The sequence below is a fragment of the Pseudomonas sp. ok272 genome, from assembly GCF_900109995.1.
GTDB lineage: Bacteria > Pseudomonadota > Gammaproteobacteria > Pseudomonadales > Pseudomonadaceae > Aquipseudomonas.
This window is the reverse complement of sequence record NZ_FOCB01000003.1, coordinates 1-57375: the sequence shown is the minus strand read 5'-3', so window position 1 is coordinate 57375 and position 57375 is coordinate 1. Positions and strand designations below refer to the sequence as shown.

The 57375-nt window shown below is 61.1% G+C and carries 49 protein-coding genes, 1 other RNA gene and 2 pseudogenes (1 of these 52 only partly in view); 36 read left to right on the top strand and 16 right to left on the bottom strand.

The genetic code is table 11. The features are described 5' to 3' along the window. Positions 1-335: the final stretch of a CDP-6-deoxy-delta-3,4-glucoseen reductase gene (locus BMW74_RS05885; RefSeq protein ID WP_093414999.1), read on the top strand. 652 nt of this gene lie to the left of the window's left edge; only the last 335 of its 987 coding nucleotides appear in the window; its start codon lies beyond the left edge, outside the window; its stop codon occupies positions 333-335. On the opposite strand, the gene BMW74_RS05880 is transcribed toward BMW74_RS05885, so the two are convergent. Further along, on the bottom strand, positions 332-811 hold the full coding sequence (locus BMW74_RS05880; RefSeq protein ID WP_093414997.1) for a sn-glycerol-3-phosphate transporter: 480 nt from the start codon (positions 809-811) through the stop codon (positions 332-334). The genes BMW74_RS05885 and BMW74_RS05880 overlap by 4 nt on opposite strands. Before the next feature lie 365 nt (positions 812-1176). On the opposite strand from BMW74_RS05880, the pseudogene BMW74_RS05875 reads away from it, so the two are divergent. Continuing rightward, positions 1177-1830, top strand: a pseudogene (locus tag BMW74_RS05875) (gamma-glutamylcyclotransferase); the annotation flags it as partial. 37 nt (positions 1831-1867) lie between these two features. Here the strand turns inward: BMW74_RS05875 and BMW74_RS05870 are convergent. Then, positions 1868-2845: an NADPH:quinone oxidoreductase family protein gene (locus BMW74_RS05870; protein WP_093414994.1), complete on the bottom strand. Its 978-nt coding sequence runs from the start codon at positions 2843-2845 to the stop codon at positions 1868-1870. A gap of 150 nt (positions 2846-2995) precedes the next feature. Between BMW74_RS05870 and BMW74_RS05865 the strand changes: the two genes are divergently transcribed. Next, positions 2996-3403: a flagellar basal body-associated protein FliL gene (locus tag BMW74_RS05865; RefSeq protein WP_093414991.1), complete on the top strand. Its 408-nt coding sequence runs from the start codon at positions 2996-2998 to the stop codon at positions 3401-3403. 141 nt (positions 3404-3544) lie between these two features. Here BMW74_RS05865 and BMW74_RS05860 read toward each other — a convergent pair whose 3' ends face one another. Beyond that, positions 3545-3994, bottom strand: a complete 450-nt coding sequence (locus tag BMW74_RS05860; RefSeq protein ID WP_093414988.1) for an EVE domain-containing protein — start codon at positions 3992-3994, stop codon at positions 3545-3547. Positions 3995-4191: 197 nt separating this feature from the next. On the opposite strand from BMW74_RS05860, the gene BMW74_RS25185 reads away from it, so the two are divergent. Continuing rightward, positions 4192-4338, top strand: coding sequence for a hypothetical protein (locus BMW74_RS25185; RefSeq protein WP_093414984.1), 147 nt, complete (start codon positions 4192-4194; stop codon positions 4336-4338). A 16-nt stretch (positions 4339-4354) separates the two neighbouring features. Here the strand turns inward: BMW74_RS25185 and BMW74_RS05850 are convergent, their stop codons facing one another. The 4 genes from BMW74_RS05850 to BMW74_RS05835 form a co-directional block, all read right to left on the bottom strand. Next, complete coding sequence (locus tag BMW74_RS05850; protein WP_093416046.1) at positions 4355-4972, bottom strand: 5-formyltetrahydrofolate cyclo-ligase; 618 nt, start codon at positions 4970-4972, stop codon at positions 4355-4357. Between the two features lie 91 nt (positions 4973-5063). Next, a non-coding RNA gene (ssrS, locus tag BMW74_RS05845) (6S RNA) lies at positions 5064-5242 on the bottom strand. A gap of 30 nt (positions 5243-5272) precedes the next feature. Continuing rightward, positions 5273-5590 carry a cell division protein ZapA gene (locus BMW74_RS05840; protein WP_093414981.1) on the bottom strand — a complete coding sequence of 106 codons (318 nt, stop codon included), beginning with the start codon at positions 5588-5590 and terminating at the stop codon, positions 5273-5275. Next, a complete protein-coding gene (locus BMW74_RS05835) occupies positions 5587-5796 on the bottom strand; it encodes a TIGR02449 family protein (protein ID WP_007982902.1) in 210 nt (69 codons plus the stop codon). The genes BMW74_RS05840 and BMW74_RS05835 overlap by 4 nt, the downstream gene beginning before the upstream one ends. A 127-nt stretch (positions 5797-5923) precedes the next feature. On the opposite strand from BMW74_RS05835, the gene BMW74_RS05830 reads away from it, so the two are divergent. The 8 genes from BMW74_RS05830 to gcvH all read left to right on the top strand — a co-directional run bounded on the left by BMW74_RS05830 (position 5924) and on the right by gcvH (position 14975). Beyond that, positions 5924-6481 (top strand): YecA/YgfB family protein, encoded by a 558-nt coding sequence (locus tag BMW74_RS05830; protein ID WP_093414978.1) that lies wholly within the window; start codon positions 5924-5926, stop codon positions 6479-6481. Between the two features lie 20 nt (positions 6482-6501). Continuing rightward, on the top strand, positions 6502-7836 hold the full coding sequence (gene pepP, locus BMW74_RS05825; protein ID WP_093414975.1) for a Xaa-Pro aminopeptidase: 1335 nt from the start codon (positions 6502-6504) through the stop codon (positions 7834-7836). Then, entirely contained in the window at positions 7833-9020 is a 1188-nt protein-coding gene (gene ubiH, locus BMW74_RS05820; RefSeq protein ID WP_093414972.1) for a 2-octaprenyl-6-methoxyphenyl hydroxylase, read from the top strand. Before pepP ends, ubiH begins: the two co-directional genes overlap by 4 nt. Positions 9021-9075: 55 nt before the next feature. Continuing rightward, positions 9076-10293, top strand: coding sequence for a 2-octaprenyl-3-methyl-6-methoxy-1,4-benzoquinol hydroxylase (locus tag BMW74_RS05815; RefSeq protein WP_175479169.1), 1218 nt, complete (start codon positions 9076-9078; stop codon positions 10291-10293). A gap of 162 nt (positions 10294-10455) precedes the next feature. Continuing rightward, complete coding sequence (locus tag BMW74_RS05810) at positions 10456-11460, top strand: extracellular solute-binding protein (RefSeq protein ID WP_093414967.1); 1005 nt, start codon at positions 10456-10458, stop codon at positions 11458-11460. A gap of 225 nt (positions 11461-11685) precedes the next feature. Then, positions 11686-13302 carry an ABC transporter permease gene (locus tag BMW74_RS05805; protein ID WP_093414964.1) on the top strand — a complete coding sequence of 539 codons (1617 nt, stop codon included), beginning with the start codon at positions 11686-11688 and terminating at the stop codon, positions 13300-13302. A 154-nt stretch (positions 13303-13456) separates the two neighbouring features. Further along, positions 13457-14539, top strand: coding sequence for a glycine cleavage system aminomethyltransferase GcvT (gene gcvT, locus BMW74_RS05800; RefSeq protein WP_093414961.1), 1083 nt, complete (start codon positions 13457-13459; stop codon positions 14537-14539). Between the two features lie 52 nt (positions 14540-14591). Then, positions 14592-14975 (top strand): glycine cleavage system protein GcvH, encoded by a 384-nt coding sequence (gene gcvH / locus BMW74_RS05795; RefSeq protein ID WP_093414958.1) that lies wholly within the window; start codon positions 14592-14594, stop codon positions 14973-14975. 52 nt (positions 14976-15027) lie between these two features. Here the strand turns inward: gcvH and BMW74_RS05790 are convergent, their stop codons facing one another. Next, positions 15028-16170, bottom strand: a complete 1143-nt coding sequence (locus BMW74_RS05790) for a DegT/DnrJ/EryC1/StrS family aminotransferase (RefSeq protein ID WP_093416043.1) — start codon at positions 16168-16170, stop codon at positions 15028-15030. Between the two features lie 361 nt (positions 16171-16531). Between BMW74_RS05790 and BMW74_RS05785 the strand changes: the two genes are divergently transcribed. The 5 genes and pseudogenes from BMW74_RS05785 (at position 16532) to BMW74_RS05765 (ending at position 28531) form a co-directional block, all read left to right on the top strand. After that, positions 16532-18250 carry a ShlB/FhaC/HecB family hemolysin secretion/activation protein gene (locus BMW74_RS05785; protein WP_093414955.1) on the top strand — a complete coding sequence of 573 codons (1719 nt, stop codon included), beginning with the start codon at positions 16532-16534 and terminating at the stop codon, positions 18248-18250. A 40-nt stretch (positions 18251-18290) separates the two neighbouring features. Then, positions 18291-26495 (top strand): two-partner secretion domain-containing protein, encoded by an 8205-nt coding sequence (locus BMW74_RS05780; RefSeq protein ID WP_093414953.1) that lies wholly within the window; start codon positions 18291-18293, stop codon positions 26493-26495. Continuing rightward, positions 26458-27012: a DUF2247 family protein gene (locus tag BMW74_RS05775; protein WP_093414951.1), complete on the top strand. Its 555-nt coding sequence runs from the start codon at positions 26458-26460 to the stop codon at positions 27010-27012. Before BMW74_RS05780 ends, BMW74_RS05775 begins: the two co-directional genes overlap by 38 nt. A gap of 198 nt (positions 27013-27210) precedes the next feature. Next, positions 27211-27918, top strand: a pseudogene (locus tag BMW74_RS05770) (transposase). 220 nt (positions 27919-28138) lie between these two features. Then, positions 28139-28531: a DUF2846 domain-containing protein gene (locus BMW74_RS05765; RefSeq protein ID WP_175479168.1), complete on the top strand. Its 393-nt coding sequence runs from the start codon at positions 28139-28141 to the stop codon at positions 28529-28531. Positions 28532-28584: 53 nt separating this feature from the next. Here BMW74_RS05765 and BMW74_RS05760 read toward each other — a convergent pair whose 3' ends face one another. The 5 genes from BMW74_RS05760 to BMW74_RS05740 all read right to left on the bottom strand — a co-directional run bounded on the left by BMW74_RS05760 (position 28585) and on the right by BMW74_RS05740 (position 32614). Further along, positions 28585-28902 (bottom strand): DUF2388 domain-containing protein, encoded by a 318-nt coding sequence (locus BMW74_RS05760; RefSeq protein ID WP_093414947.1) that lies wholly within the window; start codon positions 28900-28902, stop codon positions 28585-28587. 67 nt (positions 28903-28969) lie between these two features. Further along, the gene (locus BMW74_RS05755; RefSeq protein WP_093414944.1) at positions 28970-29419 is read right to left on the bottom strand and encodes an NfeD family protein; all 450 of its coding nucleotides are present in this window, start codon (positions 29417-29419) and stop codon (positions 28970-28972) included. Positions 29420-29429: 10 nt separating this feature from the next. Beyond that, positions 29430-30347: an SPFH domain-containing protein gene (locus tag BMW74_RS05750; RefSeq protein WP_093414939.1), complete on the bottom strand. Its 918-nt coding sequence runs from the start codon at positions 30345-30347 to the stop codon at positions 29430-29432. Positions 30348-30417: 70 nt separating this feature from the next. Beyond that, positions 30418-32190, bottom strand: coding sequence for a type IV pilus assembly ATPase TfpB (locus tag BMW74_RS05745; RefSeq protein WP_093414936.1), 1773 nt, complete (start codon positions 32188-32190; stop codon positions 30418-30420). A gap of 85 nt (positions 32191-32275) precedes the next feature. Further along, positions 32276-32614: a hypothetical protein gene (locus BMW74_RS05740; protein WP_093414933.1), complete on the bottom strand. Its 339-nt coding sequence runs from the start codon at positions 32612-32614 to the stop codon at positions 32276-32278. A 125-nt stretch (positions 32615-32739) separates the two neighbouring features. On the opposite strand from BMW74_RS05740, the gene BMW74_RS05735 reads away from it, so the two are divergent. Continuing rightward, positions 32740-33204 carry an Lrp/AsnC family transcriptional regulator gene (locus BMW74_RS05735; protein WP_093414930.1) on the top strand — a complete coding sequence of 155 codons (465 nt, stop codon included), beginning with the start codon at positions 32740-32742 and terminating at the stop codon, positions 33202-33204. 127 nt (positions 33205-33331) lie between these two features. On the opposite strand, the gene BMW74_RS05730 is transcribed toward BMW74_RS05735, so the two are convergent. Beyond that, positions 33332-34699 carry a CYTH domain-containing protein gene (locus BMW74_RS05730; protein WP_093414926.1) on the bottom strand — a complete coding sequence of 456 codons (1368 nt, stop codon included), beginning with the start codon at positions 34697-34699 and terminating at the stop codon, positions 33332-33334. Positions 34700-34855: 156 nt separating this feature from the next. Between BMW74_RS05730 and argE the strand changes: the two genes are divergently transcribed. The 10 genes from argE (at position 34856) to BMW74_RS05680 (ending at position 45474) form a co-directional block, all read left to right on the top strand. Then, the gene (gene argE, locus BMW74_RS05725; protein ID WP_093414923.1) at positions 34856-36013 is read left to right on the top strand and encodes an acetylornithine deacetylase; all 1158 of its coding nucleotides are present in this window, start codon (positions 34856-34858) and stop codon (positions 36011-36013) included. Between the two features lie 214 nt (positions 36014-36227). Then, positions 36228-37526, top strand: a complete 1299-nt coding sequence (argA, locus tag BMW74_RS05720; protein ID WP_093414921.1) for an amino-acid N-acetyltransferase — start codon at positions 36228-36230, stop codon at positions 37524-37526. A gap of 491 nt (positions 37527-38017) precedes the next feature. Continuing rightward, positions 38018-39385, top strand: coding sequence for an OprD family porin (locus BMW74_RS05715; RefSeq protein WP_093414918.1), 1368 nt, complete (start codon positions 38018-38020; stop codon positions 39383-39385). Between the two features lie 293 nt (positions 39386-39678). Beyond that, positions 39679-40317: a peroxiredoxin gene (locus BMW74_RS05710; protein WP_093414915.1), complete on the top strand. Its 639-nt coding sequence runs from the start codon at positions 39679-39681 to the stop codon at positions 40315-40317. 498 nt (positions 40318-40815) lie between these two features. Continuing rightward, on the top strand, positions 40816-41409 hold the full coding sequence (gene ssuE, locus BMW74_RS05705) for an NADPH-dependent FMN reductase (protein WP_093414913.1): 594 nt from the start codon (positions 40816-40818) through the stop codon (positions 41407-41409). Between the two features lie 88 nt (positions 41410-41497). Continuing rightward, positions 41498-42463, top strand: coding sequence for a sulfonate ABC transporter substrate-binding protein (locus tag BMW74_RS05700; RefSeq protein WP_093414910.1), 966 nt, complete (start codon positions 41498-41500; stop codon positions 42461-42463). 25 nt (positions 42464-42488) lie between these two features. Next, positions 42489-43637 carry an FMNH2-dependent alkanesulfonate monooxygenase gene (gene ssuD / locus BMW74_RS05695; protein WP_093414907.1) on the top strand — a complete coding sequence of 383 codons (1149 nt, stop codon included), beginning with the start codon at positions 42489-42491 and terminating at the stop codon, positions 43635-43637. Between the two features lie 8 nt (positions 43638-43645). Continuing rightward, positions 43646-44434, top strand: coding sequence for an aliphatic sulfonate ABC transporter permease SsuC (gene ssuC, locus BMW74_RS05690; RefSeq protein WP_093414905.1), 789 nt, complete (start codon positions 43646-43648; stop codon positions 44432-44434). After that, positions 44431-45237: an aliphatic sulfonates ABC transporter ATP-binding protein gene (gene ssuB, locus BMW74_RS05685; protein WP_093414903.1), complete on the top strand. Its 807-nt coding sequence runs from the start codon at positions 44431-44433 to the stop codon at positions 45235-45237. Before ssuC ends, ssuB begins: the two co-directional genes overlap by 4 nt. Before the next feature lie 21 nt (positions 45238-45258). Further along, positions 45259-45474, top strand: coding sequence for a TOBE domain-containing protein (locus BMW74_RS05680; protein ID WP_007967989.1), 216 nt, complete (start codon positions 45259-45261; stop codon positions 45472-45474). Between the two features lie 201 nt (positions 45475-45675). Here BMW74_RS05680 and BMW74_RS05675 read toward each other — a convergent pair whose 3' ends face one another. Both BMW74_RS05675 and BMW74_RS05670 read right to left on the bottom strand, forming a co-directional pair. After that, on the bottom strand, positions 45676-46314 hold the full coding sequence (locus BMW74_RS05675) for a TetR/AcrR family transcriptional regulator (RefSeq protein ID WP_093414901.1): 639 nt from the start codon (positions 46312-46314) through the stop codon (positions 45676-45678). A gap of 201 nt (positions 46315-46515) precedes the next feature. Further along, positions 46516-47892, bottom strand: coding sequence for a glutamine synthetase family protein (locus BMW74_RS05670; RefSeq protein ID WP_093414899.1), 1377 nt, complete (start codon positions 47890-47892; stop codon positions 46516-46518). Between the two features lie 278 nt (positions 47893-48170). On the opposite strand from BMW74_RS05670, the gene BMW74_RS24640 reads away from it, so the two are divergent. From BMW74_RS24640 to BMW74_RS05630, 8 genes are all read left to right on the top strand, one after another. Then, positions 48171-48620 carry a glutamine amidotransferase gene (locus BMW74_RS24640; RefSeq protein ID WP_139208372.1) on the top strand — a complete coding sequence of 150 codons (450 nt, stop codon included), beginning with the start codon at positions 48171-48173 and terminating at the stop codon, positions 48618-48620. Then, a complete protein-coding gene (locus BMW74_RS05660) occupies positions 48613-49971 on the top strand; it encodes a glutamine synthetase family protein (protein ID WP_093414893.1) in 1359 nt (452 codons plus the stop codon). Before BMW74_RS24640 ends, BMW74_RS05660 begins: the two co-directional genes overlap by 8 nt. Before the next feature lie 52 nt (positions 49972-50023). Then, a complete protein-coding gene (locus BMW74_RS05655) occupies positions 50024-51388 on the top strand; it encodes an aspartate aminotransferase family protein (protein WP_093414890.1) in 1365 nt (454 codons plus the stop codon). Between the two features lie 185 nt (positions 51389-51573). Beyond that, entirely contained in the window at positions 51574-52686 is a 1113-nt protein-coding gene (locus BMW74_RS05650; RefSeq protein ID WP_093414886.1) for a polyamine ABC transporter substrate-binding protein, read from the top strand. 188 nt (positions 52687-52874) lie between these two features. Further along, positions 52875-53969, top strand: coding sequence for a polyamine ABC transporter substrate-binding protein (locus tag BMW74_RS05645; protein ID WP_093414883.1), 1095 nt, complete (start codon positions 52875-52877; stop codon positions 53967-53969). A gap of 75 nt (positions 53970-54044) precedes the next feature. Further along, positions 54045-55187, top strand: coding sequence for an ABC transporter ATP-binding protein (locus BMW74_RS05640; RefSeq protein ID WP_093414880.1), 1143 nt, complete (start codon positions 54045-54047; stop codon positions 55185-55187). 35 nt (positions 55188-55222) lie between these two features. Beyond that, positions 55223-56104 carry an ABC transporter permease subunit gene (locus tag BMW74_RS05635; RefSeq protein WP_175479167.1) on the top strand — a complete coding sequence of 294 codons (882 nt, stop codon included), beginning with the start codon at positions 55223-55225 and terminating at the stop codon, positions 56102-56104. After that, complete coding sequence (locus BMW74_RS05630; protein WP_093414876.1) at positions 56101-56991, top strand: ABC transporter permease subunit; 891 nt, start codon at positions 56101-56103, stop codon at positions 56989-56991. Before BMW74_RS05635 ends, BMW74_RS05630 begins: the two co-directional genes overlap by 4 nt. The last annotated feature ends 384 nt before the right edge of the window (positions 56992-57375 follow it).

The window sequence follows — 57375 nt, the reverse complement described above, 5'->3', positions numbered from 1 at the left end:
GTTTCAAACACCCGGTGCATTTGTACTGGGGCGTACGTCGCCCGGAAGATTTTTATCGGATGGAACACTGGGACGAATGGTTGAAGCTGCCCAACCTGTTCCTGCATCAAGTGGTCAGTGACCGGTGCGGTTGGCCGGGACGCTGCGGCATGCTGCACGAGGCCGTGTGCCAGGACTTCCCTGACCTCAAGCCCCTGCATGTCTACGCCAGCGGTTCGCCCGCCATGGTCTATGGCACCCTGGATGCGTTGGTCAGCGCCGGGATGGATGCCCATCAGATGCGCGCCGACGTGTTTGCCTACGCGCCCCGGCCCTCGGCAGATGAGCCGGTCTAGAAGCGCACACCTGTGGTGATCATGGCGGCGTTGAAGCCGAGCAATACCAGCTCGGCTGCAACCGGGCCGTAATGAGCACCCACCGAGGGAATGATCACCGGTGCAATACCGAAGTGATTGAGTGGGATCTTGTCTTGATACTCGCCGTGATAGCCCTCAAGTAAACCGCCGGTCAATTTCACATACACCGGATAGTCGGCACTTTCGAAGCGTTTACCGGCGTAGGCGTAATAGGAGCGCTGGCTGAACGAGTTACGAAACGTCGCCCCGCCAAACAACCAGCCGGAGGCCTCATTCCGTTCAAGGCCGATCAGGTCCTGGTTGTTGTTGTGTTCGGGGTCCGGCGAGAAGTGTCGGGTGTAGACGCTGGTTTGCAAGTACCAAAAGCCCTGGTCTTTCTGCGATGGGGTATCTTGCACTAGGGCGTGGGCGGTTTGAGCGAGCAGCAAAAGCCCGAAGATCCATAGGTTTTTCATCGTGCAGCCCCTGGTAGGCAGTTTGGCTTTCGCCGGAGGGCGGCCTTTATACGTGGCCCTTGGAGTGTTTTGATACGTAACAGTTCCGGAAGACATGTAGGAAATTTCCCAAGTTAAGCGTAACTAGCCTAACCGTTCAAAAAGCGTATACCTATTTCATATCGATATTTCAGACTTATCTTAAATGGCATTAGGCTATATCCGCTGATGTTCGAGGGCGCCCAGCGGTATGTTTTTTTGTCCTGTGTGAATAGGTGAGGGTTATACGTCCCTTAGTACTATTCGAATTACCGCTACTGCTATATGTTCTATGAACTCATCTTGATTACATCTTGTAATATTCGCGGGGCTGAACGTTTTTTATCATGACAGCCATTGAATCTACTTTTTTGAATCTGGCTTACCCCCCGCGGCTCGATCTGGGCGCGCAACTGACGCACGAACAATTACTGGCCTCGATGCAAGCCACCATGGCGTTGCACAAGGGCGGGCCGGTCTGGTTATTTGCCTACGGCTCCTTGATCTGGCGCCCGGAGTGCAAGGCGGTCGAGCGTGTACGCGGCCGTGTGCATGGCTACCATCGCGGTTTGTACCTGTGGTCCCACGAACACCGTGGCACCCCGGAACTGCCCGGCCTGGTGTTTGGCCTGGACCGCGGCGGCTCCTGCAGTGGGTTTGCCTACCGCCTGCCGGAGGAGCAACTGGACGCCTCGCTGTATGCCCTGTGGCAGCGTGAAATGCCGGTTCCTTCCTATCGACCGCATTGGCTCAATTGCCGCCTGGAAGACGGTAGCCAGGTTCAGGCACTGGGTTTCGTATTGGAACGCCACCTGCCCAGCTATGCCGGGAACTTGCCGGACCATGTCCTCAGCCAGGTCTTTGAAAGCGCCTGCGGCCGCTACGGCACCACCCGCGACTATGTCGAACAGACCGCCAGCGCCCTGCGCAGCCACGCCATGCCGGATCGAAACCTGGAGGCGCGGCTCAAGCGGTGCGGGGGTGCGAAGGATCAGGCGAGTACGTGCGGCCTTGATCAACGAATCCCTGTGGGGGGTGCTACCGCACCTGCACCACAATCTTGCCCACCGCCTTGCGCTGGCCCAGCTCGTTAATGGCCTGTGCCGCGTTATCCAGCGTATAGACCTGCGACACCAGCGGCTGCAACTTGCCCTCGGCAAACCAGCTGAACAGTTGCTGGAAGTTGGCGGCGTTGTCCTGAGGCTGGCGCTGGGCGAAGGAGCCCCAGAACACGCCGACCACGGCCGCGCCCTTGAGCAGTGCCAGATTCACCGGCAACTCGGGGATCCGTCCGCTGGCAAAGCCAACCACCAGCAGGCGGCCGTTCCAGGCGATGGCGCGGATGGCCTGGTCGAACAGATCGCCGCCCACCGGATCGTAGATCACGTCGGCGCCCTGGCCGTTGGTCAGGCGCTTGATCTCGTCCTTGAGGTTGGCTTCGCTGTAGTTGATCAGCTCATCGGCACCGGCGGCCTTGGCCACGGCGAGTTTCTCGGCGCTGCTGGCGGCGGCGATGACCCGGGCGCCCATGGCCTTGCCGATCTCGACGGCGGCCAGGCCCACGCCGCCGGAGGCGCCGAGCACCAGCAAGGTTTCGCCGGGCTGCAGGTTGGCGCGTTGTTTGAGGGCGTGCATCGAGGTGCCGTAGGTCATGCTGAATGCGGCGGCAGTGTTGAAGTCCATGGACGGTGGGATCGGCAGCACGTTGTAGCCGGGCACCGCGACCTGCTCGGCGAAGCTGCCCCAGCCCGTAAGCGCCATGACTCGGTCACCGACGCTGAGGTGGCTGACCTTTTCCCCCACTTCACGGACCACGCCGGCGGCTTCACCGCCTGGTGAGAATGGGAAGGGCGGCTTGAATTGGTATTTGCCTTCGATGATCAGCGTATCCGGGAAGTTGACCCCGGCGGCGTGCACGTCCAGCAGGATTTCGTTCTTCTTGGCCACGGGGCTGGCGACGTCTTCCAGCACCAGCGATTCGGCGGGGCCGAAGGCTTTGCACAGCACGGCTTTCATCAGGGCTATTCCTTTGGGAGTGATGGCCGATAAGTGTAGGTGTGTAAGTCAACGGGTCAACGAGCATGCCTGGCCCTGATAACCAGCCATAACTTTGTGCTGGGGCCGTGGCTCGTTATGCTAGCCCGCACATTGAATAAGGAGCCGATTGTGAAAGCGTGGATCATGTTGTTGCTGGCCCTGTCGCTGCCTGTGGCGGCGCTGGCCGAAGAAGCCAAAGAAGGTGAAGCACCGAAAGTCAGCTACATCAGCCTGAGCCCGCCATTCGTGGGCAACTATGGCCTGGATGGCACGCCCAAGCTCAAGGTCTACAAGGCGGACGTGGCATTGCGGGTCACGGGCGATGAAGCGGCCAAGGCGGTGAAGGCTAACGAGCCGTTGATTCGCAATCAGTTGGTGGCGCTGTTCGCCCAGCAAACCACCGAGACCATGAACAACGTCGAAGCCAAGGAAAAACTGCGCCAGGAAGCCCTGAAGCAGACCCAGCAGGTGATGACCGACGAGACCGGCAAGCCGGTGGTCGAGGATCTGTTGTTCAACAACCTGATCATTCAATAAGGCTATCGTTGCCTGGGCTGGTCTCATCGCGAGCAGACTCGCTCCCACAGGGGAGCCGGGTCGGGCACGGGATGTGTGCTCGCCATCGATCAGCGTGGGAGCGAGCCTGCTCGCGAATGCTCAGGGCGTGGGTTCTGCGGCTCAGCGCAGTGCGAGCACGGCGGCCCACTGCTCGGCAGTGACGGGCATCACGGACAAGCGGCTGCCCTTTTGCACCAGGGGCATCTCGGCCAGGGTCGTCTGCTGCTTCAAGTAGTCGAGCTTGAGGACCTTGGAAAACGTTTCGAGGTGGGCGACATCGATGGCGCTCCAGGCATTCTTCTCGGGCGTGGCCTTGGGGTCGTAGTAGTGGCTTTCAGGGTCCAGTGCCGTCGGGTCCGGGTAGGCGGCTTGAATGATCTTGCCAATCCCGGCAATCCCGGGCTCAGGGCAACTGGAGTGATAGAAGAAGAACTGGTCGCCAACGGCCATGGCGCGCAGGAAGTTACGTGCTTGATAGTTGCGGACCCCATCCCAGCGCGCCTCGCCGAGCTTTTTAAGGTCGTTGATGGAAAGCTCGTCGGGTTCGGATTTCATCAGCCAATAGGCCATCATTTTTCTCCAGAAGCGCTGGCCGGGAAGGGTGTTTGGCCAAATTGTGACAAACCGACGGTCGGTTGACGCCAGTATTTGCGTGTGGCCTCACGTTACCGCAAAATGCCGGACTTTTAAGCAAGACGCGGCAAGCACGGCCTAATTATGGACACCGTTGCTGACATCGTGTGTGACATGCCTTGAGGGGGCAATCGATGAAACGCAAACCGGATTTACTATGGATATTGGTGATTGTATTTGGCCTGGGTGTCGTGACCACCGGTTACGCGCAAAGCCTGTGGGCGAACAAGACCAATGCCCCGCCGCAAGTCACGCAACAGATTCAACCCTTCAAGCGCTGATCTTCACCGTCGCCGCTTAGCGTGGTGCCTGCTCTGCGGCATACCACTGCCGATCCGTCACCGTGCCTTGCATCGGCACATCCCAGCTGGCCTGAGCCAATCGTTCGACCTTCTGACACTCATGGGCCAGCCCCAGCAGCGTCGGCTTGCGCCAGCTTTTGCGCCGAGCCAGGTAGGCCAGGCTGCGGTCATAGAAGCCGCCGCCCATGCCCAGACGCCCGCCGTCCTCGTCAAACCCGACCAATGGCAACAACACCAGGTCCAGTGCCCAGGCCTTGCGCTGTTTGGCCGGGTTGACCCGTGGTTCGAGAATGCGAAAGCGGTTGGGACGCAGCGGTTCCCCAGGGCGAACGCGCTGGAACACCATTTTGGTCCGGGGCCAGGCGCTGAGTACGGGCAGGTAGGTTGCCTTGCCCCGGCGTTGGGCGGCGCGCAGCAGCAGGCGCGGATCGATTTCACCGTCGGTGGGCAGGTACAGGGAGATGTGCTTGGCGCGGCGGAACACCGGCTGTTGGGCCAGTTGCCGATACAGCCCACGGGCTGCCTGGCGTTGCTCGCCGCGCGTGAGGGCACGACGGGCCTTGCGCAGCATGCGTCGAAGTTGCGGGCGGGAAAGCGGCGCAGGTTCGGTCATCGTCATGGGCTGTTCACGTGATGGGCACCCGGTGGGGTGGTCTCATATGCAACAAAGCCGATGCCAGCGTTAACTGGCATCGGCTTGAATCAGGCTCCCCGGATGAACCGCTGCTGACTTAGCCCTTGAACCCGAAAGTTCAAGGTGGAAGATGCAGTAGGCTTTAAGGCTTTCCGTCTAGCGGACATGCACACCAGCCCAACGTGCAACCTCCAGGGTAGTGCGAATCGGCTCAGGGACATCGTCAACTGGCAAGCACCCCAGGGAGTGGCGTGAGTATACCGCAACCACCCCGAGGAATCAGCCTTTGCTGACGTCCGGATCGGTGGCCAGCACCAGGTCCACCCGGTCGAGCAGGTCGCGTACTTGCTCGCGGGTCGAGCCGCTGGCCTGCATCTCGGGGCGCTCCTGGGAATGCAGCAGGTCGTGGGTGATGTTCAACGCGGCCATCACGGCGATACGGTCGGCGCCGATGACTTTGCCGCTGCTGCGGATTTCACGCATCTTGCCATCCAGGTAACGGGCGGCACTCACCAGGTTGCTGCGCTCTTCCTGGGGGCAAATGATCGAATACTCTTTGTCGAGGATCTGCACGGTAACGCTGCTGCTTGTACTCATGAGTCTTGCTCCAGGGCCTTGAGGCGCGAAATCATCGATTCGACCTTACGCCGGGCGATTTCATTTTTTTCTATGAGGTGCGCGCGTTCCTCGCGCCAGGTTTTTTCCTGAGCTAGTAAGAGTCCATTCTGGCTCTTAAGTTGCTCGACTCGGGTAATCAACAGTTCGAGTCTGGCCATCAGCGCTTGCAGGTCGGTGTCTTCCATTGGGTTCCACTGGATTTGTCTGATGAGCGGTAACGGGCGGACAGCCTTTAATAGTCTTGGCGAGTCTGTCGATGTAGGATACAAGGCCTTCATTCTAGACATAGCGCCGCTTGGCGCCTAGCTACCCATGACTATTCAGAATTCCCCGTACAACGCCTTTGCCACCCTGCTGAGTTCCAGCGGCCATCCGTGCTCCCCTGCCGAGCTTCACGGCGTGCTGCTGGGCCGTAGCTGCACCGGCGTCGGTTTTGATGTCGACACCTGGTTGGCTGACGTCGCCGAACTGCTGGAAACCGAGCCAACCGAAAATGTCCGCAACGCGCTGATCGGCCTGCAAGCCATGGTCAAGGGCGAGTTGACGGGCGACGATGTCACCGTGGTCCTGCTGCTGCCGACCGATGACGCGCCGCTGGCTGAACGTGCTGTCGCACTGGGCCAATGGTGTCAGGGTTTCCTCCACGGCTTCGGCGTCAACGCCGGTGGCCTGGACCTGAGCACCGACGCCCAGGAAGTGCTGCAGGATCTCGCGGCGATCTCGCAGATCCAGGATGCCCTGGAAGAATCCGAAGACGGCGAAAGCGACTACATGGAAGTGATGGAGTACCTGCGCGTCGCGCCGCTGCTGCTGTTCGCCGAGACCAAGAAACCGGCTGAACCGGCTGCACCCAAGCCGTCGCTGCACTAAGAAAGGACCCCCATCTGCCCATGATCCATATCCCGAAGTCGGAATACACGCGCCGGCGCAAGGCGCTGATGGCGCAGATGGAACCCAACAGCATCGCAATCCTGCCGGCCGCCGCCGTGGCGATCCGTAACCGTGACGTCGAGCACGTGTATCGCCAGGACAGCGATTTCCAGTACCTCAGTGGTTTCCCCGAGCCGCAGGCCGTCATCGTGCTGATGCCCGGCCGCGAGCATGGCGAGTACATTCTGTTCTGCCGCGAACGCAACCCCGAGCGCGAGCTGTGGGATGGCCTGCGTGCCGGCCAGGAAGGCGCCATTCGCCACTTCGGCGCCGACGATGCCTTCCCGATCACCGACATTGACGACATTTTGCCGGGCTTGATCGAAGGCCGGGACCGGGTCTACTCGGCCATGGGCAGCCACCCCGAGTTTGATCGGCACCTGATGGACTGGATCAACGTGATTCGCTCCAAGGCGCACCTTGGCGCCCAGCCGCCGAACGAGTTTGTTGCCCTGGATCATCTGCTACACGACATGCGCCTGTATAAATCGGCGGCAGAAGTGAAGGTGATGCGCGAGGCTGCGCGGATTTCCGCCCAGGCCCACGTCCGCGCCATGCAGGCCAGCCGTGTCGGGCTGCATGAGTTCAGCCTGGAAGCCGAGCTCGATTACGAGTTCCGCAAGGGCGGGGCGAAGATGCCGGCCTACGGCTCCATCGTCGCGGCCGGGCGCAACAGCTGCATCCTGCACTACCAGCGCAATGACGCGGTGCTCAAGGACGGTGACCTGGTGCTGATCGACGCCGGTTGCGAGATCGACTGCTACGCCAGCGACATCACCCGCACCTGGCCGATCAACGGCACGTACTCGCCGGAGCAGAAGGCGATCTACGAACTGGTGCTGGCGTCGCAGGAAGCGGCCTTTGCCCAGATCGCGCCGGACAAGCACTGGAACCAGGCGCACGAGGCGACGGTCCAGGTGATCACCGCCGGCCTGGTGCAGCTCGGCTTGTTGCAGGGCGATGTCGATGAGTTGATCGCCAGCGAGGCCTACAAGGTGTTTTACATGCACCGCGCCGGGCACTGGCTGGGTTTGGATGTGCACGACGTTGGCGAATACAAGGTCGGCGGTGAATGGCGGGTGCTGGAAGTCGGCATGGCCCTGACCGTCGAGCCGGGCATCTACATTGCCCCGGACAACCTGAACGTGGCGAAGAAATGGCGCGGCATTGGCGTGCGCATCGAGGATGACGTGGTGGTAACCAAGCAAGGCTGTGAAATCCTGACCCACGGCGTGCCCAGGACGGTCGCCGAGATCGAGGCGCTGATGGCTGCGGCGCGGGTGCAAGCCGCATGAGCCGGGTCAACCTGGCGATCATCGGTGGCGGCCTGGTGGGCGCCAGCCTGGCGCTGGCGCTGCAAGCCGGGGCGAAGGCGCGCGGCTGGAAGATCGTGCTGATCGAACCGTTCGCCCCGGGTGACAGCTACCAGCCAAGCTACGACGCCCGCTCCTCGGCGCTGTCGTTTGGCGCCCGGCAAATCTATCAGCGCTTGGGCCTGTGGCAAGCCATCTCCCGCCGCGCCGAGCCGATCAAGCAGATCCATGTCTCCGATCGCGGACGTTTCTCTACTGCGCGCCTGTCGGCCATGGAGGAGGGCGTCCCGGCGCTCGGCTATGTGGTGGAAAACGCCTGGTTGGGCCAATGCCTGTGGCAGGGCCTGGACAAGGACGTGATCAGTTGGCGCTGCCCGGCCGAAGTCACCCGCATGGAGCCGCTGCCGGACGGCTACCGCTTGACCCTCAACGATGAAACCACCCTGGAGTGCGACCTCGCGGTGCTGGCCGACGGCGGGCGTTCGGGGTTGCGCGAGCAACTGGGGATCAACATCAAGAAGCGCCCGTACCACCAGAGTGCGCTGATCGCCAACATCACCCCCAGCGAAGCCCACGAAGGCATGGCCTTCGAACGCTTCACCGACGAAGGGCCGATGGCCTTGCTGCCGCTGGCGGATAACCGTTGTGCGCTGGTCTGGACCCGCCTGGGAATGGACGCCCAGCGCCTGGCCGCGCTGGATGAGCGCAGCTTCCTCAGCGAGTTGCAGGGGGTGTTCGGCTATCGCCTGGGCACCCTCAAGCAGGTGGGGGCGCGGCATTTGTATCCGTTGACGCTGATCGAAGCCGATGAGCAGGTGCGCGCCAATCTGGCGGTGCTGGGCAACGCGGCCCACAGCCTGCACCCGATTGCCGGGCAGGGCTTCAACCTGTCGCTGCGCGACGCCCAGGCCCTGGCCGAAGCGCTGCTGGCCAGCGACAAACTGCCTGGCGACCTGGCGACCTTGCAGGCTTATCGCGAGCGCCAGCGCCTGGACCAGCAACTCACCGTCGGGTTCTCCGACCAGGTCACCCGCTTGTTTGGCAGCACCCAGCCGCTGGTCTCCCTGGGCCGCAACCTCGGCCTGCTGGGCCTTGACCTGCTCCCGCCGGCCAAACGCTGGTTCGCCCGGCAGGCCATGGGCCTGGGCACACGTCCTGATGTCTAGGAACCCCCTTTACCTGCGGCCCACGCCGCACGCGAAACAGGCTTAAAGCATGGAAATGCGCGCAGATCTGCTGATTGTCGGGGCCGGAATGGTCGGCAGCGCCTTGGCGCTGGCGCTCCAGGACAGCGGGCTGGAAGTCCTGCTGCTCGACGGCAGCCCCATGAGCGTCAAACCCTTCGACGCGCAATCGGCGTTTGAACCCCGGGTGAGCGCCTTGTCGGCGGCCAGCCAACGAATTCTCGAACGCCTGGGTGTGTGGGACGGCATCGTCAACCGGCGCAGCAGTCCGTACTCGGACATGCAGGTCTGGGACGGCAGTGGCACCGGGCAGATCCACTTCTCCGCGGCCAGTGTGCACGCCGAGGCGCTGGGGCATATCGTCGAGAACCGGGTGGTCCAGGACGCCTTGCTGGACCGCTTGCACGATTGCGACCTGGGCCTGCTGGCCAATGCGCGCCTGGAGCAGATGCGCCGCTCCGGCGACGATTGGCTGCTGACCCTGGCCGACGGCCGCACCCTGCGCGCGCCCTTGGTGATCGCGGCCGATGGTGCCAACTCGGCGGTGCGCCGCCTCACCGGTGTCGCGACCCGCGAATGGGATTACATGCACCACGCCATCGTCACCAGCGTGCGCAGCTCCCAGCCGCACCGAATGACCGCCTGGCAACGCTTCACCGATAACGGCCCACTGGCGTTCCTGCCGTTGGTGCGCGATGGCCAGCAGGACTGGTGCTCCATTGTCTGGTCGACCACCCCGACCGAGGCCGAGCGCCTGATGGCGCTGGATGATCACGGATTTTGCCGCGAACTGGAGCGCGCCTTCGAGGGGCGCCTGGGCAGCGTGCTGAGCGCCGACCCGCGCCTGTGCGTGCCGTTGCGCCAGCGTCACGCCAAGCGCTACGTGGCCGAGGGCCTGGCCTTGATCGGCGACGCCGCCCATACCATCCACCCGCTGGCGGGGCAGGGGGTCAACCTCGGGTTCCTCGATGCCGCCGTGCTGGCCGAAGTGCTGTTGCAGGCCGCCCGCCGTGGCGAGTGCCTGGCGGACGTGAAAGTCCTCAGCCGCTACGAACGTCGGCGCATGCCCCACAACCTGGCGCTGATGGCCGCGATGGAAGGTTTCGAGCGGTTGTTCCAGGCCGATCCATTGCCCGTGCGCTGGTTGCGCAACACCGGCTTGAAGCTGGTCGAGCAGATGCCCGAGGCCAAGGCGCTGTTCGTGCGCCAGGCGCTGGGGTTGAGTGGGGATTTGCCGGCGTTGGCCAAGGCCTGAGGTGAGCGGCGTTTTCGCCGGCTTGCCGGCGAAGACGGCAAAACACTCACCCCAGATCCTCCCGTGCAACATCTGGTAACGCCTCCGCGAACTGTTCGATTGAGAACCGAAATGTGAGTCCTTATCATTTGAGCTCATTTTTGATACCGAGAGACCGCTCCCATGTTGGCACCGAAGCGTCTACTGACAGCCCTCGCCCTGACCCTGATCGGCAGCACCGTCGTCCAGGCCGCTGATGAGGTGGTGGTCTACTCCTCGCGTATCGATGAGCTGATCAAGCCAGTGTTCGACGCCTACACCCAGAAAACCGGGGTGAAGGTGACGTTCATCACCGACAAGGAAGCGCCGCTGATGCAGCGCATCAAGGCCGAAGGGGCGAACGCCACCGCCGACCTGCTGCTGACCGTGGATGCCGGCAACCTCTGGCAGGCCGAGCAAATGGGCATCCTGCAACCGTTCACCTCCAAGGTGATCGACGCCAACATCCCCCTGCAATACCGCGCTGCCTCCCACGCCTGGACCGGCCTGAGCCTGCGTGCACGGACGCTGGTCTACTCCACCGAGCGGGTCAAGCCGTCGGACCTGAGCACCTATGAAGCCCTGGCCGACAAGCAGTGGGAAGGCCGCCTGTGCCTGCGCACCGCGAAGAAGGTCTACAACCAGTCGCTGACCGCGACCCTGATCGAAACCCATGGCGCGGCCAAGACCGAAGAAATCATCAAGGGCTGGGTCAACAACCTCGCCACTGACGTGTTCTCCGATGACAACGCAGTGATGCAAGCCATCGCGGCCGGGCAGTGCGATGTCGGCATCGTCAACACCTACTACTACGGCCGCCTGCACCAGGCCAAGCCGGATCTGCCGGTCAAGCTGTTCTGGCCGAACCAGGCCGACCGTGGCGTGCACGTCAACCTGTCGGGTATCGGCCTGACCGCGCACGCACCGCACCCGGAAGCCGCCAAGGCCCTGGTGGAGTGGATGACCACGCCCGAGGCACAAAAGATCTTCGCCGATGCCAACCAGGAGTTCCCGGCCAACCCGGCCGTCAAACCTTCGGCTGAAGTCCAGGCATGGGGCCAGTTCATCCCCGACACCCTGCCGGTTGAAGTGGCAGGTCTGCGCCAGGCCGAGGCGATTCGCCTGATGGACCGCGCTGGCTGGAACTGAGTCCAGTCCGCCAAGGGGCAGAACACTCTGCCCCTCCTGTGGGAGCGAGCCTGCTCGCGAAGACGGCAGCACATCCAACATTGATGTGCCTGATACGCCGCTTTCGCGAGCAAGCTCGCTCCCACATGGGTTCGCTTGACTGACGGGTATCGGGGTCATCCCCCCCGCGCGGCAAAACAAAACTGTTAGCCTTCCCAGCCCCGGCCCCATTTTTAGAGACCTCCCTTGGCCCATCCCGCCCAACGCCGCTGGTATCCCGTCGTCTTCGCTATCGCTGCGCTGGTCCTGTTGCCCCTGAGCGTGCTGCTGCTGTCCTGGCAAGCCGTTGACCTGCAAATCTGGTCCCACCTGTGGGACACCCAGATGCCCAGGCTGCTGGGCAATACCCTGACGTTGATCCTCGGTGTTGGCCTCGGCGTCACGCTGCTGGGCGTGAGCCTGGCGTGGCTGACCAGCCTCTGCGAGTTCCCCGGGCGACGCTGGCTGGATTGGGCGCTGATGTTGCCGTTCGCGATCCCGGCGTATGTCCTGGCGTTCGTCTTCGTTGGCCTGCTGGACTTTTCCGGCCCGGTGCAAACCCTGTTGCGCGACGGGTTCGGCAGCGGCGTGCGGCTCCCGCGCGTGCGCTCCACCGGTGGGGTGATCCTGGTGTTGGTGCTGGTGTTCTATCCCTACGTCTACCTGCTGGCCCGCAACGCCTTCCTGGCCCAAGGCAAGGGCCTGATGGAAGCGGCGCGGGTGTTGGGGCAATCGCCCTGGCAAGCGTTCTGGCGCGTGGCCCTGCCGATGGCGCGGCCGGCCATCGGGGCGGGCGTGGCCTTGGCCTTGATGGAAACCCTGGCGGACTTCGGCGCGGTCTCGGTGTTCAACTTCGACACCTTCACCACGGCCATCTACAAGACCTGGTACGGCTTCTTCAGCCTGTCGAGCGCGGCGCAACTGGCCAGCCTGTTGCTGCTGGTGGTGATGCTGTTGCTGTACGGCGAGCGCCGGGCCCGGGGCGCTGCCCGCGGCAGCAACGAGCGTCCACGCGGCAAGGCGCTCTATCACCTACGCGGCTTCAAGGCCCTGGCGGCCACGGCCTGGTGTGCGCTGGTGTTCGCCTGTGCGTTTGTCATTCCGTTGCTGCAACTGCTGGTCTGGTTCTGGCAGCGCGGGCGTTTCGACCTCGATGAGCGCTACACCGGGCTGATCCTGCATACCCTGTACCTGGGCGCGCTGGCTGCGCTGGTGACGGTCAGCGTCGCCTTGCTGCTGGCGTTCGCCCGGCGCCTGGCGCCGACCCGGGCAATTCGCTCGGGGGTCAGCGTCGCCAACATCGGCTATGCCTTGCCGGGTTCGGTGCTGGCGGTCTCGATCATGCTGGCGTTCAGTTACCTGGACCGCGAACTGGTGGTGCCGTTGTCGAGTTGGCTGGGTGGCGCGGGCAAACCCCTGTTGTTGGGCAGCCTGACCGCCTTGCTGCTGGCGTATCTGGTGCGCTTCATTGCGGTGGCCTATGGGCCGCTGGAGAACAGCCTGGCGCGGATCCGGCCGTCGTTGCCGGAAGCGGCACGCAGTCTGGGTGTCAGTGGGCCGCGACTGTTTTTCAAAGTGTATCTGCCGTTGTTGCTGCCCGGCACCTTGAGCGCGGCCCTGCTGGTGTTTGTCGATGTGCTCAAGGAAATGCCCGCGACCCTGCTGATGCGCCCGTTTGGCTGGGACACGCTGGCGGTGCGGATCTTTGAAATGACCAGTGAAGGCGAGTGGGCAAGGGCCTCGTTACCGGCCTTGACCCTGATCCTGGTGGGGCTGCTACCGGTCGTCGGCTTGATCCGTCGCTCGGCTCATCGCATCGGTTAGGTGTCAGTCCTACACCTTGCGGCTACAATGCGCGGCATTCGGTGCGGTTAGTCCGCAAGACCGGGTCGTCGACATTGGCGAAGAGCCCTCTATTTCAGGGCTTTCAACCCACGGCACCCGTCCGCACCTTCGCCACGCCCGGAAGGAGACACCCATGGGACAGCGTACGCCTCTGTACGACCTTCACCTCGCACTCGGTGCGAAGATGGTCGATTTTGGCGGTTGGGATATGCCATTGCACTACGGCTCACAGGTCGAGGAACACCATCAGGTGCGCCGCGATTGTGGGGTGTTCGATGTATCTCATATGACCGTAATCGATGTCAGCGGCCCCCAGGCCAAGGTCTGGCTCCAGCAGATGCTGGCCAATGATGTCGAGCGCCTGCACAGCCCTGGCCGTGCCTTGTACAGCACCATGCTCAATGAGCGTGGCGGGGTGATCGACGACATGATCGTCTATCGCCTGGATGACACCTATCGCCTGGTGGTGAACGCAGCCACCCGTGATCAGGACCTGGCCTGGATGCAGGCGCATGTCGGGGCCTATGAGGTCCAACTGCACGAGCGCAGCGAGCTGGCGATGCTGGCCATCCAGGGGCCGCTGGCCCGGCAGAAGATCGCCGAGCTGGTGACGCAGTCCCGTGGCGCGCTGATCCAGCAACTCAAGCCCTTCGAAGGCCAGTGCGACGGTGACTGGTTCATCGCCCGTACCGGCTACACCGGCGAAGACGGCCTGGAAATTGCCCTGCCGGCCGATCAGGCGCCGGGGTTCTTCAACGACCTGGTGGGCGCGGGTATCTCGCCCATTGGCCTGGGGGCCCGCGACACGCTGCGCCTGGAGGCCGGGATGAACCTCTACGGCCAGGACATACACCAAGACGTTTCGCCGCTGGCCTCAAACATGGCCTGGAGTATCGCCTGGGAGCCAGCGACGCGGCAGTTCATCGGGCGCACGGCGCTGGAAGCCGAACTGGCGGCTGGCGTGCAGCACAAACTGGTCGGTCTGGTGCTGGAAGAACGTGGGGTTTTACGTGCCCATCAAGTGGTGCGGATCGCCGATGTTGGCGAAGGGGAGATCACCAGTGGTAGTTTCTCTCCTACGCTCAGTAAATCGATCGCCCTGGCGCGGGTGCCGATGGCGACTGCCGACCGGGCCGAAGTGGAAATTCGTGGCAAGTGGTACCCGGTCCGCGTGGTCAAGCCGACCTTCGTGCGTCATGGCAAAACACTGATCTAACCTTTTAGGGCGGACCTTGCTCCGCCGACATTTCTTTTTGAGGACACAGAATATGAGCGATATCCCTGCCGACCTGCGTTTTGCCGAAAGTCACGAATGGGCCCGCCTGGAAGCCGATGGCACGGTGACTGTAGGGATCAGCGATCACGCTCAGGAAGCCTTGGGCGACGTGGTGTTCGTTGAGCTGACCGAGGTGGGGACGGTCTTCGCCGCCGCCGATCAGGCTGGCGTGGTCGAGTCGGTCAAGGCCGCTTCCGACATTTACGCCCCGGTCGCGGGCGAAGTGATCGCCGTCAACGAAGAGCTGGGCACCAGCCCGGAACTGCTCAACTCCGACCCGTACGGCGCGTGGATCTTCAAGCTCAAGCCAGCCAACGCCGCTGACCTGCAGAAGCTGCTCGACGCCTCAGGCTACAAGGCCGCCATCGGCGAATAAGCCTTGCCTCTTGTGGGAGCGAGACCGGCAAGCCGATCTCGCTCCCACAGGTTTATCCGCGCTGGAGCACTGCCTTCACCGCCGCCACCGAGCGCTCGACATCGCTTTTAGTCATGGTCGAATACATCGGCAATGACACGATCAGCCGCCCGACACGCTCGGCGACCGGGAACATGCCCTCCTTGAACCCGCGCTCGCGGTAGAGGCTCAGCAGGTGGATCGGCGGGTAGTGGTAACCGATGCCGATGCCCAGCTCCTGCATGTGCTGCATAAACGTGGCGCGGGCCGGCAGGCCGTCGGTGCGTTCCGGCAGCACCAGTTGGAACAGGTGCCAGTTGCTCTGGGTGAAATCGGCGGGCGGCAGTTGCGCGCCGTACGTGGCCTCGAAGTCACGGCCAAAACACGCGAAGTAATGCTGGGCCAGCTCGCGGCGGTGCGCGGTGATGGCTTCAAGGTGGGCGAACTGACCCAGGCCGATGGTCGCGGCAATGTCGGTCATGTTGAACTTGCCGCCCAGCACATCCACGTCCAACCCATCGAAACCGTTGCGGGTCACGCCTTGCAGCCGGTACTTCTCCGCCAGTCGCGCCTCTTGGGCATTGTTCAACACCAGGCAGCCGCCTTCCGAGCAGGTGACGTTCTTGTTCGCCTGGAAGCTGAACGACACCATGTCGCCGGTCGCGCCAATCCGCTGGCCGTCCCAGCTCGACCCCAGGGCCTGGGCGGCGTCTTCGACGATGCGCAGGCCATGCTTCTTGGCAATCCCATACAAGCGGTGCATGTCCACCGGCAAGCCGGCCAGGTACACCGGAATAATGGCCTTGGTGCGCGGGGTGATTGCCGCCTCAAGCCGGTCCAGGTCGATGTTGCGGGTGATCGGGTCGATGTCGGCGAACACCGGCGTGGCGCCGACTTCAAGAATCACGTTGGCGGTGGCGACCCACGAGATTGGCGTGGTGATCACTTCATCGCCCGCTCCAATCCCGGCGATACGCAGGGCGATCTCCATGGTGCAGGTGCCCGAGTTGAACGTGCGCACCGGGCGCCCACCGAAAAACTCCGACAGTTGCGCCTCGAAGGCCTGGACCTTCGGCCCGCTGGTGATCCAGCCGGAACGCAGGACATCACCGACGGCGGCAATGGTCGCTTCATCGATGACAGGTTTGGAAAACGGTAGAAACGGCAGTTGGCTCATATCGATCAGGGCACCCGGTTGGCGGACGTTGGTGACGCGCTGCACAGCATGGCTGCGATTGGCCGAAGACGCCAGACCGTGCGAGCAGCGGAGTGATGTTGCCTGAGTCGAGTTGAACGGCGGCTGACCGATGATGAGCGGTGTGGACTACGCGCATGGGGATCGTCATGTAGTGAGTTCCTGCGCGGCGGTGTTGGATTTCCATTCAGGCGGGTAGGGAACTTCTAGGTTTTTTAAGAAAGATCCTAAATCCAACGCTCCGACAACGCTTGATACTTGCGCGCTCTGGGAATCCTTGCGCGACTAGCCCGCAGGGGTTCCTCCAAAGGACTGTCGCTGACGCGCCATGGATGGAATCAACATGCGGGTATGTCACCTCTGGGTGAGGTCGTTTTCTTTTGTACTGCTCAGCAGTTTGGGTGGGTTGAGCACGGCCTTGGCCGCGCCTGCGTTGACGCCCGGCGATCAAGACCTGATCCGCGAACGGCAGGACCGCTTGCTGCAAGAGCAGCGCCGTCGGCTTGAAGAACTCAAGGAGCTGCCCGGCAAAGAAACCGCTCCCACGGCGCCGGCAATGCCGACTGACAGCCGTTGTTTCCCCATCCAGCAGATCCAGATCAACGGCGCCGATCAGCTGTCCGAGCCTGATCGCCAGCAACTGACCCGCCCGTACCAAGGCCAGTGCCTGGGCACCTCCCAGCTCAATGAACTGCTCAAGGTCATCACCCACCGTTACATCGATAAAGGGCTGGTGACCAGTCGCGCCTACTTGCCGCAGCAGGACTTGTCCACCGGGCAATTGAGTGTGCTGGTGGTCGAGGGGAAGCTGGAAAGAATCCAGGCCACGCCCGACAGTGGGCTGTCGACCCGCGAGCTGGTCATGACCTTTCCCGGTCAGGCAGGGGCGCTGCTAAACCTGCGTGAAATCGAGCAGATGGTTGATCAGCTCAACCGCCTGCCGTCCAACCAAGCCCAGATGGAACTCAGCCCCGGCGCAGCGCCAGGGGGCAGCGATGTGCTGGTCAAGAACACCCCGCAAAAGCCCTGGCGTGCCTCGCTGTCACGCAGCAACGACGGCCAGGACAGCACCGGCGAACAGCAATGGGGCACGTCGCTGGACTGGGACAGCCCACTGGGCCTGGCGGATCAACTGTCGCTGCGTGGCGGTCATGATGCGGTCAGCGACCACCAGCGCACCTCCAGCAATGCCTTTATGAATTACAACCTGCCGTGGGGCTGGTGGAACTTCAACTACAGCTACAGCCAGAGCGATTACCGCTCCCAGGCGCAGGCCAACGGTTATGGCTTCAAGCAAACCGGCGACAGCCAGACCCAGCAACTGCGCGCCGAGCGGGTGGTCCATCGCGATGCGATGAGCAAGACCTCGCTCAACGCTGGCCTGTCCCACCTGCGCACCAACAACTTCATCGAAAACAGCAAGCTGGCGACCAGCAGCAACCGCCTCAGCGAAGCGCAGTTGGGTGTCAACCACGGCCGGCGCATCGGCAGTGCCTTCGTCAACCTCGATCTCGGTATGCAGCACGGCATCGGCGCGTTCGGGGCGCAGGGCGATCACGACCTGCACGCCGGCGAGCCCACCGCGCGCTATCGCAAGTACACCGCGACGCTGAGCTACTTGCAGCCGTTCGAGCTGTGGGGCGAGTCCTTGAGCTTCAGCAGCCTGGCCACCGGGCAGCGCAGCGAGGACGTGCTGTTCAGTTCCCAGCGCACGAGCCTGGGTGGCCTGGGTTCGGTGCGCGGCTACAAGGACCAGTCGCTGTCCGGTGACAGCGGCGGTTACTGGCGCAACGACCTGCGCTGGAGTCGCCCGGTGAGCTGGCCGTGGTTGCGCCCATTGCTGAGCGAGTACGGCACCAGCCTGGGTTACGACCAGGGCGTGATCCAGAACGATCGCTACAACGGCGATTACCACGGACGGGTGTCCAGCAGCTCGCTGGAACTGTTCGCCCGAGGCGCCTACCTGGCCACCAGCGTGACCTTCGCCCATTCGCTGGAGCGCCCCGACGCGCTGACCGGGCGCGAAGCCCCAATCTATTTCAGCCTCAGTTTTTTCCTGTAGCCATTAGCGGCTACCCGCTGCGCTTTGTGAGAGTTCCAACATGGACGTCCGTCAGTTTGCCTTCCTGGTTCGCCAACCCTCCGCCGCCCTGTTGAGCCGCGAACGGTTCTGGGGCATGCCCAAGCGGGGGTTGGCGTTGCTGTTGGCCAACGCCATGTTCTGGCAGCCGTTGTGGGCGCTGGCCGACGGCATCGTCGTCAGTGCGCCGGGCACCTCCCAGGACCGGGCCGGCAATGGCGTGCCGATTATCAACATCGCCGCGCCCAACGCCAGCGGGCTGTCGCACAACCAGTTCCGCGACTACAACGTCGGCAGCGAAGGCCTGATCCTCAACAACGCCACCGGCCGTACCCAGTCCACCCAACTGGGCGGGATCATCCTCGGCAACCAACACCTCAACGGCAAGGCCGCCAGCACCATCCTCAACGAAGTCAACGGCGGCAATCCCAGCCAACTGCGCGGCTACACCGAAGTGGCCGGGCAAGCGGCGCGGGTGATCGTCGCCAACCCGTACGGCATCAGTTGCAACGGCTGCGGCTTCATCAACACCCCACGCGTCACCCTCACCACCGGTAAACCCATCCTGAACAACGGCCGCCTCGACCACTTCCAGGTCGATGGCGGCAACGTCGCCATCGAGGGCGCCGGCCTTAATGCCAGCAACGTCGACAGCTTCGAAATCATCACCCGCAGCGCGCAGATCAACGCCGAGATACAGGCCAAGCAACTGACCCTCATCGCCGGCCGCAACGACGTCGACGCCCAGACCCTCAACGCCACCGCTCGCACCGCTGACGGCAGCGCTCAACCGCAACTGGCCATCGACAGCTCGGCGCTGGGCGGCATGTACGCCGGCGCGATCAAGCTGGTGGGCACCGAAGCCGGTGTCGGCGTGCGCTTGGCCGGCAACATGGCCGCCAGTGGCGGCGATATCCAGATCGATGCCAACGGCCACTTGAGCATGGTCCAAGTCGCGTCCGCCAATGCCATCAACGTCAAGGCGGCCAGCCTCGATGCCCAGGGCCCGGTCTACGCCGGCACCTCGCTGGACATCCAAACCCGCGACGCCCTGAACAACCAGCAAAGCCTGGCCGCCCGTGATCGCATCAGCCTCGGCGCCGGCGGGCAGTTGAGCAACAGCGGGATTATTGAGGCGGGGGTGAATGGGGATAACAGTCGTAATGCCGGCGGCGATCTCAGTCTCAACGCCCAGTCGCTCGACAACACCGGCAGCCTGTTGGCGAGCCGCTCGCTAGCGGTTCAGTCAGCAACGCAGGTGGACAACCGCAACGGCATCATCCAAGGGCGTAACGTCACGCTGAGCGCCGCGCGGTTGCTCAACCAGGGCGCGAATGCACGGATCTTCGGCGAAGCCAGCCTGGCCTTCAATGCGCCGGCCATCGTCAACCTGAACGGCTTGATCCGCTTTGCCGATGGTCAGGCGGCAAGCCTGATCCTCGACAGCTTGGATAACCGTCAAGGGCGTATCGAAATGGCGGGCGGCAGCTTGACGTTCAACGCCCGGGAGCTGAGCAACAGCGGCGGCAGCCTGATCGCCGGGCGCCTGGACCTTGAGACCCGTCAACTCGACAACCGCAATGGCTTGATCGCCGCCAGCCAGGGCGCCGCCCAGGTCACGGCCAGCGAACGCCTGGACAATGGCCACGGCAAGATCCAGGCCCGGACGACCCTGAACGTGTCGGGCGGTGAGCTGATCAATCAGGGCGCAACCTTGGTCGCCGATCAGGTTCACCTCACAGGGACGCGCCTGGACAACAGCCAGCAGGGGCTCATCAGTACCGAGCACGGCGCCGTGGCCCTCACCCTTGATGACGAGTTCAATAACCAGGGCGGCAAGGTCCAGGCTGCGGGTCAACTGACGGTCAACGCCCAGCGCATCGACAACCGCAACGCCAGCCTGACCGGCCAAACCCTTGAGCTGGTCAGTCGCGGCCAGCTCGACAATCGCCAAGGCACGATGGCCGCTGACAACAGCGTGATCACCACCCAGAATCTGGACAACCGCCAAGGCCTGATCCAGGGATCCAGTCAGCTCACCCTCAACGCCCGCGACCTGGACAACACCGAGGGTAAGCTGCTCGGTGGCACCCTCGATGCGACCCTTGCCAACCTGACAAACACCCACGGCACCCTCAGTGCCGAAACGGGGCCGCTCAGGTTGATGGTCAATCAACACCTGAACAATGCCTTGGGCCGTTTGCAAGCCAGCCGCGCTGACGTGGACATCCGGGCTGCCAGTATCGACAACCGCGAAGGGGTCGTGGCCGGTCAACAACTGCGCTTGATGGCCCTGAACGGGAACCTGGATAACCGTCGTGGGCGGATCATCGGTGACGGTCTTGAGCTGCACGCGGCCAGTTTCGACAACCGAGAAGGCGGGCTGCTCGCCGCCGGTGTCGACGGTGCGCGGCTGATCCTCAAGCACAGCACGGCCGGCCAGTCAGAGCTACTCAATAGCAACGGACGGATTCAAAGTGATACCGGACTGTTCATCGATGGCGATGCTGTCGATAACAGCGCAGGAGTCCTGCTCGGCAACACCATCAAGGTCACTGCCCATCAGTTGGACAACAACGACAAGGGCGGCATCGTCAGCCAGGGTGGGGACATCGAGCTGAATGTTTCCGGGGTGTTCAGCAACGTCACGGGGGTGGTCGATGCCGGTGAACAGCGTTTACTGCTCGCGTCACTCGATCAACTCGATAACCGCGGCGGCACCTTGCGTGGCAAGCGCGTGGACATCGACAGCACGACGATCGACAACCGCGACCAAGGCCAGATCGTCGCGGGTATCGATGGCCTGCGCATCGTCAGCGCAGACCTGTACAACCAACAAGGCATCATCGTTGCCAACGGCGGCCAGGCCGACCTGGCATTGGGGCAAGGCACGCTGCACAACCAGGGCGGGACGCTCCAGGCCGATAGCGTGGCGATCAGCGCCGCTGAACTCGATAACCGCGTCGTGGATGGCAAGGCGGGCTTGATCAGCAGCCTGCGGGGCAACCTGGCGCTGACCGTGACTCGCGTGATCAACCAGGGCGGCAAGCTGTTCGCCAAGGACACCGTGAGTTTTAACGGCTCAAGCCTGGACAACGCCGGTGGAGAACTCAGCGGCACGCGGTTGGCGCTGAACGCGGTCAACCAGATCCACAACCAGGGCGGCCTGATCGAGTCGGCCAGCGACCTGAGTCTCACCAGCGACCACTTGGACAACAGTGCCGGTGGACAGCTGCGTGCGCTGGGCGGTGCGTCCACCCGGATCGCCCTAAGCGGCAAGCTGAACAACCACGACGGCCTGATCGAAGTCGGCAGTCAACACCTGACGCTGGTGGCCGATCAGCTCGACAGCAGCGACGGTAACGTGCGTCACGCCGGACAGGGCGTGTTCAGCCTTGACCTGAACCACCTGGCGGCGACGCAAGGCAACCTCACGGGCCAGGGCTCGGGCAACTGGGCGGTGGGTTCGGTCAATGGGGTGGGTAACTGGCAACTCAACGGTGGTCTGACGTACACCAGCGCACAGGACCTGACCCTCAACGCGGGCGAGCGTATCGCCAGTGCGTCAGACCTGAGCCTGACTGTCGCGAGCCTGACCAACGCCGGCGAGTTGCTCAGCGACGGTACGCTGTCGCTGACATTGGCCGGCAACCTGATCAATCGCGGTCGACTGTCGGCTCAGCAGCAACTGTTGGTGAGTGCCCATGACCTGATCCAGCAGGATGGCCGGCTGGTCAGTGGGGGGGATACGGTGTTGACCCTGCGTGGCACCCTCGACAACCTCGGCCGATTGATCGCCAATCAGCAACTGACCATCAACGCGGCCCGAATCGACAACCGTGGCACGCTGGGCGCGCAAGGCAACGCGCTGCTGCGGGCCAGCAACGGCATCCACAACGGCCCGGACACGCTGCTGTTCAGTGGCGGTACGCTGGACCTGCGCGGTAACAGCCTGAGCAACGATTACGGTGACATCTACAGCCAGGGCGACCTGACGTTCGCCGCGCTCGACGGCGGCCGCGCAGCCACCTTCAGCAACCTGTCGGCCACCTTAGAAAGTGCGGGCAACATCACGATCAACGCCGCGTTCGTGGAAAACGCCAAGGCCGAGTTTGAGCTCATCTCCGGGGCAACGTCCGGCAGCCTGAGCTGGAAATGCGGTCAGCACTGTGGCGGTGGTGACGGTTGGAAACGCGGCACCATTACCCAGATCACCGAATTCAACGACACCGTCACCCAGGACTCCCAGGCCTCGCGCTTTGTCGCGGGGAAAAACCTCATCATCCAGGCTGGCCAGGTGGAAAACCGCTACAGCCTGATGGCGGCCAACGGCGACCTGAACCTGACCGCCGACAGCCTGCTCAACCAGGGGGCGGTCTCGCGCTCAGGTCAGCGCGTGGTGATGATCGGTACCCCCGGCCAAATCAGCAACTCGCTGTGGGACCAGATGGAGTTCAGGGACGTTCCCGCGTTCAACGCGGCGACCGCGGCCGGCAACTTTGATGCCGAGCGTTTCGAGGAGTTGGTCGCGCGCTCTTCTGACAGCCGCTTCAGGCTGATGAGTGACGTCACCACCTGGAACGAGAACGGCAATAACGGCTACGCATCGGTGATCCAGGCCGGCGGCGCGGTGAACCTCACGGTGAGCCAGAACATCCAGAACGGCACGCTCTACGAAAACACCTACGAGCAACTGACGGGGTCGTTGGACAACGACCAGACGGCCGCCGTGGGCGGCATCAACATCAACCTGGGTCAGCGCAGCACCGCCACCGATGTCCAGGTAGCCAACGCGGTGGAGCGCATCGAGCGGGTCGGCGCCGATGGTGTGAAATACATCAGCTTCGTGCCAGTCGACTTCACCGGTGTTCCGTTCACCGCCGTCGACCCAACGGCCTCCTCGACCTTCCGTCTGCCGCAGGGACCGTACGGCCTATTTGTACAGAACCCCGACCCGCAAAGCCGCTACCTGATCGAGACCAACTCAGCCCTCACCGACCTCAAGCAGTTCATGAGCTCGGACTACCTGCTCGGCAAGCTCAATTACAACGCCGATGCATTGGCCTACCGCCTGCTCGGCGATGGGCGTTACGAAACCCGCTTGATCAGTGACGCCGTCCTGGCCCAAACCGGCCAGCGCTTCCTGGCGGGTGGGCTGAACGACGACTACGAACAGTTCCGCTACCTGATGGACAACGCGCTGGCGAGCAAGGACGCGTTGCACCTGTCCGTGGGCGTCAGCCTGACAGCTGAACAAATCGCCGCCCTGACTCACGACATCGCCTGGATGGAAGAGCGCATTGTCGATGGCCAAAAGGTCTTGGTACCGGTGCTCTACCTGGCCGATACCGATGTGCGCAACGTGCGCGGTGGCAGCCTGATCCAAGGCCGTGACCTGAACCTGATCACCGGCAACGACTTGATCAACGTCGGCACGCTGCGCGGCAGCGACAACCTGACAGCCGTCACGGGTGGCAGCCTCTACCAAGGCGGCTTGGTACAAGCCAATGAACGCCTGAGCCTGCTTGCACAGGACAGCATTCGTAATGCCCTGGCCGGCGAAATCCTTGGCAACCAGGTCAGCCTCACGACCCTCAAGGGCGACATCGTCAACGACCGGACGGCCATCGCCGTGGCGGAAGGCCAAGGCATGCGCACCCTGATCGACTCGGGCGGCACCATCAGCGCCCGAGAGCACCTGACAATCAGCTCCGCCCAGGACTTGACGAACCGCTCGTCCATCAACAGTGGCGGGGACGCCAGCCTGAGCGCAGAGCGCGATCTCAATCTGCTCGCTACACGTGACCAGCGCGAAATCCACGACAGTCAGGATGGCGGTCATCGCCACACCATCACCACCGACATCGAGAACCTCGCCTCAACCGTCACCAGCGGCGGCGACCTGAGCCTCAGTGCCGGGCGCGACCTCAACGTCATTGCCAGCACCGCCCATGCCGACGGCAACCTGACAGCCGAGGCACAACGCGACATCAACCTGGCTTCAGCCGGCGATGAACACAACGTCGTCACCCACAGCAAGGACGGCAAGGAACGTATCCACGAGGAAGACCGCCACACCACCCAAAGGGCCTCGGAACTCAGTGCCGGCGGCAACGTTGAAACCCTTTCCGGCGCAGACACCACCCTGGTCGCCAGCAAAATCAGCGCCGGGAACGAAGCCTACGTCTACGCCCGCGGCGATCTCAACCTGCTGGCCGCGCAAGACAGCGACTACTCGCTGTATGACATGAAGAAAAAAGGCGGCTGGGGCAGCAAGAAGACCCAGCGCGACGAAGTCACCGATGTGAGAAGCGTGGGCAGCGAAATCAAGGCCGGTGGTGACGTGGTGTTGGTCAGTGGTGGGGACCAGTTGTACCAGGGCGCCAGGCTGGAGGCGGGCAATGATCTGACGCTGGACAGTGGCGGGAGCATTACGTTTGAGGCGGTGAAGGACTCCCATCAGGAAAGCCATGACAAGAGCAGCAATAGCTGGGCATGGACCAGCATGGAGAGCAAAGGCCAGGTTGATGAAACCCTTCGTCAAAGCCAGCTAATCGCCAAGGGTGAGACGCTCATTCGCGCCGTTGATGGCCTGCACATCGACGTTAAAAAAATCAATCAGAAAAGTGTAAGCGAAGCGATTGACGCCATGGTGCAAGCCGATCCGAGCATGGCTTGGCTCAAAGAAGCCGAGGCGCGGGGTGATGTGAACTGGCGCCAAGTCAAAGAGCTGCACGACAGCTGGGATGAAAGCCATTCCGGGATGGGCGGTCCAGCGATGATCATTGTCATCATCCTCGTCACCTACTTCACGGCGGGTGCGGCCTCCGGATTTGTGGGAGCAGGTGCAACGGCTGGCTCCGGTACGGCAATGTCAGCGGGTCTTGCGGCGACGGCAGCGGCGGACGCGGTCGCAGCTGGCTGGGCGAATGCGGCCCTCACTGCGGTAATCACCTCGGCAGCCAGTACGGCAGCGGTCAGCACCATCAACAACAAAGGCAACCTCGGTGCTGCCGTCAAAGACACATTCAGTTCCGATAGCCTCAAAAACTACATCGTCGCTGGAGGTACTGCTGGTCTTACCTCCGGACTGTTCAACGATTGGACAAAGACCAGCACGGGTACAAGTACTGCAGCGACCGACGCCACCAATGGGGTTTTGGCTAACACGGGCCAGGTCGTGGTATCTGCCCCCGGAGGCCTGGGTACCCTGGGAGGCATCGGTCAATTTGCCGCAAATCAGATGCTGCAAAACACAACATCTGCCGTGCTCAATAAGGCATTGGGGCGCGATGGCAGTCTGGGCGATGCCCTGCAAAGCACCTTGGTGAATGCGTTTACCGCCTATGGCTTCAACCTGGTTGGAGATATCGGCGACAAATATCGACTGCCGAGCGGTGAACTAGAGAAGATTGGCTTGCATGCGGTTATGGGGGGCTTGGCTTCCCTTGCTGCGGGCGGTGATTTTAAAACCGGGGCCTTGGCAGCTGGGGTTAACGAAGCCCTAGTCAGTAAGTTGGCTTCGGCCTATTCCGCGATGCCGAAGGCGGAACGGGATCAATTGTTGCTGATGAATTCGCAATTGATCGGGGTGCTGACGACGGCTATCCAAGACCCGACAGCCAGTACGGACAAGCTGCAGACAGGGTCGTGGGTTGCGCAGAATGGAACGCTGTACAACGACTTTGGACACTTTGGTGGAGGTTCTGCGACAGCAGCTGCGAGTCTTGATGCCTATATGGTTGACCAAGGCGCGACACCAGAGCAGAGAGCTGAAGCACTGGGAGCTCAAGCTCGGGGCGATGGCTATGATGGAGTTCAGCCTGCTAATGAGTTCGTCAAAGCTTGGGCTATGTTCGTGGGGGGAGAGGCTCTCGGTTTAGGGGTCGGGGCTGGGGTAGGGGTTGCGTTAGTTACAAGAGGTATCGGTGGTATCGCAGATAAAATACTATCAGCCTCACGTGTTGGCAGCGGGTTAAAAGATGATATGTCGCATATCGCAGCGAGTTATCTTACGAAAGAGCAACTTTCCGCCGGTAAAATATTTGCACTTAGAGGTAATGATGGTGTTGAGCGAACGTTGCTCCAAACTTCAGGCGGACTAAACGGGAAGCCGGGGGTGTATGAGTATATTCTTGATCCGAAAGGGGTTGTGACACATCAGCGCTTCATTGAGAATGGAGTGATAAATGGTATCCCTAATCAGCGCCCAGCAAAGGTTAGATAATATGTATTATCCAGTTATTCCATACTCGTTTATCTATGAAAACGCATGTCTGTGTTGGCGAGATGTACTTTGGGGTTATTTGCATAATCTTGTCGACTGGAAATTTGTCGTCGGAATTGCAGACTATCATGTGTCTAGTGGTTCGTATGAGATGTTAGAGGTTGATCTGATTTGTCTGGGTGGTACTGATATCCAGGAAATAGAAAGTAAGTTGCATGTTCTTGGCAGAAAAGATTCTGGGGTGATTCGCATCGACTCTAAAAGCAAGTGGTTGTTTGTTGCTCTTAAGTGGGTGTATGAAAATAAAGAGGACTATCTTGATCCGCTTGGAGAGGTTGAGTTGCTTTATGAAGAGTTTGATTTTCCATCTGAAGTAGAAGGATTTGTGCGTTATATGCCGCTTGCTGATGATTGTAATCATAAGGATTCTGGCCGTAAGGGAAATTTAAAAAAAATATTTAATTGCTGGTCTGATTACTTGAATCGAATGGAGGATCTTCTGAAAGAAGAAAGGTGATAGGCCGGAAAGATGTGGATTTATTTTTCGGAAAGAGACTAAAAAGGGGACGGATTTGAATGGCACTTACTTAGCAGATAACTAGCTGATGTGACTGTAAAAGGAAAAAGGGGACAGATTTGGGAAAAAGGGGACAGATTTATTTAATTGTAGATTCTGCTTCGCTAGATTGAGAGCTTCCAAGGAAGGAGGTTGTTTATGCCAAGAATGGGGCGAATTGCTTTGCCGAATTACCCGCATCACATTGTGTAGCGAGGTCATAACCGCCAGGTAGTATTTGCTATTGCTGAGGATTATCAGCGTTATCTGATGGATCTGCGTGAACTAAAGGATGCATTTGGGATAAAAGTCTATGCTTACTGTTTGATGACTAACTATGTCCATTTATTACTGGCCCCAGGTGATTCGGTGGCAGGACTTGGGCAGTTGATGAAGTCGCTTGCTGCGCGTGCCACTCGCTACCGTAATCGGTTGGAGGGTCGTACCGGTACGTTATGGGAGAGTCGGTACAAGTCCAGTGTTGTGCAGTCTGATACTTATCTATTGGCATGTTGTCGCTATATTGAGTTGAATCCGGTTCGTGCTTGTATGGTTGCTGATGCTGTGGACTATCCATGGTCTAGTTATTGGGCCCGCGTAAGTGAAATGCCAGATAGTCATTGGTTGGATATTGATGAATGTTTCTCCGTATTGGGTGATAGCTCCGTGGAACGACGGAGGAACTATGAAAATTTTGTGCGGCAAGCCGTTCCCGGCGAAGAGATAAGGCTTATTCGTGAAGCATTGCAACGTGGTCAATTGACAGGGACGAAGCGTTTCGTCGATGAAATAGAGCGGATTGCGGGGCTTCGAATAATTCATCGAGGTCAGGGCAGACCTAAAGGTAAGATGGAAACGAGAAAATAAATCTGTCCTCTTTTTTCTGCTTTTTTCCAGTTTTAGCGTTCCACCCAGCATTCCGAAAAAAACCGCTTCAGATCTATTGTCTGCAGCCGAAAACTGTATTGCGAATAAAGAGTTACACCCACCAAGGATGATCAAAATGATCAGGATGTTTTGCAAGACCGCTGTCATTTTCTCGGTTGCACTGCTGTACGGCTGCGCCTCCTCTCCATCGATGGAAGCGATGCAAGCGGATGTCGCGCAGTACACGCTGCCCAAGCCTGCGGTAGCTGATAAGGGGTTGGTGTATGTCGTTCGCCCCAGCAATGCCGGGATGATGGTCCGCTTTAACGTTTTCCTTGATGACAAGGAAGCAGACTCGGAGATGGGTTACAACCGAGGTAACCAATACATTTACTTCTATGTGACGCCAGGTCAGCACGTGATCAGCTCCAAGGCCGAAAATTGGGCTGATGCCAATGTCACGGTCAAGGCTGGTGAAGTCATTTACTTGAAGCAAGAAGTAGAAATCGGTGTGGTTATGGCCCGCAATAGCTTGAAGGTTTTGAGCGAAGTGGAAGGCCAGTATCTGGTTAAAGATGCCGCACTCGGGACGGTTGCCAAAGAGAGCAAGTAAGCCCCGCAAAAAAATGCCGCTCAATCGAGCGGCATTTTTGCCTCTTTAACCGCTTACTCCTGCGCCACTGCATTCTTCGCCAGGATGGCGTTAGCCAGTTCCATATCCGTGGCCTTCAACCCCGGGTTGTCGGCGCGGACTTTTTGCATGGCCGACTCCAGGAAGGGTCCACGGATGGCGCCGTCGCTGGCGACGAAGCTGCCGGCGTCGTCCTGGGCGGCGACGACCATTTTGTGGTCCTTGAAGGTCAGGTAGGTGGACGCGGTGGTTGCGCCTGAAGAGATGATGTCTCGCCAGAAGCTGTCGGCCATGACGGGGCCGGCAGACAGGGTCAGTAGGGTGAGGGTCGCGGTGGCGAGTTTGAGGTGCATGATGGGGACTCCAAGTTGGGTGATCTAACGGGTTGGATTGCAGATCACCCAAACGAGTTCCATGCCCTCAGTCGGCGGGTTCGACTTGGATGATCACGCCGTCCAGGCCCGTTACCCGGACTCTGGCTCCGACGGGGGCGTCAGGCCCCTTGGCCATCCACACGCCGTCGGCGACCTTGATCTTGCCGCGCCCGTCGACGATCGCCTGGTGTACCGGGAAGACCTTGCCGATCAGTTCCTGGCCACGCAGGTTGAGGTTCGGTTGATCGCTGACCCGTACCGCGCTGCGCTGGCGTCGCCACCAGTACAGGGCGGTCAGGATCGACAGCAGGCCGAACAGCAGGATCTGCATCTCCCAGGACAGGCCCGGCATCACGAAGGTCAACACGCCCACCGCCGTAGCGGCCAGGCCGATCCACAGCAAGTAGCCGCCGGCGCCGAACACTTCGAGGATCAGCAGGACGGTGCCCAGCGCCAGCCAGTCCCAATACGACAGATGTTGCAGGAATGCCCACATAGCGCGTGCCTCAGGCCTTCTTGTCGAAGGTGGCCTTGACGATCTCGCCAATACCGCCCACAGCGCCGATCACCGAGCTGGCTTCCAGCGGCATCAGGATCACTTTGCTGTTGTTGGCCGAGGCGAGCTTGCCCAGGGCGTCGATGTACTTCTGGGCAACGAAGTAGTTCACCGCCTGCACGTTACCGGTGGCGATGGCCTCGGATACGACCTTGGTGGCCTGTGCTTCAGCTTCGGCTTGACGCTCGCGGGCTTCGGATTCGAGGAACGCGGCCTGACGGCTACCTTCGGCTTCGAGGATCTGTGCCTGCTTCTTGCCCTCGGCGGTGAGGATCGCCGAGGCTCGCAGGCCTTCGGCTTCGAGGATCTGTGCACGCTTGATCCGCTCGGCTTTCATCTGCCCGGACATGGCCGCCATCAGGTCAGCCGGTGGGCTGATGTCCTTGATTTCGATCCGGGTGATCTTGATGCCCCACGGTGCGGTGGCTTCGTCCACGGTGCGCAGCAGTTTTTCGTTGATACCGTCACGCTGGCTGAGCATCGCGTCGAGCTCCATCGAGCCGAGCACGGTGCGGATGTTGGTTTGCAGCAGGTTGCGGATGGCGTGTTCGAGGTTGTTCACCTCGTAGGCGGCCTGCGCGGTATTGACCACCTGGAAGAAGCACACGGCGTCGATCTGTACCGTGGCGTTGTCGGCGGTGATGACTTCCTGTGGCGGGATGTCCAGCACGCTTTCCATGACGTTGATCTTGCGCCCGATGCGGTCCATCACGGGGATGATGATGTTCAGGCCCGGCTTGAGGGTGTTGGTGTAGCGGCCGAAACGTTCGACGGTCCATTGGTAGCCCTGGGGGACGACCTTGAAGCCCATGAACAGGATGGCGACCACCAGGCCGAGAAACAGTAGAAGTACGGTACCGATTTGCATGAAAAGTCCCTATTCGATCTGTGGAAATACCAACGATGAGTGTACCGGGGCAAACCGGGACTGGGCAGTATTAGTTATTGACATTATGTGGCGTCACCCGCAGCACTTCTTCGACGCTGGTCAGCCCTGCCACGACCTTTTCCGCGCCGGCTGATCGCAAGCTGCGCATGCCTTCATTGCACGCCTGGCGGCGGATGGCCGATAGCGGGGTGTCGGCGCTGATCAATGCCCTGAGGGAATCGCTCATGTGCATGATCTCGTAGACCGCGGTACGCCCGTGATAGCCGGTGTCGCGGCACTCCGCGCAGCCGACGGCGCGCCGGGCGTTGCTGGGCAACGGTGGTTGCCGGGCGTCAGTCAGGGCTTGCCAGGCGGCTTCGTCCAGGGCCCACGGTGCCTTGCAGTCCGGGCACAGGATTCGCACCAGGCGCTGGGCCATCACACCGAGCAAGGTGGCCTTGATCAGGTAGGGCGCCACGCCGAGCTCCAGCAGGCGGCTGATGGCGCTTGGCGCGTCGTTGGTGTGCAGGGTCGAGAGCACCAGGTGCCCGGTGAGCGCCGCCTGGATCGCCATTTCGGCGGTTTCCAGGTCGCGGATTTCCCCGATCATGATGATGTCCGGGTCCTGGCGCATCAGTGCGCGCACGCCGCTGGCAAAGGTCAGGTCGATGTTGTGCTGGACCTGCATCTGGTTGAAGGCCGGCTCGACCATCTCGATCGGGTCTTCCAGGGTGCACAGATTGACGTCGGGCGTCGCCAGCTGTTTCAGGGTGGTGTAGAGGGTGCTGGTCTTGCCTGAGCCGGTGGGGCCGGTGACCAGGATGATGCCGTTGGGTTGGCCGGTCATGGCCTGCCAGCGTTGCAGGTCGTGCGCTGAAAAGCCCAGTTGATCGAAGTCCTTGAGCAGCACTTGGGGGTCGAAGATGCGCATCACCATTTTTTCGCCGAAGGCGGTGGGCAGTGTCGACAGCCGCAGTTCCACTTCGCGGCCCTCTGGCGTCTTGGTCTTGATTCGACCGTCCTGGGGTTTGCGTTTTTCCGCCAGGTTCATCCGCCCCAGGCTTTTCAGGCGACTGACCACCGCCAGTGTCACCTGGGGCGGCAGTTGATAGACGGTGTGCAGCACACCGTCGATGCGAAAGCGCACGCCGCCTTGCTCGCGCCGGGGCTCGATGTGGATGTCGCTGGCACGCTGGCTGAAGGCGTACTGGAACAGCCAGTCGACGATGTTGACGATGTGCGCGTCGTTGGCGTCCGGCTCCTGGTCACTGGCGCCGAGGTTGAGCAATTGCTCGACGTTGCCCAGGGTGTTGAGGGTCGGCTGGGCGTGGCTGGCGCCGCTGACTGACTGGGCCAGGCGATAGAACTCCACGCTGTAGCGCTGGATGTCCACCGGGTTGGCCACCACCCGCTTGATCGGTCGTTGCAGGACGTGGGCCAGGTCCGCTTCCCAACTGCGCACATGGGGTTGGGCGCTGGCGATGGTGACAGCGTCGCGGTCGATGGCCAGGGCAAGGATCTTGTGGCGCTGGGCAAAGGCGTAGGACATCAGTGGGGTAATGTGGGCGACGTTGATTTTCAGGGGGTCGATACGTACGTACGGTTGGTTGCAATGGTGCGCCAGCCATTGGGTCAGGCTCTCCAGCCCCAGGGGCCTACCCGGGCAGCGCAAGTCGTCGAGGTGCAGGTTGGCGAGTCGTTCCAGCGGATGGTTGGCGCTGTCGCGGTGGCCGGCCAATGCGTGTTCGGCGTTGTCCTGGCTGATAATCCCCTGGCGAAGCAGTTCGCGCAGTACGTCGTGCAGATCCAGCCAGCGATCCGGGGTGGCAGGTTGGGCAGGCATTTGGGTTCCTTGGGTAAAACGCTCCTTGCGACCCAAGCGTAGTGCTCGCCCTGACCCTCGCCCCGGCGGATCGTTGCGAGGTTTTTCAGCCGGCAGCCTGCGCCGGCTCAACCCATTGCGAATCAGCCAGTTGCAGCTCCACCGAGCAGACGCTGATCAGGTTACGAAGTTTTTCCGCGATCACCTGGGCGCGGTGCCAGCTCAACCCCTCGATGACGATGTCGATGGCCAGCAGGTCGTCCTGGCGCGTGGCGTTGACCTGTTGCGGCACCAGGAACTGCAAGGCAAACAGGTTCAGTGCCCGGCACAGCAGGTCCGGTTCGGCTTCGGCCAGCAGTTGGTACTGCACGCGGCAGTGGGCGTTGTTGACGTTCCACACGTCGGCGCGGATAGCGGGGGTTCTGACGGCTTCAAGTGGGGGCATGGTCGGTCTCCAGGTCGATGGAGAAATTTTTACATGCGTTGGCGGGTATTTCTTATCTATGATTGAGATTATCGGCCAAATATCGAATCAATCTATTCTCAATAAGCGGAACATAAGGTTTTTTTATGCATAGCGAGCTGGACGCCTACGACCGACGGATTCTCGCCCTGTTGCAAGAGGACGCTTCGCTGTCCAGTGCGCAGATTGCCGAGCAGATCGGGTTATCGCAGTCGCCGTGCTGGCGGCGCATTCAGCGGATGAAGGATGAGGGGGTGATCCGTGCCCAGGTGACCTTGCTCGATCGCAAGAAAATCGGGCTCAACACGCAGATCTTCGCCGAGGTCAAACTCAACGCCCACGGGCGCTCCAACTTCACCGAGTTCACCGAGGCGATTCGCGGGTTTCCGGAGGTGCTGGAGTGCTATGTGCTGATGGGGGCGGTGGACTTCTTGTTGCGCATCGTCACGGCGGACATCGAGGCCTATGAGCGCTTCTTCTTCGAGAAGCTGTCGATGGTGCCGGGGATTCAGGAGGTCAATTCGATCGTGGCACTGTCGGAAATCAAGTCGACGACGAGTTTGCCGGTCTGAGGCGGTGTGCTGGCTGTTTGGGCCGCTTCGCGAGCAGGCTCGCTCCCACAGTGGGTGTTCAGTGGACACAGATAGGTGTACGACGTGAACCCTGTGGGAGCGAGCCTGCTCGCGAATGCGCTCCTGATTACATACGCAGCAGCATTTTCCACGCACGGTTCTGGTACACCGCGATCGCCTGTTGCTTGCGCGCGTCCAGGGCTTCGTCGGTGATCGGCTCGTTGGCCAGTTGCGCCAGCTTGTTCAACTCGCCGTACAGGCGGTCCATTTCCGGGATGTCGAGGACATGGCGCGCGTGGTGCAGCCAGGCCTGGATGCGTTCGATACGCGGCAGTTGCTCGGCCAGGTCTTCGGGCTGTTGCTGGTAGCGTTGCAGTTGCAGCGAGGTGGCTTCTTCGCCCAGCAGGCGTGGCAGCCAGTTACCCAGTTGCGCGGCGCCCTGGCGATTGCCACGGGTATTACGGTCAGCGGTCCAGGTGCGGGCCAGCAACCAGCGCGAAGCGTTCAGGGAGAACTGGCCCCAGCGCGGGTCTTCGAGTTCCTCGAGGAACTGCTCCGGCGCGGCCTTGCGCACGTCTTCGTCGTCCTGGCCGGCTTGCACCAGTGGGCGCCAGTCTTCGAGCAAGGCATCCAGCGCGATGCGCAAGTCGTGGGTCGATTGACGGGGCGCGGCCTGGCCCAGGCTACCGAGCAGGGCACGCAGCTCGGCAAGGTTCTCGACCCAGTCCTGCAGCAGGCGCCAGTGGCCGTTGAAGCGATACTGCTCGGCCAGGCGTTGGCTGCTGGCCAGCAAGTGCCAGCTCAGGGCGGCGAAGGCGTCGTCCAGCGGCGTTTCGAAGGTCAGCTCCGGGGTTGGCAGGCTCAGCGAATAGCTGTTGGCGTCGAACAGGCGATAACCGCGCTCGGCCTTGCTGATGTCACACGGCATCAGGGCCAGGGTCGCGGCCAGTTCGGCGGCCAGTTCCAGCAGGGCGCTCGGGTCACCTTCGCGCAGTTCCAGTTCCAGCTCGCAGATTTCTTCCTTCTGCTTGCCAACCACCACGTGGCCCAGGTCCAAGGCGGCTTCGATCACCACCTTGGCCTTGCCGCGGCCCCAGGCGATGTCCGCGTATTCGCGGACAAAGTCGGTGGTGAAGATCGGCTTGAGGGTCTTTTTGTCCAGTTCGGCCAATGCTTCAGGCCAGCACTCGCCGTCGAGTTTCTTGATGTCGAGCTTGGCTTTGGGCAGATCCCAGTTGTATTCATTGCGCTCGGACAGGCCGGCGACGCTCTGGCCGCGGGTCTTGAGGGTCTGGATCACCTGCTCGCCGTCGCGACGCAGGCGCAGGGCGACCTTGGCGTGGGCGAGGTCGCGCTCTGGGGTGTCGAAGTACTGGTTCATCAACTCACGGCGTTCCCAGCCATTTTTGTTGCGCTTTTTCAGTAGCGGGTGCTCGCGCAGGGCGGCGAGGGTTTCGCGGCTGACGCGCAGTTTGATTTCGGTTTCTTTGTGCATGGCCGGGGAATCCAGGATCGGGAGCGCAGCCGGGGGATAGGTGGCTGCTTAGGCCGTGCAGTGTACAGCACTCACCCACCCTACGCGCCGCGACGGTTTATTCCGGTCACGCGATGGCCCTATGATGGGCCTCACCTTGGGAAGTGGGAGTCAGCGATGCCTTTGCCATCCATGAAAGATCAGTTCGCTGCCCTGATCGCCGCGCCGTCGGTGAGCTGCACCCAGGCGCACCTGGATCAATCCAACAAGCCTGTGATCGATCTGTTGGCGACCTGGCTCGGCGACCTGGGCTTTGCCTGCGAGATCCAGCAGGTCAACCCGGGCAAGTTCAACCTGTTGGCGACCTTCGGCAGCGGTCCCGGTGGCCTGGTGTTGGCCGGCCACAGCGACACTGTGCCGTTCGATGGCGCCCTGTGGCAGACCGATCCCTTGAAACTGACGGAAGTCGACGGTCGCTGGGTCGGCCTGGGCAGTTGCGACATGAAGGGTTTTTTCGCCCTCGCCATCGAAGCCGTGCTGCCGTTGCTGGACAAACCGTTCAAGCAACCGCTGATGATCCTCGCCACCTGTGACGAAGAAAGCTCGATGGCTGGCGCCCGTGCGCTGGCGGCGGCTGGCCGGCCGTTGGGGCGGGCGGCCGTGATCGGCGAGCCGACGGGGCTCAAGCCGATCCGCCTGCACAAAGGGGTGATGATGGAGCGCATCGACATTCTCGGGCAGAGCGGCCACTCCTCGGACCCGAGCCTGGGCCACAGCGCCCTGGAGGCCATGCACGACGCCATGGGTGAGTTGCGTGGCTTGCGTCTGCTGTGGCAGCGCGAGCACCGCAACCCGCAGTTCAGCGTGCCGCAGCCGACGCTGAACTTCGGTTGTATCCATGGCGGTGACAACCCCAACCGGATCTGCGGCCAATGCTCGCTGGAGTTCGACCTGCGGCCGTTGCCGGGCATGGACCCCAACGCCTTGCGCGAAGCGATCCGGCAGAAGCTGGCGCCGATTGCCGAGCGTCATCAGGTGAAGATCGACTACGCGCCGCTGTTCCCCGAGGTGCCGCCCTTTGAGCAATCGGCAGACGCTGAATTGGTCCGCATCGCCGAGCGACTCTCGGGTCATCGCGCCGAAGCAGTAGCGTTCGGCACCGAAGCGCCTTATCTTCAGCGTCTCGGCTGCGAAACCGTGGTGCTGGGTCCCGGCGACATCGCCTGCGCCCACCAGCCGGGGGAATACCTTGAAATGTCACGTTTGACGCCTACCGTGCATCTACTACGTCAACTGATCGAACATTACTGCCTGACCCCGGTGTCAGCCAGTTGAGATAAAGAACCTGTGGGAGCGAGACCGGCTTGCCGGCAAGCGGTCTCGCTCCCACAAGGACTGCATTCAACTGACAGCATGAATGACCTGTATCCAACCCCGTACTTGAGGAGAGCGCGCGTGTCGCCAAGCCTGTTCCGACGATAACCATCAGCCCGCTGTGCGTTTGCTTCGTCCATTTTTTCGGCTGCTATTTATTACAGGTGCAGGTGTTATGCCCGAATACGTCAATTGGCTTCGTCACGCGTCTCCTTACATCAACGCTCACCGCGATTGCACCTTCGTCGTCATGCTGCCCGGCGACGGCGTCGACCACCCGAACTTCGGCAATATCGTCCATGACCTGGTGCTGTTGCACAGCCTGGGCGTGCGACTGGTGCTGGTCCACGGCTCGCGCCCACAAATCGAAGCCCGTCTCGCCACGCGTGGCTTGATCCCGCATTACCATCACGGCATGCGCATCACCGATGCCGCGACCCTGGAGTGCGTGATCGATGCTGTCGGCCAACTGCGCATCACCATTGAAGCGCGGTTGTCGATGGACATGGCGTCTTCGCCGATGCAGGGCTCGCGCCTGCGGGTGGCCAGCGGCAACCTGGTGACGGCGCGGCCGATTGGCGTGCTCGAAGGCGTCGACTATCACCACACCGGCGAAGTACGCCGGGTCGACCGCAAGGGCATCAACCGCTTGTTGGATGAGCGCTCGATTGTCCTGCTGTCGCCACTGGGGTATTCGCCCACCGGGGAAATCTTCAACCTGGCCTGTGAAGACGTCGCCACTCGCGCCGCCATCGAGCTGGGCGCGGACAAGTTGTTGCTGTTCGGTGCCGAGACGGGGTTGCTCGACGAGAACGGTCGACTGGTTCGTGAACTGCGTCCGCAACAAGTACCGGCGCACCTGCAACGCCTGGGCGCCAACTATCAGGCCGAGCTGTTGGATGCGGCGGCCGAGGCGTGTCGGGGCGGTGTGGGTCGCAGCCACATTGTCAGCTATGTCGAAGACGGCGCGCTGTTGACCGAGCTGTTCACCCGTGATGGTGGCGGTACGCTGGTGGCCCAGGAGCAGTTCGAGTTGGTACGCGAGGCGGCCATCGAGGACGTCGGTGGTTTGCTGGATCTGATCAGCCCACTGGAAGAGCAGGGGATCCTGGTGCGTCGTTCGCGGGAGGTGCTGGAGCGTGAGATCGAGCAGTTCAGCGTGGTCGAGCGCGAAGGGATGATCATTGCCTGCGCGGCGCTGTACCAGATTGCCGACTCGGATGCCGGGGAGCTGGCGTGCCTGGCGGTGAACCCGGAGTACCGCCATGGGCGCCGGGGCGACGAACTGTTGGAACGGATCGAGACCCGCGCCCGCGCCCAAGGGCTCAAAACCCTGTTCGTACTCACCACGCGCACTGCCCACTGGTTTCGCGAGCGTGGTTTTGTGCCGAGCAGTGTCGAGCGCCTGCCCTCGGCACGCGCCTCGCTGTACAACTACCAGCGCAACTCGAAAATCTTCGAAAAACCCCTCTGAGCCAACACGCCAACAGCCTTTGCCCGACATTGGGTGAAGGCTGCTGGCGTGCGCTTGCGTGGATGTCAGAAATATTTCAGCCAATACATAAACTGTAACAATTGGACTGGATGATCCTCGTTCGGCACGATGGCGTCGTTATTGGGATAGAAAACGGCGTAAAAGAACGGCTATTCACGACAATCGATCTAAAAATGCTCTGGTGAATTCCATTCAGTAATTAAGCGCGTTGCCGATACCCTGTGCCTGACCCGGCTCGTGTGGAATTCTATATTCCATAACAGCATTAAAATCTAAGAAATAATTCTTTTTGGGTTTATGGAAAACTCATTAACCTGAACAAACCAATCATGTGGTTAGACCATGGTCGTAGACACGACTTGTTACGATTGACTTGTCGGTCACGGTCTGGCGCTAATCGCGCAACGTTGGAACCGGGGCGTTAGACCCTGGACCAAAGACACAAAAATTAGAAACGAGAGGAGTGATACATGAACAAGTCCAACCTGGCCCTGGCTGTGGCCCTGGGGGTTGTCGCCCAGCAGGCCGGCGCTGCCGGTTTTATCGAAGACAGCAAGGCCACCCTGAGCCTGCGTAACTTCTACATCAACACGGATAACCGCGACAGCGAAGCAGGCAGTGCGGCGAACGTTAAGAATGGGGTACAGAGCAAGAACGAAGAATGGGGCCAAGGCTTCGACCTGCGTTTCATCTCCGGTTACACCCAGGGCACCGTAGGTTTTGGTATTGATGCCATCGGTTTGCTGGGCGTGAAGCTGGATTCCGGCGGCGGCACCAACGGCGCGGCTAACTCCAAGTCTTACGGCGGCACCGTGTTCCCAAGCAAGTCCAACGGCGACGCAGAAGATAACTTCTCCAGCCTGGGTCTGACGGCCAAGGCCAAGATCTCCCAGACCGAACTGAAGCTCGGCACCCTGCAGCCAAAACTGCCGGTGATCGTGACCAACGATGGTCGCCTGCTGCCGCAAACGTTCCAGGGCGGCCAGATCACCTCGAACGACATCAAAGACCTGACCCTGATCGGTGGTCAGATCGAGCAAGCGAAAGGTCGTAACTCCAGCAACAATGAGAACCTCTCCGTTGGTGGTGCAACCGCCCGTGTGGCCAACAGCAACAAGTTCTACTACGCCGGTGGTGACTACAAGATCACCAAGGACCTGACGGCCCAGTACTACTACGGCAACCTGGAAGACTTCTACAAGCAGAACTTCCTGGGGCTGGTGCACAACTGGTCCATCGGTCCTGGTGTGCTGAAGTCTGACTTCCGTTACTTCCACAGCACCGATGACGGCGCCAATGGTTCGAACACGAGCTACTTCAGCAACGGCAACTACGTCGGCAACGTTAGCGGCAAGGGGCCGGTTGATAACAACCTGTTCAGCGGCCTGTTCCTGTACACCGTTTCTGGTCACACCTTCGGTGGCGGTTACCAAGTCAGCAACGGCGACAGCGACTTCCCTTGGCTGAACCAGGGTGATGGTTCGTCGGCTTACCTGACTACTGACATGCAGATTACCAAATTCGGTCGCGCTGGCGAACGCACCTGGCAGGGTCGCTATTCCTACGACTTCGCCAAGCTGGGCGCGCCAGGCCTGACCGCCGGTGTCGTTTACCTGCGCGGTAACAACATCGACACCGTTGGCAACGACAAGAAAGAAAACGGCAGTGGCAATACCGAGTGGGAACGTGACCTGACCGTGGCTTACGTGATTCCTGAGGGCCCGCTGAAAAACCTGGGCCTGACCTGGAAAAACGCCATGTGGCGCAACGACATCCCAGGTCAACGCGACCAGGATGAAAACCGCCTGATCGTCAGCTACTCGATCCCGCTGTTGTAACAGCGCTCGCGTCAGTTGAACTGAAAGCCCCGCCAGGCATTGCGCCGGGCGGGGTTTTTTATTGCCGGAAGGAAAACCCACCCCCGCAGGTGTTCCTTCCATTTCCCTCTTTGTTGCGACAACTCAAGGCCTTCTCGAACCTTGGGTACAGGGTGTGCGCTGTGGGTTCGTGGGTCCAGTGAACAGATTTTTAATATTCAATTTTGATCTAATAAAATAGATATTTATTCTTTTTAATAACTGCTAACCCTAGGCACAGTAAGGCTCATCACGCACTCACCAGGAGCAGCACCATGAGCCTCAGACTTGGCGACATCGCCCCCGACTTCGAACAGGATTCCAGCGCCGGCACCCTTCGTTTTCACGAGTGGCTGGGCGATAGCTGGGGCGTGCTGTTCTCCCACCCGGCGGACTTCACCCCGGTGTGCACCACGGAGTTGGGCTTTACCGCCAAGCTCAAGGACCAGTTCGCCCAGCGCGGGGTCAAGGCCATTGCCCTGTCGGTGGACCCGGTGGACTCGCACCACAAGTGGATCGAAGACATCAACGAAACCCAGGACACCCAGGTCAACTTCCCGATCCTCGCCGATGCCGACCGCAAGGTGTCCGACCTGTACGACCTGATCCACCCCAATGCCAATGACACGCTGACGGTGCGCTCGCTGTTCGTGATCGACCCGAACAAGAAGATTCGCCTGACCATCACCTATCCGGCCAGCACCGGGCGTAACTTCCACGAGATCCTGCGGGTGATCGATTCACTGCAACTGACCGACACCTACAAGGTGGCCACGCCGGCCAACTGGCAGGACGGTGACGACGTGGTGATCGTGCCGTCGCTCAAGGATGAAGACGAGATCAACCGGCGCTTTCCCAAGGGCTACCGCGCGGTGAAGCCGTACCTGCGCCTGACGCCGCAGCCGAACAAGTGAACCATGGGCCGTTATGCTGTGGCTGAAATTGTCTTCGCGGGCAAGCCTTAATGCCAGTCAGTTAAGGCGCCAAACCTGTGGGAGCGAGCCTGCTCGCGAAGACGGCAACACAGCCAACATCTCCGTTGACTGACCTACTGCTATCGCGAGCAGGCTCGCTCCCACGTGGTTTTCGCTTAACTGACTGGCATTAGGGCAAGCCTCGCTCCTACCGTTCGGGTCGTTCACGCGATTGTTACCAAGGAGCGAGGCTTGCCCGCGAAGGCGCCACACCGATCAGCACAGGGCTCAGGGTGCACCCAATCCTCAAAGCAGGGGTTTTTAGGCCGTTTCGACGGCCTTTTTTTATGCGCGGAAGAAATGCTTTCTTATATATCTATAGCGAATAACCAAATGAATAAATATGATTTATGGATATATAAATCGCCTGTTAAGGTCACTTCCAGTACCGCGAGATCGCAAGCCACGAATCGCTAACAACACGCAAGGAATCACGCCATGCTGGTCGTCTCTCTCGGAGGCAGCCCCAGCCAACGCTCCCGTTCCGGGGTGCTGCTGGATCGCTGCCAACGCTGGTTGCAACAACACGGGGTGGAAGTGGTGAGTTACCAGGTGCGGGACTTCCCGGCCGAGGACTTGCTGCATGCACGCTTCGACAGCCCGAAGGTCATTGACCTGCTGCAACAGATTGAAAACGCCGATGGCCTGTTGATCGCCACGCCGGTCTACAAAGCATCGTTCTCCGGCGCGCTGAAAACCGTGCTGGACCTGCTGCCCGAACGTGCCCTGAGCCACAAGGTAGTCCTGCCGATGGCCACGGGTGGCAGCATCGCCCACATGCTGGCGGTGGACTACGCGCTCAAGCCGGTGCTGTCGGCGCTCAAGGCCCAGGAAATGCTCCAGGGGATCTTTGCCGAAGACGCGCAGATCGCCTACGGCGAAGGCAGCGTCCCGGCCAGGTTGGCGCCGGAGTTGGCGCAACGCTTGAGCGAGGCCCTGGAGCAGTTTTTCAGCGCCATGGCCCGTCATCCCAAGCCACTTGATCCACAGTGGTTGAATGACCGTTTGTTGAGTGCTCGCTGGAGCATTTAACGTATTTTTTAGTTTGAAAACTGGCCTTACTCAGCCGCTAACGGCTTAGCAGGTGCAGCCACAACCCCACTGCAAATAGGAGAGCGCCATGCGCCCTGTCATTTTGCGTCGCGGTCTGGTCGCTCTGTTTGTTGCGGCTGTGTCCTTCGGCGCCACTACTCAAGCCCAGGCCGAGACCTTGCGAATCGGCTATCAAAAGTACGGCACCCTGGTGCTGCTCAAAGCCAAAGGCACCCTGGAAAAAAGCCTCGCCGCCCAAGGCGTCGACGTGCAATGGACCGAGTTCCCCGGTGGTCCGCAACTGCTCGAAGGGCTGAACGTCGGCTCCATCGACTTCGGCGTGACCGGCGAAACCCCGCCGGTGTTTGCCCAGGCCGCTGGCGCTGACCTGGTCTACGTCGCCTACGAACCGCCCGCGCCGCAAAGCGAAGCGATCCTGGTGCCTAAAGATTCGCCGATCCAATCGGTGCACGACCTCAAGGGCAAGAAGGTCGTGCTCAACAAGGGCTCGAACGTGCACTACCTGCTGGTGCGCGCCCTGGAAGACGCCGGCCTCACGTACAGCGACATTCAAACCGTATTCCTGCCTCCGGCCGATGCCCGTGCGGCGTTCGAGCGCGGCAGCGTCGACGCCTGGGTGATCTGGGACCCGTACCAGGCGGCCGCCGAACAGCAACTGCAAGCCCGCACCCTGCGTGACGCCACAGGCCTGGCCGACAACCATCAGTTCTACCTGGCCACCCGGCCGTATGCGCAACAACACCCGGCCGTGATCAAGACCCTGATCGATCAGGTGCGTGACGTCGGCGAGTGGTCCAAGGCCAACCCGCAAGAGGTGACCCAGCAGGTGGCGCCGCTGCTCGGCCTGCCCGCCGACATCACCCTGGCCTCGGTGAAGCGCCAAGGCTACGGCGCGCACTTCCTGACCCCGCAAGTGGTCGCGGCGCAGCAGAAAATCGCCGACAGCTTCTACCAGCTCAAGTTGATCCCCACGCCGCTGAGCATCAAAGACGTGATCTGGACCCCGCCGGCCACCGTTGCCACTGCGCCCTAATTCGATCCCCCAAGGAGACCACTCCATGAGCCTCAATATTTTCTGGTTCCTGCCCACCCACGGCGACGGCCATTACCTTGGCACCGCCGAAGGTGCCCGCGCCGTTGACCATGGCTACCTGCAACAAGTCGCCCAGGCGGCGGATCGTTTGGGCTTTGGCGGGGTGCTGATCCCCACCGGACGCTCCTGCGAGGACTCGTGGCTGGTGGCCGCGTCGCTGATCCCGGTGACCCAGCGCCTGAAGTTTCTGGTTGCCCTGCGCCCCGGGATCATTTCCCCGACGGTGGCGGCGCGCCAGGCGGCGACCCTGGATCGTTTGTCGGGTGGTCGTGCGCTGTTCAACCTGGTGACCGGGGGTGACCCGGAAGAACTGGCCGGCGATGGCTTGTTCCTGAGCCACGAAGAACGCTATCAGGCCTCGGTGGAGTTCACCCGGATCTGGCGGCGGGTGCTGGAAGGCGAGACGGTGGACTACGACGGCCAGCACATCAGTGTGAAGGGTGCCAAGTTGCTCTATCCACCGATCCAGCAACCGCGTCCGCCGCTGTACTTCGGTGGTTCCTCGGACGCGGCGCAAGACCTGGCTGCCGAACAGGTGGAGATGGTGCTGACCTGGGGCGAGCCGCCGGCGGCGGTGGCCGAGAAGATCGCGCAGGTGCGGGCCAAGGCCGCGAAGCTGGGCCGCACCGTGCGATTTGGCATCCGCCTGCACGTGATCGTGCGTGAGACCAACGCCGAAGCCTGGGCGGCGGCGGACCGGTTGATCTCGCACCTGGACGACGACACCATTGCCCGGGCCCAGGCGTCCCTGGCGCGCTTTGACTCGGTGGGCCAGCAACGCATGGCCGCCTTGCATGGCGGGCGCCGCGACAACCTCGAAGTCAGCCCCAACCTGTGGGCCGGCGTCGGGCTGGTGCGCGGCGGTGCGGGCACGGCGCTGGTGGGCGACGGCCCGACCGTGGCCGAGCGGGTCAAGGAGTACGCGGCCCTGGGCATCGACACCTTCATTTTCTCCGGCTACCCGCACCTGGAAGAATCGTACCGCGTCGCCGAGCTGCTGTTTCCCCACCTGGACGTGGAGCGTCCCGAGTTGCCCAAGGGCGCCGGTTACGTCAGCCCGTTCGGTGAGATGGTGGCCAACGACATCCTTCCCAAAGCTGCGTCCCAGAGCTGAGGCGCGCCATGAACAAGCAAACGCTTATCCACAACCTCGCGCCCTGGGCCTTGCCGGTGTTGTTGCTGGCGGTGTGGCAGCTCTCGGTGTCGGCGGGCTGGTTGTCGACACGCATCCTGCCGGCCCCCAGCGCGGTGATCGAAGCGGGTGTGCAGCTGGTGCGCAGCGGCGACATCTGGAAACACCTGGCCATCAGCGGTTGGCGCGCCGGTGTCGGCTTTGTCATCGGTGGCGGCATCGGCCTGGCGCTGGGCTTCATCACCGGCCTGTCGACGTGGGGCGAACGCCTGCTCGACAGCTCGGTGCAGATGATTCGCAACGTGCCGCACCTGGCGCTGATCCCGCTGGTGATCCTGTGGTTTGGCATCGATGAGTCGGCGAAGATTTTCCTGGTGGCGCTGGGCACGCTGTTCCCGATCTACCTGAACACCTACCACGGCATTCGTAATGTCGACCCGGCCTTGGTGGAGATGGCGCGCAGTTATGGCTTGAGCGGGTTCAGCCTGTTCCGCCAGGTGATCCTGCCCGGTGCGCTGCCTTCGATTCTGGTCGGCGTGCGCTTTGCCCTGGGCTTCATGTGGTTGACGCTGATCGTCGCCGAAACCATCTCCGCCAGCTCCGGCATCGGCTACCTGGCGATGAACGCCCGGGAGTTCCTGCAGACCGACGTGGTGGTGCTGGCGATTGTGCTGTACGCCGTGCTGGGCAAGTTGGCGGACCTCGCGGCCCGTGGGCTTGAGCGGGTGTGGTTGCGCTGGCATCCGGCCTATCAAGTGACCAAGGCAGGTGCCGCATGACCGCTCAACAACCGCCGCGCCTGCTGCGCGGGATCCCGCTGGCGTCACGCAAGCTGCAAAAGACCTTTGGGGCGCGGCACGTGCTGCGCGAAATCGACCTGCACATCCCGGCCGGGCAGTTCGTGGCGGTGGTGGGGCGTAGCGGCTGCGGCAAGAGCACCTTGCTGCGCTTGCTCGCCGGCCTCGATCAGCCCACTGCCGGCGAGCTGTTGGCCGGCTCGGCACCATTGAGTGAAGCCCGGGAAGATACACGCCTGATGTTCCAGGAAGCGCGCCTGCTGCCCTGGAAAAAGGTCATCGATAACGTGGGCCTCGGGCTCAAGGGCCATTGGCGTCAACAGGCGCTTGAGGCCCTGGACGCAGTGGGCCTGGTCGACCGTGCCGATGAATGGCCGGCCGCCCTGTCGGGTGGACAGAAGCAGCGGGTGGCGCTGGCCCGGGCGCTGATCCACAAGCCGCGCTTGCTGTTGCTCGATGAACCGCTGGGCGCGCTGGATGCCCTGACCCGAATTGAAATGCAGCAACTGATTGAACGCCTGTGGCAGCAGCATGGCTTCACCGTGTTGCTGGTGACCCACGACGTCAGCGAAGCGGTGGCGATTGCCGACCGGGTGTTGCTGATCGAAGAGGGCGAGATCGGCCTGGACCTGCACGTCGAACTGCCGCGCCCTCGGGTACGCGGCTCCCATCGACTGGCGGCGCTGGAAACCGAAGTGCTCAACCGTGTGCTGTCCCTGCCGGGCATCCCGCCCGAGCCGGAACCTGTTTCACCCCTGCCCACGCAGTTGCGCTGGGCTCAATAACGCCACGACAGGAATCGACCCATGACCATTAAAGCCATCAACGTGCGCAACCAATTCAAAGGCTCCATCAAGGAAATCGTACTCGGTGACGTACTGTCGGAAATCGACGTGCAGACCGCCTCCGGTATCGTCACGTCAGTGATCACTACCCGCTCGGTGAAAGAGCTGGAACTGGCGGTCGGCAGTGAAGTGATCGCCTTTGTGAAGTCCACCGAGGTGTCGATCGCCAAGTTGTGATCGATGCGTTCCACACCGCCCCGGACGGCGTGAGCCCTTCGGGGCTTTTTGTGGGCGTGAGTCAGTGAGTTCGGTGGTGCGACATTCGCGAGCGGGGTCGCTCCCACGAGGAGTCCCGATTAGATGCAGAATCTGTATTCACCCACGATCCTTGTGGGAGCGAGCCTGCTCGCGAAGAGGCCCGCATGATCGCCGCAGGAGTCAGCTTGAGTGAGCGCGCTTGGGCAAATACGGCGGCAAATACAACCCAAGGTAAGCATCGAACACCCGCATCCCTTCCTCGGCCATGCGCGGGGTGATCTGCCCGTGTTGTTGCACCGAACGGGCGTAGACGCGATCGCCCAGTTCCATGGCCAGAGCGAACACGTCGACATCCTTGGGCAGGGTCGGCAGCTCGAAGTGCTGGTTGAAGAGTGTGTGCATCAGGTCGCCCAGCTCGATGTCGTGCTGGCGGTCGGCCTGGGTGACTTCGGTCAGGCCGTGCTGGGCGAGGATCAACTGGCGGGCGGCGGCGTCTTCGTCATAGATGTCGAGCATGCGTTGCTCCACCAGCCGCGACAGGTCACGCCAGCCGTTGAGGGCCTGGGGATCGATGGGCGCTTGCAGGCAGGCGCGGAACGCGGCGTGGACGTCGGCGGTCAAGGCTTCGAGCAGGGCCGGGACACTGGCGAAGAAGTGATAGACCGACGACGGCGGAATCTCGGCGCGTTCTGCCACGCTGTAGATCGACAGGCTAGCCACGCCCTCGGCGGCCAGCAGCGTGCGGGCGGCATCGAGGATCGAGTCGATCCTGGCCTGACTGCGTGCGCGGGGTTTGCGTGGGGTGGCGGGGCGGGTCATCGGTGTCTCCTACAAGGCAGCGGGCATTGTACGAGGCGGGTTGGGTGTTGTCTTGTCGAGCGCTTTGGCGAGCAGGCTCGCTCCCACATTTGACGCGCACTCCCCTGTGGGGGCGAGCCTGCTCGCGAATCGCCGCAGGCGGCCATAAAAAAACGCCGTGGGCTGAGGCAGCCCACGGCGTTTTTTCAAGCTGCAATCCGCTTACACGGTGTGCAGGTACCAGTTGTACTCAAGATCGGAGATGGAGTGTTCGAACTCCTCCAGCTCGCTCTCTTTACAGGCCACGAAGATATCGATGTATTTCGGGTCGATGTACTTGGCCATGACTTCGCTGTCGTCCAACTCGCGCAGGGCATCACGCAGGTTGTTCGGCAAGCTTTGCTCGTTCTGCTCGTAGCTGTTGCCTTCGACCGGTGCGCCGGGCTCGATCTTGTTGACCAGGCCGTGGTGCACACCTGCCAGGACCGAAGCCATCAGCAGGTACGGGTTGGCGTCGGCGCCGGCAACGCGGTGTTCCAGGCGGACCGCGTCGGAGGAGCCGGTCGGTACGCGCACGGCAACGGTACGGTTGTCCAAGCCCCAGCACGGCGCATTCGGCACGTAGAACTGTGCACCGAAACGACGGTAGGAGTTGACGTTCGGGCAGAGGAAAGCCATCTGCGCCGGTAGGGTCTCGAGCACACCGCCGATCGCGTGACGCAGTGCGGCGTTCTGCTCGGGATCCTCACTGGCAAAAATGTTCTTGCCGTCTTTATCAAGGATCGAAATGTGCACGTGCAGACCATTGCCCGCCTGGCCTGGGTAAGGCTTGGCCATGAACGTGGTGTCCATCTCATGGTCGTAGGCGATGTTCTTGATCAGGCGCTTGAGCAGTACCGCGTAGTCGCAGGCCTTGATCGGGTCGGCCACGTGGTGCAGGTTCACTTCGAACTGCGCCGGGGCACTTTCCTTGACGATGGCGTCAGCCGGGATGCCTTGCTCTTTCGCACCTTCCAGGATGTCCTGGAGGCAGTCGACGTATTCGTCGAGGTCGTCGATCAGGTAGACCTGGGTCGAGTGCGGGCGTTTGCCGGAGATCGGCGAGCGCGGAGGCTGTGGCCGGCCATTCACGTTCTCCTGGTCGATCAGGTAGAACTCAAGCTCGAATGCGGCGCAGATGGTCAGGCCCAGTTCATCGAACTTGGTCACGACTTGTCGCAGGACTTCGCGCGGGTCGGCGAAGAAAGGTTCACCTTCAAGTTCGTGCATGGTCATTAACAGTTGCGCGGTAGGGCGCTTCTGCCAAGGTTCATTGCACAGGGTGTCGGGGATTGGATAGCAGATTCGGTCAGCATCGCCGATGTCCAGGCCCAGGCCGGTGCTTTCCACCGTCGAACCATTGATATCCAGGGCAAATAGGGAGGCCGGCAGGTTGATGCCTTTCTCGTAAACCTTGTGGAGGCTGGTGCGTTCGATGCGCTTGCCGCGCACCACACCATTCATATCCGCAATCAGAAGGTCAACGTACAGAACCTCAGGATGTTCCTTAAGGAACGCGTTCGCTTCGTTGAGCTGAACGGCACGCGGGGGTACCGACATGATGCAACACCTTTGTTGTTAAAAATATCAATCATTGATCTTTTCGGATTCCAGTCAACCCGAACGGCCTGCCGAAGTCAAGCGAGGCCTTTTTTGCCCTAAAAAAGCGCCGCTGGGGCTTTTTTGGGGCAGTTTGGGGCGTTTTTTCACCTTTGGGCATCTTGCCGTCCGCAAGCTTGAGCGGGCCGTGTTGTATTTTTTACGGGGGTGTTGTGTAAAAAAATGAACAAGGCTAAGCTCGAATCAAACCCATAACAGCAATAATACCGGGGTGTTTCATGTATCGCCTGCCGTTAATCGGCATCGCCGCCTGCCCAGTCCAGGCCGGTCTGTATGCATATCACATCAGTGGCGACCAGCACGTCCGCGCGATGGCCACCGAGGCCAGGAGCCGGTTTTCGATGCTCCCGTTCCCTTCTGGACAGCGCGTCCTGCCCGATATTATTGACGGTCTGGCGGCCAGGCTGTTTACCGTTTGCCCCACCAATATAGAACCTTTTAAGGTGCACAGTCTTGTCTGTGTGCCGGGCCGTGCTCATGATTCTGCACGCCGTGGCGCCTTTGCAGGCAAGACCATTGCTTTGATTGCGCAGGGACGGCCGGATTCTCGAACACGTTCACATGCCAATGCCCATGCGCCGACCAGGCGCAAACCATGCGACGCGGATGCGTCCAAACACCTGAGCCCTTTCGCTCCGGTAACCAAGCCCAGAGGCATTTATGAGTAACAACCTCGACCAGCTCACCGATTGGTTGAAAGACCACAAGATCACAGAAGTCGAATGCATGATCGCCGACTTGACCGGGATCACCCGGGGCAAGATCTCGCCGACCAACAAGTTCATTGCCGAAAAAGGCATGCGCCTGCCCGAGAGCGTGTTGTTGCAGACCGTGACCGGCGACTATGTCGAAGACGACATCTATTACGAACTGCTCGACCCGGCCGACATCGACATGATCTGCCGCCCGGACGAAAACGCGGTGTTCCTGGTGCCGTGGGCCATAGAGCCGACGGCGCAGGTGATCCACGACACCTACGACAAACAGGGCAACCCCATCGAGCTGTCGCCGCGCAACGTGCTCAAGAAGGTACTCAAACTCTATTCCGACAAGGGCTGGCAGCCGATCGTGGCGCCGGAAATGGAGTTCTACCTGACCAAGCGCAGCGACGACCCTGACTATCCGCTGCAGCCGCCCATCGGTCGCTCCGGTCGTCCGGAAATCGGTCGCCAGTCGTTTTCCATTGAAGCGGCCAACGAATTCGACCCGTTGTTCGAAGACGTCTACGACTGGTGCGAGCTGCAAGAGCTGGACCTCGACACCCTGATCCACGAAGACGGCACGGCGCAGATGGAAATCAACTTCCGTCATGGCGATGCGCTGTCCCTGGCCGACCAGATCCTGGTGTTCAAGCGCACCATGCGTGAAGCGGCGCTCAAGCACGACGTGGCGGCCACGTTCATGGCCAAGCCAATGACCGGCGAGCCGGGCAGTGCCATGCACCTGCACCAGAGCATCATCGACATCAACACCGGCAAGAACGTCTTCTCCAATGAAGACGGGACCATGAGCCAACTGTTCCTGCATCACATCGGCGGCTTGCAGAAGTTCATTCCCGAACTGCTGCCGCTGTTCGCACCCAACGTCAACTCGTTCCGCCGCTTCCTGCCGGACACCTCGGCACCGGTGAACGTGGAGTGGGGCGAAGAAAACCGCACCGTGGGCCTGCGCGTCCCGGATGCCGGGCCACAAAACCGTCGGGTGGAAAACCGCCTGCCGGGGGCCGATGCCAACCCGTACCTGGCGATTGCCGCGAGCCTGCTCTGCGGTTACATCGGCATGGTCGAAGGCATCAATCCAAGCGCACCGGTGGTTGGGCGTGGTTACGAACGGCGCAACCTGCGCTTGCCGTTGACCATCGAAGACGCACTGGAGCGCATGGAAAACAGCGCCACCATCGAGAAGTACCTGGGCAAAAAATTCATCACTGGCTACGTCGCGGTCAAGCGGGCCGAGCATGAAAACTTCAAGCGCGTGATCAGTTCGTGGGAGCGCGAGTTCCTGCTGTTCGCGGTCTGACACGCCGAGTGCGGCCTGAACCGCCGCACTCTCACCTCACTAGGAGAACTTTATGAGCAACAACAACCCGCAAACCCGTGAATGGCAAAGCCTGAGCAACGATCACCACCTGGCGCCGTTCAGTGACTTCAAGCAGCTCAAGGAGAAGGGTCCGCGGATCATCACCCACGCCAAGGGCGTGTACCTGTGGGACAGTGAAGGCAACAAGATCCTCGACGGCATGGCGGGCCTGTGGTGCGTGGCGATCGGTTACGGTCGCGATGAACTGGCCGATGCCGCCAGCAAACAGATGCGCGAGCTGCCGTACTACAACCTGTTCTTCCAGACCGCGCACCCGCCGGTGCTGGAGCTGGCCAAGGCCATCGCCGACATCGCGCCAGCCGGCATGAACCACGTGTTCTTCACCGGTTCCGGCTCTGAAGGCAACGACACCATGCTGCGGATGGTTCGCCACTACTGGGCGATCAAGGGCCAGCCGAACAAGAAAGTCATCATCAGCCGCAAGAACGGCTACCACGGTTCGACCGTGGCCGGCGCCAGCCTGGGCGGCATGACCTACATGCACGAACAGGGCGACTTGCCGATCCCGGGCATCGTGCACATCGCGCAGCCGTACTGGTTCGGTGAAGGCGGCGACATGACCCCGGAAGAATTCGGCGTCTGGGCGGCCAACCAGTTGGAACAAAAGATTCTTGAAATCGGTGTCGACAACGTCGGCGCCTTTATAGCCGAGCCGATCCAGGGAGCCGGTGGCGTGATCGTTCCGCCAGACAGCTACTGGCCGCGCATCAAGGAAATCCTCGCCAAGTACGACATTCTGTTCGTCGCGGACGAGGTGATCTGTGGTTTCGGTCGTACCGGTGAGTGGTTCGGTAGCGACTTCTATGACCTCAAGCCCGACATGATGACCATCGCCAAGGGCCTGACCTCGGGCTACATCCCGATGGGTGGCCTGATCGTGCGTGACGAAGTGGTCGCGGTATTGAACGAAGGCGGTGACTTCAACCACGGCTTTACCTACTCCGGGCACCCGGTGGCGGCAGCGGTGGCACTGGAAAACATCCGTATCATGCGCGACGAGAACATTATCGGGCGTGTTCACGAAGAGTCGGCACCGTATTTGCAGAAGCGTTTGCGTGAACTCAACGATCACCCGTTGGTGGGTGAAGTTCGTGGGGTCGGGATGTTGGGCGCCATCGAACTGGTGCAGGACAAAGCCACGCGCAAGCGTTACGAAGGCAAGGGGGCGGGCATGATCTGCCGGCAGTTCTGCTTCGACAACGGGCTGATCATGCGTGCGGTGGGCGACACCATGATCATTTCTCCGCCACTGGTGATTACACCGGCAGAGATCGACGAGTTGGTGACCAAGGCGCGTAAGTGCCTGGACCTGACCCTGAGTGCATTGCAAGGCTAAGTGCTAGGCTCTGGGCGCACGTTCATGGTTCGCTACGAACGTAGGGATTTTCGCCCAGACAAATCAGAAAACTTGGCCTTTCCTTGAAAGACCGACATAGATCTTGCCAGACTAGCCGCCGTTCACGTTGCCAGGCTTGGGCCGTTGAACACGTGGTTCAAAAAAGCATATTTGGAGCATTACGCATGAAGGCACTCGGTAAAACGCTCGCTGGCAAGACCCTCCTTGCCATGTCCATGATGGGCCTGATGGCTGGCGCGGTTCAGGCCGATGACAAGGTCCTGCACGTCTACAACTGGTCTGACTATATTGCCCCGGACACCATCGCCAACTTTGAGAAAGAGTCGGGGATCAAGGTGGTGTACGACGTATTCGACAGCAACGAAACCCTGGAAGCCAAGCTGCTGGCAGGCAAGTCCGGCTACGACATCGTCGTGCCGTCGAACAACTTCCTGGCCAAGCAGATCAAGGCCGGCGTTTACCAGAAGCTGGACAGGTCCAAGCTGCCGAACTGGAAGAACCTCAACACCGATCTGCTCAAGGCGGTTTCGGTCAGCGACCCGGGCAACGAGCACGCTTTCCCGTACATGTGGGGCTCGATTGGTCTCGGCTTCAACGCCGAGAAGGTCAAGGCTGCGCTGGGTGCCGATGCGCCGACCAACTCCTGGGACCTGATCTTCAAGCCTGAAAATGCCGCCAAGTTGAAGTCGTGCGGGATCAGCGTACTGGACTCGCCAACCGAGATGATTCCGGTGGCGCTGCACTACCTGGGTTATCCGACCGATAGCCAGGACAAAAAGCAATTGGCCGAAGCCGAAGCACTGTTCATGAAAGTGCGTCCTTCGATTGGTTACTTCCACTCCTCCAAGTACATCTCCGACCTGGCCAACGGCAACATCTGCGTGGCAGTCGGCTACTCGGGCGATGTCTACCAGGCCAAGTCCCGCGCGACTGAAGCCGGTGACAAGGTCAAAGTCAGCTACAACATTCCCAAGGAAGGTGCTGGCAGCTTCTACGACATGGTCGCCATCCCTAAAGATGCCGAGAACGTCGAGGGCGCCTACAAGTTCATGACCTTCCTGCAGAAGCCTGAAGTCATGGCCGAGATTACCAACGCCGTGCGCTTCCCGAACGGTAACGCCGCTGCAACCCCACTGGTCGACAAAGACATCACCAGCGACCCGGGCGTTTATCCACCGGCGGATGTACTGGCCAAGCTGTACGCGATTGCCGACTTGCCGGCCGCGACCCAGCGGATCATGACCCGCAGTTGGACCAAGATCAAATCCGGTAAATAAGCCGGTTTGAGACACTGACCTGATGCCGTCACCCTCCCGGGCGGCAGCATCAGGATCAATTAAATGACAGAAAGTTTTGCTGGATCGGTTGTTCGAGGGTAAGTTGCGCGCCGGTTTTGTTGCCGGGCAGCCATGGCTGTCATGCAGCGCTGGGCAACTTGGGCCCAACTATTTAAGAGGACCTCCACGTGCCAATTTCTTTGTTTCGCAACGCCATGCTGGTCGGCGCTGGCCTGACACTCGCCTTGAGCGTGCAAGCTGCCGAGACCGTGCATATTTATAACTGGTCGGACTACATCGGTCAGACCACCCTGGCAGATTTCCAGAAAGCCACTGGCATCAAGCCGGTGTATGACGTGTTCGACTCCAACGAGACCCTGGAAGGCAAGTTGCTGGCCGGGCGTACCGGCTATGACGTGGTCGTGCCGTCCAACCACTTCCTGGGCAAGCAGATCAAGGCCGGGGCGTTCCAGAAGCTCGACAAGTCACAGTTGCCCAACTATTCCAACCTGGACCCGGTGCTGCTCAAGCGCCTGGAACAGAACGACCCGGGCAACCTGTACGCCGTACCGTACCTGTGGGGCACCAACGGCATCGGCTACAACGTCGACAAGGTCAAGGCCGTGCTGGGCGTCGACAAGATCGATTCCTGGAGCGTGCTGTTCGAGCCGGAAAACATCAAGAAGCTGCACAGCTGTGGTGTCGCGTTCCTCGATTCGGCTGACGAGATGATGCCCACGGTCCTCAACTACATGGGCTTGGACGCCAACAGCACCAACCCCGAGGACTACAAAAAGGCTGAGGCCAAGCTGCTCAAGGTCCGGCCCTACGTGACCTACTTCCACTCCTCCAAGTACATCGGCGACCTGGCCAATGGCGACATCTGCGTGGCCATCGGCTTCTCGGGCGACATTTTCCAGGCCAAGGCGCGTGCCGCCGAAGCGGACAAGGGCGTGAACATCGCCTACGCGATCCCGAAAGAGGGCGGTGCGCTGTGGTTCGACATGCTGGCGATTCCCAAGGATTCGAGCAACGTCAAGGAGGCGCATGCCTTCATCAACTACTTGCTCAAGCCTGAAGTGATTGCCCAGGTCAGCGACTACGTGGGCTACGCCAACCCGAACCCCGGTTCGGACTCATTGATGGAGCAATCGATTCGTGAAGACGAGTCGGTCTATCCACCACAGGCAGTCCTCGACAAGACCTACGTGTCGGTCGAGTTGCCGCCCAATATCCAACGCTTGATGACCCGTAGCTGGACCAAGGTCAAGTCGGGTAAGTAACCAGTGACACAGGCTCAAACTATCCAAGGTTCGCCTGCATTGGGCGATCTGCAAATTTTGTTGGGAGTTTTGTAAATGGCAGTTGCCTCCGGCGCCTATAAGAAAGCCCTCGAGGGCGACCAGACACCGAAACAGGTGTTGGTCAAAATCGACCGGGTCACAAAAAAGTTCGACGAGACGATTGCCGTGGACGATGTGTCCCTGGAAATCAAGAAAGGCGAAATCTTCGCCTTGCTCGGCGGTTCGGGGTCGGGTAAGTCGACCTTGCTGCGCATGCTCGCCGGGTTCGAGCGGCCGACCGAGGGGCGTATTTTCCTCGACGGCGTGGACATCACCGACATGCCGCCGTACGAGCGGCCGATCAACATGATGTTCCAGTCGTATGCCCTGTTCCCGCACATGACCGTGGCGCAGAACATTGCCTTCGGCCTCAAGCAGGACAAGATCCCGACGGCCGAAGTCGACGCGCGCGTCACCGAGATGCTCAAGCTGGTACAGATGAGCCAGTACGCCAAGCGCAAGCCGCACCAGTTGTCCGGTGGCCAGCGCCAGCGGGTGGCCCTGGCGCGTTCGTTGGCCAAGCGTCCGAAGTTGCTGCTGCTCGACGAGCCGATGGGTGCCCTGGACAAGAAGCTGCGTTCGCAGATGCAACTGGAGCTGGTGGAGATCATCGAGCGCGTCGGCGTGACCTGCGTCATGGTGACCCACGACCAGGAAGAGGCCATGACCATGGCCGAGCGCATCGCGATCATGCACCTGGGCTGGATCGCCCAGATCGGCAGCCCGATCGACATCTACGAAACCCCGACCAGCCGCCTGGTCTGCGAGTTCATCGGTAACGTCAACATCTTCGAAGGCGAAGTGATCGACGACGCCGAAGGCCACGCGACCATCACCTGCAAGGACCTGGATCGCCAGATCTACGTGGGCCACGGCATCAGTACCTCGGTGCAAGACAAGTCGGTGACCTACGCCATTCGCCCGGAAAAACTGCTGGTCACCGCCGAGATGCCGACCTGCGAGTACAACTGGTCGACCGGCAAGGTGCACGACATCGCTTACCTGGGCGGTCACTCGGTGTTCTACGTCGAACTGCCAAGCGGCAAGCTGGTGCAGTCGTTCGTGGCCAACGCCGAACGTCGCGGCCAGCGTCCGACCTGGGGTGACCAGGTCTACGTGTACTGGGAAGACGACAGCGGCGTGGTACTGCGCTCATGAACATGGCCAAGCTCAAACGCCAACTCAGTCGAATAATTCCCGGTGGCCGTCATGTGGTCATCGGGGTCCCGTTCATCTGGCTGTTCCTGTTCTTCATGCTGCCGTTCTTCATCGTCCTGAAGATCAGCTTCGCCGAAGCCGACGTGGCCATCCCGCCGTACACCGAGATCTACAGCTTCATCGACCAGAAGCTGCAGCTGATGCTCAACCTCAGCAACTACGCGATGCTGGGCGACGACGAGCTGTACATCGCCGCCTACCTCGGCTCGTTGAAGATGGCGTTTTTCAGCACCATCCTCTGCCTGCTGATCGGCTACCCGATGGCCTACGCCATCGCCAGTGCACGCAAAGAGATGCAGACCGTGCTGGTGCTGCTGATCATGATGCCGACCTGGACCGCGATCCTGATCCGCGTATATGCGTGGATGGGCATCCTCAGCAACAACGGCCTGCTCAATGGCTTCCTGATGTCGATGGGCTTTATCAACGAGCCGCTGCAGATCCTCAACACCAACCTGGCGGTGTACATCGGCATCGTCTACTCGTACCTGCCGTTCATGATCCTGCCGCTGTACGCCAACCTGGTGAAGCACGATCACAGCTTGCTGGAGGCCGCATCCGACCTGGGTTCGAGCACCTTCAACAGCTTCTGGAAGATCACCATTCCACTGTCCAAGAACGGCATCATCGCCGGCTGCATGCTGGTGTTCATCCCGGTGGTGGGTGAGTTCGTGATCCCGGAACTGCTGGGTGGTCCGGAAACCCTGATGATCGGTAAAGTGCTGTGGCAAGAGTTCTTCAACAACCGTGACTGGCCGGTGGCGTCCGCGCTGGCGGTGGTGATGCTGGCGATCCTGATTGTGCCGATCATCCTGTTCAACCGCAGTCAGGCCAAGGAAATGGAGGGTAAAGAATGAAACGCTTCCGTTTCTCCAGCCTGATGCTGGTAGTGGGCCTGTTGTTCATCTACCTGCCGATGCTGATCCTGGTGATCTACTCGTTCAACGCCTCCAAGCTGGTGACGGTGTGGGGCGGTTGGTCGATCAAGTGGTACGTGGGCCTGCTGGACAACACCCAACTGATGGGCTCGGTGGTGCGCTCCCTGGAAATCGCCTGCTACACCGCGATTGCCGCGGTGGCGCTGGGCACCCTGGCGGCGTTCGTCCTGACCCGCGTGACCCACTTCAAGGGCCGCACGCTGTTCGGCGGCCTGGTGACGGCACCCTTGGTGATGCCCGAAGTGATCACCGGTCTGTCGCTGTTGCTGCTGTTCGTGGCCATGGCGCAGATGATCGGCTGGCCGCAGGAACGCGGTCTGGTGACCATCTGGATCGCCCACACCACGTTCTGCGCCGCCTATGTGGCGGTGGTGGTGTCGGCGCGCTTGCGTGAACTGGACCTGTCCATCGAAGAGGCGGCCATGGACCTCGGTGCACGGCCGTGGAAGGTGTTCTTCCTGATCACCATCCCGATGATCGCGCCGTCGCTGGCCGCGGGCGGCATGATGTCGTTCGCCCTGTCGCTGGATGACCTGGTACTGGCCAGCTTCGTGTCGGGCCCGGGCTCCACGACCTTGCCGATGGAAGTGTTCTCGGCGGTGCGCCTGGGTGTGAAGCCTGAGATCAACGCCGTGGCCAGCCTGATCCTGCTGGCGGTGTCGATCGTGACCTTCCTCGTCTGGTTCTTCAGCCGTCGCGCTGAAGAAAACCGCAAGCGCGCGATCCAGCAAGCCATCGAAGAAAGCGCAGCCGACTCCTGGAAACAACCGGACGTGCGCCGGGCCCAGGCACCGGAAGTGGCGTAAGGCAAGTAGTGGGGTGACCACGCTTTAGTGGTCAACCCCAACACCCTGTGGGAGCGAGCTTGCTCGCGATAGCGGTGGTCCATTCAACATCGATGTTGACTGAGCCACTGCTATCGCGAGCAGGCTCGCTCCCACAGTCGTTTATGCGTCGGGCGCAGGTGCTTGGGGATGCCGGGTGGTGTGAGGTTGCCTGATCGTTCTGTGTTGCGGATGCGGGCCGGTTCGCGGGCAAGCCTCGCTCCTACAGTTGGCCGGTGTGAACACAGTGTATGTGATCGACACAGCCCCTTGTGGGAGCGGGCTTGCTCGCGAAGGCGTCGGGTCAGTCAACATTGATGTCGGCTGGCAGATTGCATTCGCGAGCAAGCCCGCTCCCACGGTAGT

Excerpts from the sequence above, each read along its gene's own strand:
- BMW74_RS05755 (WP_093414944.1), bottom strand. The coding sequence starts at position 29,419 with ATGTGGGCATTCCTGCAACATCTGTCGTATTGGGACTGGCTGGCGCTG.
- BMW74_RS05640 (WP_093414880.1), top strand. The coding sequence starts at position 54,045 with ATGGCAGTTGCCTCCGGCGCCTATAAGAAAGCCCTCGAGGGCGACCAG.
- BMW74_RS05840 (WP_093414981.1), bottom strand. The coding sequence starts at position 5,590 with ATGAGTACAAGCAGCAGCGTTACCGTGCAGATCCTCGACAAAGAGTAT.
- ubiH (WP_093414972.1), top strand. The coding sequence starts at position 7,833 with ATGAGCCGGGTCAACCTGGCGATCATCGGTGGCGGCCTGGTGGGCGCC.
- BMW74_RS05760 (WP_093414947.1), bottom strand. The coding sequence starts at position 28,902 with ATGCACCTCAAACTCGCCACCGCGACCCTCACCCTACTGACCCTGTCT.
- BMW74_RS05750 (WP_093414939.1), bottom strand. The coding sequence starts at position 30,347 with ATGCAAATCGGTACCGTACTTCTACTGTTTCTCGGCCTGGTGGTCGCC.
- BMW74_RS05860 (WP_093414988.1), bottom strand. The coding sequence starts at position 3,994 with ATGGCCTATTGGCTGATGAAATCCGAACCCGACGAGCTTTCCATCAAC.
- gcvT (WP_093414961.1), top strand. The coding sequence starts at position 13,457 with ATGGGACAGCGTACGCCTCTGTACGACCTTCACCTCGCACTCGGTGCG.
- BMW74_RS05785 (WP_093414955.1), top strand. The coding sequence starts at position 16,532 with ATGCGGGTATGTCACCTCTGGGTGAGGTCGTTTTCTTTTGTACTGCTC.
- BMW74_RS05830 (WP_093414978.1), top strand. The coding sequence starts at position 5,924 with ATGACTATTCAGAATTCCCCGTACAACGCCTTTGCCACCCTGCTGAGT.
- ssuC (WP_093414905.1), top strand. The coding sequence starts at position 43,646 with ATGAACAAGCAAACGCTTATCCACAACCTCGCGCCCTGGGCCTTGCCG.
- BMW74_RS05670 (WP_093414899.1), bottom strand. The coding sequence starts at position 47,892 with ATGTCGGTACCCCCGCGTGCCGTTCAGCTCAACGAAGCGAACGCGTTC.
- BMW74_RS05730 (WP_093414926.1), bottom strand. The coding sequence starts at position 34,699 with ATGCACAAAGAAACCGAAATCAAACTGCGCGTCAGCCGCGAAACCCTC.
- BMW74_RS05700 (WP_093414910.1), top strand. The coding sequence starts at position 41,498 with ATGCGCCCTGTCATTTTGCGTCGCGGTCTGGTCGCTCTGTTTGTTGCG.
- BMW74_RS05660 (WP_093414893.1), top strand. The coding sequence starts at position 48,613 with ATGAGTAACAACCTCGACCAGCTCACCGATTGGTTGAAAGACCACAAG.
- BMW74_RS05870 (WP_093414994.1), bottom strand. The coding sequence starts at position 2,845 with ATGAAAGCCGTGCTGTGCAAAGCCTTCGGCCCCGCCGAATCGCTGGTG.
- ssuE (WP_093414913.1), top strand. The coding sequence starts at position 40,816 with ATGCTGGTCGTCTCTCTCGGAGGCAGCCCCAGCCAACGCTCCCGTTCC.
- argA (WP_093414921.1), top strand. The coding sequence starts at position 36,228 with ATGCCCGAATACGTCAATTGGCTTCGTCACGCGTCTCCTTACATCAAC.
- BMW74_RS05775 (WP_093414951.1), top strand. The coding sequence starts at position 26,458 with ATGGTATCCCTAATCAGCGCCCAGCAAAGGTTAGATAATATGTATTAT.
- ssuD (WP_093414907.1), top strand. The coding sequence starts at position 42,489 with ATGAGCCTCAATATTTTCTGGTTCCTGCCCACCCACGGCGACGGCCAT.
- BMW74_RS05850 (WP_093416046.1), bottom strand. The coding sequence starts at position 4,972 with ATGACCGAACCTGCGCCGCTTTCCCGCCCGCAACTTCGACGCATGCTG.
- BMW74_RS05745 (WP_093414936.1), bottom strand. The coding sequence starts at position 32,190 with ATGCCTGCCCAACCTGCCACCCCGGATCGCTGGCTGGATCTGCACGAC.
- pepP (WP_093414975.1), top strand. The coding sequence starts at position 6,502 with ATGATCCATATCCCGAAGTCGGAATACACGCGCCGGCGCAAGGCGCTG.
- gcvH (WP_093414958.1), top strand. The coding sequence starts at position 14,592 with ATGAGCGATATCCCTGCCGACCTGCGTTTTGCCGAAAGTCACGAATGG.
- BMW74_RS05880 (WP_093414997.1), bottom strand. The coding sequence starts at position 811 with ATGAAAAACCTATGGATCTTCGGGCTTTTGCTGCTCGCTCAAACCGCC.
- BMW74_RS05835 (WP_007982902.1), bottom strand. The coding sequence starts at position 5,796 with ATGGAAGACACCGACCTGCAAGCGCTGATGGCCAGACTCGAACTGTTG.
- BMW74_RS05780 (WP_093414953.1), top strand. The coding sequence starts at position 18,291 with ATGGACGTCCGTCAGTTTGCCTTCCTGGTTCGCCAACCCTCCGCCGCC.
- BMW74_RS05740 (WP_093414933.1), bottom strand. The coding sequence starts at position 32,614 with ATGCCCCCACTTGAAGCCGTCAGAACCCCCGCTATCCGCGCCGACGTG.
- BMW74_RS05735 (WP_093414930.1), top strand. The coding sequence starts at position 32,740 with ATGCATAGCGAGCTGGACGCCTACGACCGACGGATTCTCGCCCTGTTG.
- BMW74_RS05715 (WP_093414918.1), top strand. The coding sequence starts at position 38,018 with ATGAACAAGTCCAACCTGGCCCTGGCTGTGGCCCTGGGGGTTGTCGCC.
- BMW74_RS05810 (WP_093414967.1), top strand. The coding sequence starts at position 10,456 with ATGTTGGCACCGAAGCGTCTACTGACAGCCCTCGCCCTGACCCTGATC.
- BMW74_RS05710 (WP_093414915.1), top strand. The coding sequence starts at position 39,679 with ATGAGCCTCAGACTTGGCGACATCGCCCCCGACTTCGAACAGGATTCC.
- BMW74_RS25185 (WP_093414984.1), top strand. The coding sequence starts at position 4,192 with ATGAAACGCAAACCGGATTTACTATGGATATTGGTGATTGTATTTGGC.
- BMW74_RS05680 (WP_007967989.1), top strand. The coding sequence starts at position 45,259 with ATGACCATTAAAGCCATCAACGTGCGCAACCAATTCAAAGGCTCCATC.
- ssuB (WP_093414903.1), top strand. The coding sequence starts at position 44,431 with ATGACCGCTCAACAACCGCCGCGCCTGCTGCGCGGGATCCCGCTGGCG.
- BMW74_RS24640 (WP_139208372.1), top strand. The coding sequence starts at position 48,171 with ATGTATCGCCTGCCGTTAATCGGCATCGCCGCCTGCCCAGTCCAGGCC.
- BMW74_RS05655 (WP_093414890.1), top strand. The coding sequence starts at position 50,024 with ATGAGCAACAACAACCCGCAAACCCGTGAATGGCAAAGCCTGAGCAAC.
- BMW74_RS05790 (WP_093416043.1), bottom strand. The coding sequence starts at position 16,170 with ATGAGCCAACTGCCGTTTCTACCGTTTTCCAAACCTGTCATCGATGAA.
- BMW74_RS05630 (WP_093414876.1), top strand. The coding sequence starts at position 56,101 with ATGAAACGCTTCCGTTTCTCCAGCCTGATGCTGGTAGTGGGCCTGTTG.
- BMW74_RS05765 (WP_175479168.1), top strand. The coding sequence starts at position 28,139 with ATGCAAGCGGATGTCGCGCAGTACACGCTGCCCAAGCCTGCGGTAGCT.
- BMW74_RS05815 (WP_175479169.1), top strand. The coding sequence starts at position 9,076 with ATGCGCGCAGATCTGCTGATTGTCGGGGCCGGAATGGTCGGCAGCGCC.
- argE (WP_093414923.1), top strand. The coding sequence starts at position 34,856 with ATGCCTTTGCCATCCATGAAAGATCAGTTCGCTGCCCTGATCGCCGCG.
- BMW74_RS05650 (WP_093414886.1), top strand. The coding sequence starts at position 51,574 with ATGAAGGCACTCGGTAAAACGCTCGCTGGCAAGACCCTCCTTGCCATG.
- BMW74_RS05675 (WP_093414901.1), bottom strand. The coding sequence starts at position 46,314 with ATGACCCGCCCCGCCACCCCACGCAAACCCCGCGCACGCAGTCAGGCC.